This window comes from Pseudomonas sp. GM50, from assembly GCF_000282375.1.
Taxonomy (GTDB): domain Bacteria; phylum Pseudomonadota; class Gammaproteobacteria; order Pseudomonadales; family Pseudomonadaceae; genus Aquipseudomonas.
The window spans coordinates 1-57,016 of sequence record NZ_AKJK01000098.1 but is presented as its reverse complement, the minus strand read 5'-3'; the positions used below and the strand labels follow the sequence as shown (position 1 = coordinate 57,016).

53 protein-coding genes, 1 other RNA gene and 1 pseudogene (1 of these 55 cut by a window edge) are annotated in these 57,016 nt (G+C 59.7%); 27 read left to right on the top strand and 28 right to left on the bottom strand.

Annotated features, from left to right (window positions below; translation table 11 throughout):
• On the bottom strand, positions 1-90 hold the 5' end (the start) of the coding sequence (locus tag PMI30_RS07530; protein WP_008012576.1) for an OprD family porin. 1,272 nt of this gene lie to the left of the window's left edge; only the first 90 of its 1,362 coding nucleotides appear in the window; the start codon lies at positions 88-90; its stop codon lies beyond the left edge, outside the window.
• 369 nt (positions 91-459) lie between these two features.
• Here PMI30_RS07530 and tauA point away from each other — a divergent pair, with 369 nt between their 5' ends.
• Positions 460-1,446, top strand: coding sequence for a taurine ABC transporter substrate-binding protein (gene tauA / locus PMI30_RS07535; RefSeq protein WP_008012574.1), 987 nt, complete (start codon positions 460-462; stop codon positions 1,444-1,446).
• A gap of 118 nt (positions 1,447-1,564) precedes the next feature.
• Here tauA and argA read toward each other — a convergent pair whose 3' ends face one another.
• Both argA and argE read right to left on the bottom strand, forming a co-directional pair.
• On the bottom strand, positions 1,565-2,863 hold the full coding sequence (argA, locus tag PMI30_RS07540; protein WP_007899457.1) for an amino-acid N-acetyltransferase: 1,299 nt from the start codon (positions 2,861-2,863) through the stop codon (positions 1,565-1,567).
• Positions 2,864-3,127: 264 nt separating this feature from the next.
• Positions 3,128-4,282, bottom strand: a complete 1,155-nt coding sequence (argE, locus tag PMI30_RS07545) for an acetylornithine deacetylase (RefSeq protein ID WP_008012571.1) — start codon at positions 4,280-4,282, stop codon at positions 3,128-3,130.
• Between the two features lie 178 nt (positions 4,283-4,460).
• On the opposite strand from argE, the gene PMI30_RS07550 reads away from it, so the two are divergent.
• A complete protein-coding gene (locus tag PMI30_RS07550) occupies positions 4,461-5,828 on the top strand; it encodes a CYTH domain-containing protein (protein WP_008012569.1) in 1,368 nt (455 codons plus the stop codon).
• A 100-nt stretch (positions 5,829-5,928) separates the two neighbouring features.
• Here the strand turns inward: PMI30_RS07550 and PMI30_RS07555 are convergent, their stop codons facing one another.
• Complete coding sequence (locus tag PMI30_RS07555; protein ID WP_008012567.1) at positions 5,929-6,402, bottom strand: Lrp/AsnC family transcriptional regulator; 474 nt, start codon at positions 6,400-6,402, stop codon at positions 5,929-5,931.
• Between the two features lie 126 nt (positions 6,403-6,528).
• On the opposite strand from PMI30_RS07555, the gene PMI30_RS07560 reads away from it, so the two are divergent.
• From PMI30_RS07560 to PMI30_RS07580, 5 genes are all read left to right on the top strand, one after another.
• Positions 6,529-6,867, top strand: coding sequence for a hypothetical protein (locus PMI30_RS07560; protein ID WP_008012564.1), 339 nt, complete (start codon positions 6,529-6,531; stop codon positions 6,865-6,867).
• Positions 6,868-6,957: 90 nt separating this feature from the next.
• Positions 6,958-8,742, top strand: coding sequence for a GspE/PulE family protein (locus PMI30_RS07565; protein WP_008012563.1), 1,785 nt, complete (start codon positions 6,958-6,960; stop codon positions 8,740-8,742).
• A gap of 255 nt (positions 8,743-8,997) precedes the next feature.
• Positions 8,998-9,912: an SPFH domain-containing protein gene (locus tag PMI30_RS07570; protein WP_008012560.1), complete on the top strand. Its 915-nt coding sequence runs from the start codon at positions 8,998-9,000 to the stop codon at positions 9,910-9,912.
• A gap of 11 nt (positions 9,913-9,923) precedes the next feature.
• Positions 9,924-10,361: an NfeD family protein gene (locus tag PMI30_RS07575; protein ID WP_008012557.1), complete on the top strand. Its 438-nt coding sequence runs from the start codon at positions 9,924-9,926 to the stop codon at positions 10,359-10,361.
• 68 nt (positions 10,362-10,429) lie between these two features.
• Positions 10,430-10,750 (top strand): DUF2388 domain-containing protein, encoded by a 321-nt coding sequence (locus PMI30_RS07580; protein WP_007899427.1) that lies wholly within the window; start codon positions 10,430-10,432, stop codon positions 10,748-10,750.
• Between the two features lie 165 nt (positions 10,751-10,915).
• Here the strand turns inward: PMI30_RS07580 and gcvP are convergent, their stop codons facing one another.
• On the bottom strand, positions 10,916-13,789 hold the full coding sequence (gene gcvP, locus PMI30_RS07585; RefSeq protein WP_008012555.1) for an aminomethyl-transferring glycine dehydrogenase: 2,874 nt from the start codon (positions 13,787-13,789) through the stop codon (positions 10,916-10,918).
• A gap of 153 nt (positions 13,790-13,942) precedes the next feature.
• On the opposite strand from gcvP, the gene PMI30_RS07590 reads away from it, so the two are divergent.
• Positions 13,943-15,082 (top strand): DegT/DnrJ/EryC1/StrS family aminotransferase, encoded by a 1,140-nt coding sequence (locus tag PMI30_RS07590; RefSeq protein ID WP_032835876.1) that lies wholly within the window; start codon positions 13,943-13,945, stop codon positions 15,080-15,082.
• Between the two features lie 98 nt (positions 15,083-15,180).
• On the opposite strand, the gene gcvH is transcribed toward PMI30_RS07590, so the two are convergent.
• The 9 genes and pseudogenes from gcvH to PMI30_RS07630 all read right to left on the bottom strand — a co-directional run bounded on the left by gcvH (position 15,181) and on the right by PMI30_RS07630 (position 24,298).
• A complete protein-coding gene (gcvH, locus tag PMI30_RS07595) occupies positions 15,181-15,567 on the bottom strand; it encodes a glycine cleavage system protein GcvH (protein WP_008012551.1) in 387 nt (128 codons plus the stop codon).
• Positions 15,568-15,617: 50 nt separating this feature from the next.
• Positions 15,618-16,700: a glycine cleavage system aminomethyltransferase GcvT gene (gene gcvT / locus PMI30_RS07600; RefSeq protein ID WP_008012550.1), complete on the bottom strand. Its 1,083-nt coding sequence runs from the start codon at positions 16,698-16,700 to the stop codon at positions 15,618-15,620.
• Positions 16,701-16,855: 155 nt separating this feature from the next.
• Entirely contained in the window at positions 16,856-18,472 is a 1,617-nt protein-coding gene (locus PMI30_RS07605) for an ABC transporter permease (RefSeq protein WP_008012548.1), read from the bottom strand.
• Positions 18,473-18,612: 140 nt separating this feature from the next.
• Entirely contained in the window at positions 18,613-19,617 is a 1,005-nt protein-coding gene (locus PMI30_RS07610; RefSeq protein WP_008012546.1) for an extracellular solute-binding protein, read from the bottom strand.
• 247 nt (positions 19,618-19,864) lie between these two features.
• Positions 19,865-21,082 carry a 2-octaprenyl-3-methyl-6-methoxy-1,4-benzoquinol hydroxylase gene (locus PMI30_RS07615; protein WP_177318855.1) on the bottom strand — a complete coding sequence of 406 codons (1,218 nt, stop codon included), beginning with the start codon at positions 21,080-21,082 and terminating at the stop codon, positions 19,865-19,867.
• Between the two features lie 9 nt (positions 21,083-21,091).
• Positions 21,092-21,178, bottom strand: a pseudogene (locus tag PMI30_RS31130) (tetrameric acyl-CoA thioesterase); the annotation flags it as partial.
• A gap of 19 nt (positions 21,179-21,197) precedes the next feature.
• Positions 21,198-22,385, bottom strand: a complete 1,188-nt coding sequence (gene ubiH, locus PMI30_RS07620) for a 2-octaprenyl-6-methoxyphenyl hydroxylase (RefSeq protein ID WP_008012541.1) — start codon at positions 22,383-22,385, stop codon at positions 21,198-21,200.
• A complete protein-coding gene (gene pepP, locus PMI30_RS07625) occupies positions 22,382-23,716 on the bottom strand; it encodes a Xaa-Pro aminopeptidase (protein WP_008012539.1) in 1,335 nt (444 codons plus the stop codon). The genes ubiH and pepP overlap by 4 nt, the downstream gene beginning before the upstream one ends.
• A gap of 27 nt (positions 23,717-23,743) precedes the next feature.
• On the bottom strand, positions 23,744-24,298 hold the full coding sequence (locus PMI30_RS07630) for a YecA/YgfB family protein (protein WP_008012538.1): 555 nt from the start codon (positions 24,296-24,298) through the stop codon (positions 23,744-23,746).
• Positions 24,299-24,423: 125 nt separating this feature from the next.
• On the opposite strand from PMI30_RS07630, the gene PMI30_RS07635 reads away from it, so the two are divergent.
• From PMI30_RS07635 to PMI30_RS07645, 4 genes are all read left to right on the top strand, one after another.
• Positions 24,424-24,633, top strand: a complete 210-nt coding sequence (locus PMI30_RS07635) for a TIGR02449 family protein (RefSeq protein WP_007899405.1) — start codon at positions 24,424-24,426, stop codon at positions 24,631-24,633.
• Positions 24,630-24,947 carry a cell division protein ZapA gene (locus PMI30_RS07640; RefSeq protein ID WP_007899404.1) on the top strand — a complete coding sequence of 106 codons (318 nt, stop codon included), beginning with the start codon at positions 24,630-24,632 and terminating at the stop codon, positions 24,945-24,947. Before PMI30_RS07635 ends, PMI30_RS07640 begins: the two co-directional genes overlap by 4 nt.
• A 30-nt stretch (positions 24,948-24,977) precedes the next feature.
• A non-coding RNA gene (gene ssrS / locus PMI30_RS30760) (6S RNA) lies at positions 24,978-25,156 on the top strand.
• Between the two features lie 84 nt (positions 25,157-25,240).
• Positions 25,241-25,846, top strand: coding sequence for a 5-formyltetrahydrofolate cyclo-ligase (locus tag PMI30_RS07645; protein WP_008012535.1), 606 nt, complete (start codon positions 25,241-25,243; stop codon positions 25,844-25,846).
• A 35-nt stretch (positions 25,847-25,881) separates the two neighbouring features.
• Here PMI30_RS07645 and PMI30_RS31545 read toward each other — a convergent pair whose 3' ends face one another.
• A complete protein-coding gene (locus PMI30_RS31545) occupies positions 25,882-26,031 on the bottom strand; it encodes a hypothetical protein (RefSeq protein ID WP_007899400.1) in 150 nt (49 codons plus the stop codon).
• Positions 26,032-26,231: 200 nt separating this feature from the next.
• Here PMI30_RS31545 and PMI30_RS07650 point away from each other — a divergent pair, with 200 nt between their 5' ends.
• Positions 26,232-26,684, top strand: coding sequence for an EVE domain-containing protein (locus PMI30_RS07650; protein WP_008012533.1), 453 nt, complete (start codon positions 26,232-26,234; stop codon positions 26,682-26,684).
• A 124-nt stretch (positions 26,685-26,808) separates the two neighbouring features.
• On the opposite strand, the gene PMI30_RS07655 is transcribed toward PMI30_RS07650, so the two are convergent.
• Positions 26,809-27,216: a flagellar basal body-associated protein FliL gene (locus PMI30_RS07655; protein ID WP_032835866.1), complete on the bottom strand. Its 408-nt coding sequence runs from the start codon at positions 27,214-27,216 to the stop codon at positions 26,809-26,811.
• A 150-nt stretch (positions 27,217-27,366) separates the two neighbouring features.
• On the opposite strand from PMI30_RS07655, the gene PMI30_RS07660 reads away from it, so the two are divergent.
• Positions 27,367-28,344 carry an NADPH:quinone oxidoreductase family protein gene (locus PMI30_RS07660; protein ID WP_007899393.1) on the top strand — a complete coding sequence of 326 codons (978 nt, stop codon included), beginning with the start codon at positions 27,367-27,369 and terminating at the stop codon, positions 28,342-28,344.
• A gap of 204 nt (positions 28,345-28,548) precedes the next feature.
• Entirely contained in the window at positions 28,549-29,898 is a 1,350-nt protein-coding gene (gene glpT / locus PMI30_RS07665) for a glycerol-3-phosphate transporter (protein ID WP_008012529.1), read from the top strand.
• On the opposite strand, the gene PMI30_RS07670 is transcribed toward glpT, so the two are convergent.
• The 7 genes from PMI30_RS07670 to PMI30_RS07700 form a co-directional block, all read right to left on the bottom strand.
• Positions 29,874-30,542, bottom strand: coding sequence for a gamma-glutamylcyclotransferase (locus tag PMI30_RS07670; protein WP_008012527.1), 669 nt, complete (start codon positions 30,540-30,542; stop codon positions 29,874-29,876). The two genes, glpT and PMI30_RS07670, sit on opposite strands and share 25 nt — an antisense overlap.
• A gap of 222 nt (positions 30,543-30,764) precedes the next feature.
• Positions 30,765-31,733 carry a CDP-6-deoxy-delta-3,4-glucoseen reductase gene (locus PMI30_RS07675; RefSeq protein WP_008012526.1) on the bottom strand — a complete coding sequence of 323 codons (969 nt, stop codon included), beginning with the start codon at positions 31,731-31,733 and terminating at the stop codon, positions 30,765-30,767.
• Positions 31,733-33,199: a 4-hydroxy-3-polyprenylbenzoate decarboxylase gene (gene ubiD, locus PMI30_RS07680; protein ID WP_008012524.1), complete on the bottom strand. Its 1,467-nt coding sequence runs from the start codon at positions 33,197-33,199 to the stop codon at positions 31,733-31,735. The genes PMI30_RS07675 and ubiD overlap by 1 nt, the downstream gene beginning before the upstream one ends.
• An 81-nt stretch (positions 33,200-33,280) precedes the next feature.
• Positions 33,281-35,236: an acyltransferase family protein gene (locus tag PMI30_RS07685; protein ID WP_032835863.1), complete on the bottom strand. Its 1,956-nt coding sequence runs from the start codon at positions 35,234-35,236 to the stop codon at positions 33,281-33,283.
• 333 nt (positions 35,237-35,569) lie between these two features.
• Complete coding sequence (gene rho / locus PMI30_RS07690; protein WP_007899384.1) at positions 35,570-36,829, bottom strand: transcription termination factor Rho; 1,260 nt, start codon at positions 36,827-36,829, stop codon at positions 35,570-35,572.
• 247 nt (positions 36,830-37,076) lie between these two features.
• Positions 37,077-37,406, bottom strand: a complete 330-nt coding sequence (gene trxA / locus PMI30_RS07695; protein WP_007899382.1) for a thioredoxin TrxA — start codon at positions 37,404-37,406, stop codon at positions 37,077-37,079.
• A 122-nt stretch (positions 37,407-37,528) separates the two neighbouring features.
• Positions 37,529-38,236, bottom strand: coding sequence for a FadR/GntR family transcriptional regulator (locus PMI30_RS07700; protein WP_008012519.1), 708 nt, complete (start codon positions 38,234-38,236; stop codon positions 37,529-37,531).
• Between the two features lie 257 nt (positions 38,237-38,493).
• Between PMI30_RS07700 and PMI30_RS07705 the strand changes: the two genes are divergently transcribed.
• The 5 genes from PMI30_RS07705 (at position 38,494) to ppx (ending at position 43,049) form a co-directional block, all read left to right on the top strand.
• Entirely contained in the window at positions 38,494-39,279 is a 786-nt protein-coding gene (locus tag PMI30_RS07705; protein ID WP_008012517.1) for a transporter substrate-binding domain-containing protein, read from the top strand.
• A gap of 19 nt (positions 39,280-39,298) precedes the next feature.
• Positions 39,299-39,967, top strand: a complete 669-nt coding sequence (locus PMI30_RS07710) for an amino acid ABC transporter permease (protein ID WP_008012516.1) — start codon at positions 39,299-39,301, stop codon at positions 39,965-39,967.
• Positions 39,964-40,614, top strand: coding sequence for an amino acid ABC transporter permease (locus PMI30_RS07715; RefSeq protein ID WP_008012514.1), 651 nt, complete (start codon positions 39,964-39,966; stop codon positions 40,612-40,614). The genes PMI30_RS07710 and PMI30_RS07715 overlap by 4 nt, the downstream gene beginning before the upstream one ends.
• Positions 40,601-41,338, top strand: coding sequence for an amino acid ABC transporter ATP-binding protein (locus PMI30_RS07720; protein ID WP_007899373.1), 738 nt, complete (start codon positions 40,601-40,603; stop codon positions 41,336-41,338). The genes PMI30_RS07715 and PMI30_RS07720 overlap by 14 nt, the downstream gene beginning before the upstream one ends.
• A 208-nt stretch (positions 41,339-41,546) precedes the next feature.
• Complete coding sequence (gene ppx / locus PMI30_RS07725; RefSeq protein WP_008012512.1) at positions 41,547-43,049, top strand: exopolyphosphatase; 1,503 nt, start codon at positions 41,547-41,549, stop codon at positions 43,047-43,049.
• Between the two features lie 228 nt (positions 43,050-43,277).
• Here ppx and ppk1 read toward each other — a convergent pair whose 3' ends face one another.
• Both ppk1 and hemB read right to left on the bottom strand, forming a co-directional pair.
• Positions 43,278-45,500, bottom strand: coding sequence for a polyphosphate kinase 1 (ppk1, locus tag PMI30_RS07730; protein WP_008012510.1), 2,223 nt, complete (start codon positions 45,498-45,500; stop codon positions 43,278-43,280).
• 18 nt (positions 45,501-45,518) lie between these two features.
• Complete coding sequence (gene hemB / locus PMI30_RS07735; RefSeq protein WP_008012507.1) at positions 45,519-46,532, bottom strand: porphobilinogen synthase; 1,014 nt, start codon at positions 46,530-46,532, stop codon at positions 45,519-45,521.
• A 208-nt stretch (positions 46,533-46,740) separates the two neighbouring features.
• Here hemB and PMI30_RS07740 point away from each other — a divergent pair, with 208 nt between their 5' ends.
• Positions 46,741-47,373, top strand: coding sequence for a DedA family protein (locus PMI30_RS07740; RefSeq protein WP_007899360.1), 633 nt, complete (start codon positions 46,741-46,743; stop codon positions 47,371-47,373).
• Here the strand turns inward: PMI30_RS07740 and PMI30_RS07745 are convergent.
• Complete coding sequence (locus tag PMI30_RS07745; protein WP_008012505.1) at positions 47,354-48,589, bottom strand: sterol desaturase family protein; 1,236 nt, start codon at positions 48,587-48,589, stop codon at positions 47,354-47,356. The two genes, PMI30_RS07740 and PMI30_RS07745, sit on opposite strands and share 20 nt — an antisense overlap.
• A 114-nt stretch (positions 48,590-48,703) precedes the next feature.
• Between PMI30_RS07745 and elbB the strand changes: the two genes are divergently transcribed.
• On the top strand, positions 48,704-49,372 hold the full coding sequence (gene elbB / locus PMI30_RS07750) for an isoprenoid biosynthesis glyoxalase ElbB (RefSeq protein WP_008012504.1): 669 nt from the start codon (positions 48,704-48,706) through the stop codon (positions 49,370-49,372).
• A gap of 117 nt (positions 49,373-49,489) precedes the next feature.
• Here the strand turns inward: elbB and PMI30_RS07755 are convergent, their stop codons facing one another.
• Entirely contained in the window at positions 49,490-49,945 is a 456-nt protein-coding gene (locus PMI30_RS07755) for a YaiI/YqxD family protein (RefSeq protein WP_008012502.1), read from the bottom strand.
• A 134-nt stretch (positions 49,946-50,079) separates the two neighbouring features.
• Positions 50,080-51,978 (bottom strand): FTR1 family protein, encoded by a 1,899-nt coding sequence (locus PMI30_RS07760; protein WP_008012499.1) that lies wholly within the window; start codon positions 51,976-51,978, stop codon positions 50,080-50,082.
• A gap of 153 nt (positions 51,979-52,131) precedes the next feature.
• On the opposite strand from PMI30_RS07760, the gene PMI30_RS07765 reads away from it, so the two are divergent.
• The 5 genes from PMI30_RS07765 (at position 52,132) to PMI30_RS07785 (ending at position 56,890) form a co-directional block, all read left to right on the top strand.
• Positions 52,132-53,529, top strand: a complete 1,398-nt coding sequence (locus tag PMI30_RS07765) for a COG3014 family protein (protein ID WP_008012496.1) — start codon at positions 52,132-52,134, stop codon at positions 53,527-53,529.
• 205 nt (positions 53,530-53,734) lie between these two features.
• Positions 53,735-55,129 carry a COG3014 family protein gene (locus PMI30_RS07770; protein WP_008012494.1) on the top strand — a complete coding sequence of 465 codons (1,395 nt, stop codon included), beginning with the start codon at positions 53,735-53,737 and terminating at the stop codon, positions 55,127-55,129.
• Positions 55,130-55,144: 15 nt separating this feature from the next.
• On the top strand, positions 55,145-55,516 hold the full coding sequence (locus PMI30_RS07775) for a YcfL family protein (RefSeq protein ID WP_007899347.1): 372 nt from the start codon (positions 55,145-55,147) through the stop codon (positions 55,514-55,516).
• Between the two features lie 39 nt (positions 55,517-55,555).
• The gene (gene lpoB, locus PMI30_RS07780; RefSeq protein WP_008012492.1) at positions 55,556-56,143 is read left to right on the top strand and encodes a penicillin-binding protein activator LpoB; all 588 of its coding nucleotides are present in this window, start codon (positions 55,556-55,558) and stop codon (positions 56,141-56,143) included.
• A gap of 3 nt (positions 56,144-56,146) precedes the next feature.
• Complete coding sequence (locus PMI30_RS07785) at positions 56,147-56,890, top strand: hypothetical protein (protein ID WP_008012490.1); 744 nt, start codon at positions 56,147-56,149, stop codon at positions 56,888-56,890.
• Positions 56,891-57,016 lie beyond the last annotated feature (126 nt).

Genomic DNA, 57,016 nt, shown 5'->3' with positions numbered 1-57,016 from the left:
GGCCTTGCTGTCTTCGATGAAACCGGCGGCGCCTGCCTGCTGCGCCAAAACCCCTACGGCCACAGCCAGGGCCAAGGTGGACTTCTTCATTGTTTCGCTCCTCTCGTTCTAATTTTTGTGTTCTTTGGTCTCGGGTCTAATGCCCCAGATCCACAGATGCGCGATTAGCGCCAGACCGTGACTGACAAGTCAATCGTAACCATGTGTGTCTACGACCAAGGTCTAACCGCAGTGATTTGGTCCCTGCAGGGTAATGATTTTCTCATAAACCCAAAAAGAATTATTTCATCCTTTTTCATACCCTTTAGGAATATGGCTCGCCATCGATAATCCGAACCGGGATCACAAGGTATCGGCTCATAAGCTAATTCCTAAATGGTATTTATTGGCCTTTTTTTAGATCGATTAGCGTTGGCGCATTCCCCATACGTCAATCACTTTCGAAAAGGCGACGCCATCATGGCCAAACGCGCACTATCTAGTCAATTTGTTACAGTTTGTATATCGCTGATATTTTCTTTTTCCGCCCAGGCGGCGACTCTCACTGTCGGTTATCAAACCGGTATCGACCCCAGCAAAGTCCCTCAGGCCGATGGCGTTTACGAGAAAACCATTGGCCAGAACATCGATTGGCGTCGTTTCAACAGTGGCCCGGAAGTGGTGACCGCCATTGCGTCCGGCGATGTGCAGATTGGCAACCTCGGTTCAAGCCCACTGGCGGCGGCCGCTTCGCGCAATCTGCCGATTGTCGCGTTCATTGTTTCTGCTCAGATCAACGCTGCCGAAGCACTTGTGGTGCGCAACGGCAGCGGCATCGATAAACCGGAAGATCTGATCGGCAAAACCATCGCCACGCCCTTCGTTTCAACCTCCCATTACAGCCTGCTCGGCGCGCTGAAGCACTGGGGGCTGGATGCCTCGAAAGTCAAAGTGGTGAACCTGCAACCCGCCGAAATAGCCGCGGCCTGGAAGCGTGGCGACATTGATGGGGCGTTTGTCTGGTCGCCCGCGCTGGGGGAAATCCGCAAGACCGGCAAGACGTTGACCGACGCGGCGCAGGTCGGCCAATGGGGCGCGCCGACTTTCGAGGTGTGGGTCGCTCGCAAGGATTACGCCGAGAAGCACCCTGAGGTCGTGGCCAAATTTGCCAAGGTCACCCTGGATTCATTTGCCGACTATGCCGCCCATAAAGACAGCTGGACCGTCGATTCGGTACCGGTGCAGAAAATCGCCAAATTGACCGGTGCCAATGCCGCCGATGTGCCTGAGCTGCTGGCCGGTTCCGCATTCCCGGATGCCAAGGCACAACAGACCACCGCGCTACTGGACGGAGGCACAGCCAAGGCGATTGGCGAGACGGCGAAGTTTTTGAAGGAGCAAGGGAAGGTCGAGACGGTGCTGCCGGATTATTCGCCCTATGTCAGCGCGAAATTCGTCACTGAATAACACCCCGCCCCCCCCGTAGGAGCGAGGCTTGCCCGCGAAGAGGCCATGTCTGCCGACACAAGTGTTGAATGTCAGGCCGCCTTCGCGGGCAAGCCTCGCTCCTACAAGGTTTGGGGCATCACAGGGCTTTTTCGAAGATCTTCGAATTACGCTGGTAGTTGTAAAGCGACGCCCGCGCCGATGGCAGACGTTCAACGCTGCTCGGCACGAAGCCCCGCTCGCGAAACCAGTGAGCGGTCCGGGTGGTCAGCACGAACAAGGTTTTCAGCCCCTGAGCCCGGGCGCGGGTTTCGATGCGTTCCAGCAGTTCATCTCCGCGACCGCCATGACGGTACTCCGGGTTCACCGCCAGACACGCCAACTCCCCAGCATCCGAATCGGCAATCTGATACAGCGCCGCGCAGGCGATGATCATGCCTTCGCGCTCTACCACGCTGAACTGCTCGATCTCACGCTCCAGCACCTCGCGGGAACGCCGTACCAGAATCCCCTGCTCTTCCAGCGGGCTGATCAAGTCCAGCAAACCGCCGACATCCTCGATGGCCGCCTCGCGCACAACCTCGAATTGCTCCTGGGCCACCAGCGTACCGCCACCGTCACGGGTGAACAGTTCGGTTAGCAGCGCGCCATCTTCGGCGTAGCTGACGATGTGACTGCGCGCCACCCCGCCCCGGCACGCTTCAGCGGCTGCATCCAGCAGCTCGGCTTGATAGTTGCTGCCCAAACGCTGCAAATGCGCCGGTACTTGTTGCGGGCGCAATTCGCGGACCAGACGACCATTTTCATCGATCAAGCCCAGATCGGCACCGAACAGCAGCAGCTTGTCTGCCCCCAGATCGATAGCCGCGCGGGTAGCGACATCTTCACACGCGAGGTTGAAGATCTCACCGGTCGGCGAGTAACCCAATGGCGACAACAGCACGATAGAGCGTTCGTCCAGCAGGCGATTAATGCCCTTGCGATCGACCCGACGCACTTCGCCGGTGTGGTGATAGTCGACACCTTCAAGTACGCCGATCGGCCGTGCAGTGACCAGATTGCCGCTGGCCACCCGCAGGCGCGAACCCTGCATTGGCGATGAGGCCATGTCCATGGACAGCCGCGCTTCGATGGCGATGCGCAGTTGACCGACCGCATCGATCACGCATTCCAGGGTCGCTGCATCGGTGATGCGCATGCCGTGGTGGTAATGCGGGGTCAGGCCGCGAGCAGCGAGGCGTGTTTCAATTTGCGGACGCGAACCGTGAACCAGCACCAGACGCACGCCCAGGCTGTGCAGCAGCACCAGGTCGTGGACGATGTTGCCGAAGTTCGGGTGCTCCACGCCGTCGCCGGGCAGCATGACGACGAAGGTGCAATCGCGGTGGGCGTTGATGTAAGGCGAAGCGTGACGAAGCCAATTGACGTATTCGGGCATGAACCTGGGCCTGTAATAAATAGCAGCCGAAAAAAGGGTAACGCAGTAAACGCACAGCGGGCTGATGGTTATCGTCGGAACAGGCTTGGCGACACGCGCGCTCTCCTCATGAATACGGGTTGGATGACCGGCAATTTACAGCGTTTGATAGGACAAAACACAATCCCTGTGGGAGCGAGCCTGCTCGCGATAGGGCCAGCACATTCAAGATTGATGTGTCTGACCTGACGCTATCGCGAGCAGGCTCGCTCCCACAAGGACACATCATCGTTTGGCCGGGGTCAGGCAGTAATGTTCAATCAGTTGACGTAATAGATGCACGGTAGGCTGCAAACGTGACATTTCGAGGTATTCCCCCGGTTGGTGTGCGCAGGCGATATCACCCGGTCCCAATACCAGTGTTTCACAACCAAGACGCTGAAGATAAGGCGCTTCCGTGCCGAACGCCACTGCTTCGGCGCGATGGCCGGTGAGCTTTTCGGCAACCCTCACCAATTCCGAGTCCTCGGCCTGCTCGAAGGGTGGCACTTCGGGGAACAGCGGCGCGTAATCGATCTTCACCTTGTGCCGTTCGGCAATCGGATTGAGCTTCTGCAGAATCGCCGCGCGCAGGGCTTTGGGGTCCATGCCCGGCAACGGACGCAAGTCGAACTCCAGCGAGCACTGGCCGCAGATTCGGTTGGGATTGTCGCCCCCATGGATGCAGCCGAAGTTAAGGGTCGGCTGCGGCACGCTGAACTGCGGGTTATGGAATTCGCGCTGCCACGCCAGGCGCAAGCCGCGCAGTTCGCCGATGGCGTCGTGCATGGCCTCGAGGGCGCTGTGGCCCAGGCGCGGGTCCGAGGAATGGCCGCTCTGACCGAGGATGTCGATGCGCTCCATCATCACGCCTTTGTGCATCCTGATCGGCTTCAACCCGGTCGGCTCGCCGATCACCGCGGCCCGGCCCAGCGGACGTCCGGCTTCGGCCAGAGCGCGGGCGCCAGACATCGAGCTTTCTTCATCGCAAGTGGCGAGGATCAGCAAGGGTTGCTTGAACGGTTGGTCGAGCAAGGGTTTGACGGCTTCGATGGCCAGGGCGAAAAAACCCTTCATGTCGCAACTGCCCAAGCCGACCCAGCGACCGTCCACTTCCGTCAGTTTCAGCGGGTCGGTCTGCCACAACGCCTCGTCATACGGCACCGTATCGCTGTGACCGGCCAGCACCAGGCCGCCGGGGCCGGAGCCAAAACTGGCCAGCAGATTGAATTTGCCGGGGCTGACCTGCTGGATATCGCAGGCAAAACCCAAGTCCCCGAGCCATGTCGCCAACAAGTCGATGACCGGCCGATTGGTTTGATCCAGGCTGGGCTGGGTACAGCTGACAGACGGCGCGGCGATCAGCGCAGCGAACTGATCTTTCATGGACGGCAAAGGCATCGCTGACTCCCAACTCCCGAATTGAACTCCATCATAGAACCATCCGACGACAGGAATAAACCGTCGCGGCTCGTCACCAAGCGTCAACAGACCCTATCTCGAATGAGTCCTGTACACTGCACGACCTTGGCAGCCACACATTCCCCCGGCTGCGCTCCCGATCCTGGATTTTCCGGCCATGCAGAAAGAAACCGAAATCAAACTCCGCGTCAGCCGCGAAACCCTCGCCGCCCTGCGCGAGCACCCGCTACTGAAAAAACGCAACAAAAGTGGCTGGGAACGCCGTGAGTTGATGAATCAGTACTTCGACACGCCTGAGCGCGACCTGGCCCGCGCCAAGGTTGCCCTGCGCCTGCGCCGCGATGGCGAAGAAGTGATTCAGACCCTCAAGACCCGTGGCCAGAGCGTCGCCGGTCTGTCCGAGCGTCACGAGTACGACTGGAATTTGCCCAAAGCCAAGCTCGACGTGAAGAAACTCGACGGTGAATGCTGGCCCGAAGAGCTGGCCGAGCTGGACAAGAAAACCCTGAAAGCCATCTTCACCACCGATTTCGTGCGCGAACGCGCGGAAATCGCCTGGGGCCGTGGCAAGACCAAAGTGGTCATCGAAGCCGCGCTGGACCTGGGCCACGTGGTGGTCGGCAAGCAGAAAGAAGAAATCTGCGAGCTGGAACTGGAACTGCGCGAAGGCGAACCGGCCGCGCTGCTGGAACTGGCCGCCGAACTGGCTGCGACACTGGCGCTGATGCCATGTGACATCAGCAAGGCCGAACGCGGTTATCGCCTGTTCGACGCCAATAGCTACTCGCTGAGCTTGCCGTCACCGCAGATCACCGCCGAAATGCCGCTGGACGATGCGTTCGCCGCCCTGAGCTGGCATTTGCTGAGCAGCAGCCAGCGTCTGGCCGAGCAGTATCGCTTCAATGGCCACTGGCGCCTGCTGCAGGACTGGGTCGAGAACCTCGCTGAAATGCGCGCGTTGATCAGCAGCCTCGGTCAGGCCGCACCGCGTCAGTCGACTCACGATCTGCGGGTCGCGCTGGATGCCCTGCTGGAAGACTGGCGCCCGCTGGTACAAGCCGGCCTGGACGACGAAGACGTGCGCAAAGCCGCGCCGGAGCAATTCCTCGAAGAGCTGGAAGACGTGCGCTGGGGCCTGTTCTCCCTGAACACTTCGCGCTGGTTGCTGGCTCGCACCTGGGCCGCCGATCGCAACACCCGCGGTAATCGCCAGGGCGCTGCACAACTGGGCAGCTGGCTGCCGCGCATGCTGGGCGAAGAAGCCAACTCGCTGCAATTGCAGCGTTACCAGCAACAGCCGGAAGACTTGGCCGAGCAACTGCCGCGTATCGAGCGCATCCAGGCTTGGCTGCACCATGCCCGCGGCGTACTGGAGATCCCGGAAATGGATCGCCTGTATGGTGAGTTGAACAAACTGACGCAACTGGCCAACGAGCCGATCACCGATGAATTGCTGGATGCGCGCAAGCACCAGGCGATCGCGGTGTATCAGAATCGTGCCTGGAAGACTTTGCTGCGTCTGTAAAATCGCCTTCGCGGGCAAGCCTCGCTCCTACAAGAGATCATGCTGCCCTTGTAGGAGCGAGGCTTGCCCGCGAAGAGGCCCGCACAAGCGCTATAAATTTCTACCCCCGCAACACCGGCAAACTCGTCGTGGATTTGATTTCGGACAAAGCCACGATCGAGTTGACCTCCTGAATCCCCGGCACCATCGACAGCTTCTCGAAGAAGAAGCGCTCATAAGCCTCAATGTCCGCCGTGACGATCCTCAGCAAGAAATCCACCGACCCCATCAGCACATAACATTCCAGCACTTCGGGAAAACCGCGAATCGCCTCGGTGAACTCGGTGAAGTTCGAACGTCCGTGGGCGTTGAGTTTGATCTCGGCGAAGATCTGCGTGTTCAGGCCGATTTTCTTGCGGTCGAGCAATGTCACCTGACCACGAATGATCCCCTCCTCCTTCATCCGTTGAATCCGCCGCCAGCACGGCGACTGCGAGAGCCCCACCTGTTCGGCGATCTGCGCGCTGGAGAGCGAAGCGTCCTCTTGCAGCAACGCGAGAATCTTGCGGTCGTAGCCATCCAGCTCGCTATGCATAGAAAAACCTATAGTGAGTACTAAATCGAATTGATCTATTCGATAAATGATCAATAAGCCCAATCATCGATAAGAAATGCCCGGCACCGAATGTAAAAATTCCTCCAGTGATTTTGGAGCCCGACCATGCCGCCTTTAGAAGCCGTGAACACCCCGCCCGCCCGTGCCGATGTCTGGAACGTCAGCAACGCCCACTGCCGCGTTCACTATCAATTACTGGCCGAGGCCGAGCCGGATCTGCTGTGTCGGGCGCTCAATCTTTTCGCCTTGCAGTTCCTGACGCCGCAACAGGTGAACGTGCAGCGCATGGACGATCTGCTGTCGGTCGATATCGTCATGGACGGCCTGAGCTGGCACCGTGCTCAAGTGATCGCGGAAAAATTACGTAACCTGATCAGCGTCTGCTCGGTGAACCTGCAAGCGGCTGATTCTGCGTGGGAAGAGCCGGCTCAGGCGGCAGGCTGAAAAGAAACGACATGCCTTGGTCGGGTAGTGGCCCAACGGTCTACAGGTGCGCGACTATCCTTTGCGAACGGTTGTTCAAAAGGAGCCCGCATGTCCGTTCAACTCGCCACTCAGGACCGCTGGCTGGACCTCAATGATTTGCTGCGTGAATTGGTCGCCCAAGGCTTTATCAGCCAGGATTCGGCCGAACACGCGCTCAACGCCCGCCGCCGTCACGCCATAAATGGTCAGCAGCACCCGCTGGAGTTCATCGCCAGCCAACATCTGGACGACCTCAGCCGTCCCGGCAAACACCTCGATCTGGAAAGCCTGACGCTCTGGCTGTCTCAGCAGGCCGGTCAGCCTTACTTGCGCATCGATCCACTGAAAATCAACGTCGCTGCCATCACGCCGTTGATGTCCTATGCCTTCGCCCAACGCCACAAGATTCTGGCCGTGTCTATCGACCGCGACGCCGTCACCGTGGCCAGCGCCCAGCCCTTCGTCAGCAGCTGGGAAGCCGATTTGACCCACGTGTTGAAGCTGCCAATCAAGCGCGTGGTGGCCAACCCCGTGGACATCCAGCGCTTCAGCGTGGAGTTTTTCCGCCTGGCCAAATCGGTCACCGGCGCCACCAACGCTGATCAACAAATAAGCACCCTGGGCAACTTCGAACAGTTGCTCAACCTCGGCGCCAGCGACCAGGAGCCGGACGCCAACGATGCGCACATCGTCAACATCGTCGATTGGCTGTTCCAGTACGCGTTCCAGCAACGGGCCAGCGATATCCACATCGAACCCCGGCGCGAGCAAGGCACGGTGCGCTTTCGCATCGACGGCGTGCTGCACAACGTCTATCAGTTCCCGCCGCAGGTGACCATGGCCATCGTCAGCCGCCTGAAAAGCCTGGGGCGGATGAACGTCGCGGAAAAACGCAAACCCCAGGACGGCCGGGTAAAAACCAAAACCCCGGATGGCGGCGAAGTCGAGCTGCGACTGTCGACATTGCCGACGGCGTTCGGCGAGAAGATGGTCATGCGGATCTTCGACCCGGAAGTGCTGCTCAAGGACTTCGATCAGCTGGGTTTTTCCGCCGATGACCTGCGTCGCTGGCAAGACATGACCCGCCAGCCCAATGGCATCATTCTGGTGACCGGGCCGACCGGGTCAGGCAAGACCACCACGCTGTACACCACCCTGAAGAAACTGGCGACGCCGGAGGTCAACCTCTGCACCATTGAAGACCCGATCGAAATGGTCGAACCGGCGTTCAATCAGATGCAGGTCCAGCACAACATCGACCTGACCTTTGCCGCCGGCGTGCGCGCGCTGATGCGCCAAGACCCCGACATCATCATGATCGGCGAGATCCGCGACCTCGAAACCGCCGAGATGGCGATTCAGGCCGCACTCACTGGCCATTTGGTGCTGTCGACGTTGCACACCAACGACGCCCCGAGCGCCATCAGCCGCCTGCTGGAACTCGGCGTGCCGCATTACCTGATCAAGGCCACGGTGCTCGGGGTCATGGCTCAGCGTCTGGTCCGGACCCTTTGCCCGCATTGCAAGGCACCGCTGACCCTGGGCGAGGACGACTGGCAAACCCTGACCCGGCCTTGGCAAGCGCCACTGCCGGGTAACGCACAACGCGCCATCGGTTGCCTGGAATGCCGCGAAACCGGCTATCGCGGCCGCGCCGGGGTGTACGAAATCATGCAGCTGACTGACGGCATCAAAGCGCTGATCAACCCCGATACCGATTTGCTCGCGGTCCGGCGTCAGGCCTTCAAGGAAGGTATGCGCAGTTTGCGGCTGTCCGGTGCGCAGAAAGTGGCGGCGGGTTTGACCACGATCGAAGAGGTGTTGCGAGTGACGCCGCAGAGTGAGCAGAAATAAACAGCCCCCAAGGCCGGTAAGTCAAGACGCATAACCTGTGGGAGCGCGGCTTGCCCGCGAAGAATGCACCGCGGTTTTTCAGGTATTACGCGTCATCGTTCTTCGCGGGCAAGCCTCGCTCCTACAGGATTTTCGTCGCTCAAACTTCTCAACTGACTGGTATCAGCCATAGTTCCTGGCCCCTCCAAGTCGCGTACGAGCCTTTTGCCCTACACTCTGCTCATCGCAACTCCACCAGACTGGACAGGGACCGTTATGGGTATTGCACTAAGTCTTTTCGTCGCACTGACCGTAGCCATTCTTTTCATGGGCTTCAAAGTGGTGCCTCAGGGTTTTGAATGGACGGTCGAACGTTTCGGCCGTTACACCAACACCCTCAAACCAGGCTTGAACATCATCATTCCGGTGATGGACCGCATCGGTCGCAAGATCAACGTGATGGAAAGCGTGCTGGACATCCCGCCTCAGGAAGTCATCACCGCCGACAACGCCACCGTGCAAATCGACGCCGTGTGCTTCTTCCAGGTGGTCAACACCGCCCAGGCCGCCTACGAGGTGAACAACCTCGAACACGCCATTCGCAATCTGCTGCAAACCAATATCCGTACCGTGCTTGGCTCCATGGAGCTGGACGCGATGCTCAGTCAACGCGACAACATCAACGAAAAACTGCTGCGCACCGTTGATGAAGCCACGGCGCCGTGGGGCATCAAGATCACCCGGATCGAGATCAAGGACATCAGCCCTCCCGCCGACCTGATGGCCGCCATGTCCGGGCAGATGAAAGCCGAGCGGATCAAACGCGCACAGATTCTTGAGGCCGAAGGTTTGCGCGCCTCGGCGATCCTCACCGCCGAAGGCAAAAAGCAGGCACAAATTCTGGAAGCCGAAGGTAGCCGTCAGGCGGCGTTCCTCGAAGCCGAGGCCCGGGAGCGTCAGGCCCAAGCCGAAGCCCAAGCCACCAAAGTGGTGTCCGAAGCCATCGCCGGCGGTAACGTGCAGGCGGTCAATTACTTCGTTGCGCAGAAGTACATCGATGCCTTGGGCAAACTGGCCTCGGCCAACAACAGCAAAGTGATCCTGATGCCGCTCGAGGCCAGTTCGATGATCGGCGCAGTCGGCGGCATTGGCGAAATCGTCAAAGCCACGTTCGACAGCAAGAAAGGCTGAGGCCGGTGCCCATGGAGCTGTTTTCGTTCTGGAGCTGGTTGGCCCTGGGCACGCTGCTGCTGATCCTCGAGGTGTTCGGGGCCGGTGGTTATCTGCTATGGATTGGCATGGCAGCCGCTGCCGTCGGCGTGCTGACCTTCGTGATACCGGGCTTGCCCTGGGAATTGCAGGTGTTGTTGTTTGCGGTCTTTTCAATCCTCACCGCCCTGTACTGGTGGAGACGTCAGCGCAGCGTGGTACGGGCCAGCGATCAGCCGAATCTGAACCTGCGAGGGCAAGAGCTGATCGGCAAGGTGTTCGTGGTCAGCGAAGCGATTGTCGACGGCCGCGGCAAGATCAAGGTCGCCGATGGCGTGTGGATGGCCCGAGGGCCTGACACCGCATCCGGCAGCCGTGTTCGGGTGATCGGGCAGCAAGGGGCGATTCTACTGGTGGAGCGAGCCGACTAACGTCACGGAACTCGATTGGGTTATTGGCAATCAAAGCCCGCAGTTAAAACCCAGTGGAGTCACCTTTTATGCGTCTCAAACTTGCTGTCGCTACCTTCGCCGTGTTGTCCCTTCAAGTCGGTTCGGCGATGGCTGATGACAGCTTTTTGCGTAACGTTCTTACTTCCGGTGCCACCACCGGTACCTCCTACCTGACCTCCAGGGATCACAAGTTGGTCGTTGCCGCCCAGGATGACGCCGGAAGCTTTGTCGCCAGTGACGGCGCCATTCGCGGCCCCTATCTGGAAGCCGCCATGCAGAAAGTTCGTGCCGACAATCCTGGCCTGCAAGCCACGGACATGGAACTGGCGAACGCCATCCTGGCGAAGAATGCCATCGCCTCGAAATAAGGTTCGTTGCTTAACAAAAAATGCCGCTCACATGAGCGGCATTTTTTTGCGTGCGATACCTGTAGGAGCGAGGCTTGCCCGCGAAAGCGGTGAATCAGTCGACATAAATGTTGAATGTTAAATCGCTTTCGCGGGCAAGCCTCGCTCCTACAGGGGACAGTGATTTCAGCGATATTCATCCACCGGCACACACGCGCAAAACAGATTGCGGTCACCGTAGACATTGTCCACACGGTTCACCACCGGCCAGTACTTATGGGCCTTGGTGTGAGCATCCGGCGTCACCGCCCGCTCGATGCTGTACGGCCGCTCCCAAACCCCGGTGATGTCGGCCAAGGTATGCGGTGAGCGTTTCAGCGGGTTGTCCTCTGCCGGCCAGTTGCCGTTCTGCACCTCGGTGATTTCCGCGCGGATACTCAGCATCGCGCCGATAAAACGGTCCAGCTCCGCCTTCGATTCACTCTCGGTCGGTTCGACCATCAACGTCCCCGGCACCGGGAATGACATGGTTGGCGCATGGAAGCCATAGTCCATCAGGCGTTTGGCAACGTCCTCTTCACTGATGCCGGTCTGCGCCTTGAGCGGTCGCAAGTCGAGAATGCACTCGTGGGCCACTCGCTCGTTGCGCCCGGTGTAGAGCACTGGAAATGCGCCGGCCAAATGCTGCGCCAGGTAATTCGCGGCGAGAATCGCCACCTCGCTCGCATCCGCCAGTTGCGGCCCCATCATCGCGATGTACATCCAGCTGATGGGCAGAATGCTTGCACTGCCCCAAGGTGCCGCGCTCACTGCGCCGTTTTCCGGCAGCGGGCCATCGATTGGCACTACCGGGTGATTGGCAACAAACGGTGCCAGGTGCGCCCGAACACCGATCGGGCCCATCCCCGGTCCGCCACCGCCGTGGGGAATGCAGAAGGTTTTGTGCAGGTTCATGTGCGACACGTCGGCACCGATGTCTGCCGGCCGTGCCAATCCAACCTGCGCATTAAGGTTGGCGCCATCCATGTACACCTGACCGCCATGGCTGTGGATAACTTCACAGATTTCACTGATGCCTTCCTCGTAGACCCCGTGAGTCGACGGATAGGTCGCCATCAGGCAGGCGAGTTTGTCCCCCGCCTCCGTGGCCTTTTCCTTCAGATCATCCAGATCGACATTACCTCCCTCGTCGCACTCGACGATCACCACCCGCATCCCGGCCATTTGCGCCGAAGCCGGATTGGTGCCGTGGGCCGAGGACGGGATCAGGCAGATATCCCGCGCGCCCTGATGGCGGCTCTCGTGGTATTTGCGGATCGCCAACAAACCAGCGTATTCGCCCTGAGCGCCCGAGTTGGGCTGCATGCAGATCGCATCGAAACCGGTGATCGCGCAGAGCCAGCGCTCCAGTTCCGCGATCATCAAGGAATAACCCACCACCTGCTCTGTCGGCACGAACGGATGCAGGTTGGCGAACTGCGGCCAGGTGATGGGGATCATCTCGCTGGTGGCATTGAGCTTCATGGTGCAGGAGCCCAGCGGGATCATCGATTGGTTGAGCGCCAGGTCTTTGTTTTCCAATTGCTTGAGGTAACGCAGTATTTCGGTTTCGCTGTGATGAGCGTTGAACACCGGATGACGCAGATAAGGCGTACTGCGCTGCAACCCGGCAGGAATACCGGACACCAGGGTTTCAGCGTCCAGTTCGTCGACGTTGAGCCCATGATCGGCACCGAGAAACACATCGAACAGCTTCGCCACGGTGGTTTCGTCACAGGTTTCGTCGAGGCTCAGCCCCAGTTGTCCACGGCCGAGAATACGCAAGTTGATCTGCGCCGCCTGGGCACTTTCGATGATCGCGGTCTGAGTGCCACCGACCTCCAGGGTCAGAGTGTCGAAGAAATGTTGGTTGAGACGAATGATCCCATGACGCTCCAGGCCGACAGCGAGGATGCAGGTCAGCCGATGGACGCGTTGGGCAATCCGTTTGAGCCCTTCCGGGCCGTGGTAGACCGCGTAGAAACTGGCGATATTGGCCAGCAGCACCTGGGCGGTACAGATGTTGGAGTTGGCCTTCTCCCGGCGGATATGTTGCTCGCGGGTTTGCAGGGCCATGCGCAGGGCGACATTGCCGCGAGCATCTTTCGACACGCCGATGATCCGCCCGGGAATCGCCCGTTTGTATTCGTCGCGACTGGCAAAAAAAGCCGCGTGGGGACCGCCGTAACCCATGGGCACGCCGAAGCGCTGGGACGAACCGAACACCACGTCAGCGCCCAGCTCCCCCGGCGGGGTCAGCAACAGCAGGCTTAGCAGATCGGTCGCCACACAAGCCAAGGCTTGCTGGGCATGCAGATGATCGATCAATGGGCGCAGATCGCGCACTTCACCGTGGGTGTCGGGATATTGCAGTAGCGCGCCGAATACCTGGTGCTGTTTCAAGTTATCCACAGCGTCGACGATCAATTCAAAACCGAACCCTTCGGCCCGGGTCCGCACCACGGAAATGGTCTGCGGATGGCAATTCTCATCGACGAAAAACAGGTTACTTCTGGATTTGGCCACGCGCTTGGCCAGTGCCATGGCCTCGGCTGCCGCCGTGGCTTCATCCAGCAGCGAGGCGTTGGCCAGTTCCAGGCCAGTCAGGTCGATGGTCAGCTGCTGGAAATTCAGCAACGCTTCGAGCCGGCCTTGAGCGATCTCTGGTTGATAGGGCGTATAGGCGGTGTACCAACCGGGATTTTCCAGCACGTTGCGCAGGATGACGGCCGGCGTGAGGGTGCCGTGGTATCCCATGCCGATCAGGCTGGTCCAGACCTGGTTCTGCTCGGCGTAGCCCCGCAGCTTGGCCAGCGCGGCTTCTTCGTCGAGGGCCGGTGGCAAGTCCAGTGGCCGGTTGAGGCGGATTCCCGGCGGCACCGTCTGCTCGATCAGCTCGACCCGGCTGCCAAGACCAAGGCTGTCGAGCATCGCCTGCTGCTCGGCGGCATCGGGGCCCAGATGGCGGCGCAGGAAGGTATTGGGGTCGCGTAACTGGCTCAAGGACGGCAACTGGGACATGACGGGCTCTCTCTTGACTGGCGCTCGGCGTCGATGCAATGCGGTCAAACCAGCATAGCAGTCGATACCCGCACCGATGGCGTGGCGCCGTTGGTCAATCCGGATCATCATGCTCGGCGCCTACAAACGTTCGCTGACCGGGTATCCACATTTATGAGCCAACTGTCTTTCCTGCCCTTCTCCAAACCCGTCATTGATGAAGCCACGATTGCTGCTGTCAGCGATGTACTGCGCTCGGGCTGGATTACCAGCGGCCCCAAGGTGCAGGATTTTGAAGCGCAACTCTCGGAATATTTTGGCGGGCGCCCGGTGCGTACGTTCAATTCCGGCACCTGTACCATGGAGATCGCATTGCGCATTGCCGGAGTCGGAGCGGGCGATGAAGTGATCACCACGCCGATTTCCTGGGTGGCCACCGCCAACGTGATTCTGGAAGTTGGCGCTACGCCAGTGTTTGCCGATATCGACCCGGTCACCCGCAATATCGACCTGGCGCAGCTTGAAGCTGCGATTACCCCGCGCACCAAAGCCATCATCCCGGTGTTTCTCGCGGGACTGCCCGTGGACATGACACGCCTTTACGCGCTGGCAAAGAAGCACGGTTTACGAGTGCTGGAAGATGCAGCCCAAGCCTTGGGTTCAAGCTGGAACGGGCAGCGAATCGGTGCGACTGGCGATTTCGTGTCCTTCAGTTTCCAGGCGAACAAGAACATCACCTGCTCAGAGGGGGGTTGCCTGGTGCTGAACAATGCCGAGGAAGTGCGGTTAGCGGAAAAGTACCGGTTGCAGGGCGTCACCCGCAGCGGTTTCGATGGGCTGGACGTTGACGTGCTGGGCGGCAAGTTCAACATGACTGATGTCGCGGCAGCCATTGGCCTGGGGCAATTTGCCCACATCGAGGCGATCACCGCTCATCGTCGTGAGCTGGCCAAACATTATTTCGCCTGTTTTGGCGAGGACTTCGAAGCGCAATACGGGGCTCAACTGCCCCCGGCGGATTTCGCGAACAGCAATTGGCATTTGTTCCAGCTGGTGCTCCCGGAGCGCCAGGATGACAAACCGGCACGGGCTACTTTCATGGAGCAGATGCAGGCACTGGGAGTCGGTATCGGCTATCACTACCCGCCAATCCACCTGCTGAGTCTTTACCGCGAACGCGGGTTCAAGGAAGGCATGTTCCCGGTAGCCGAACGGGTCGGACGACTGATCGTCTCGCTGCCGATGTTCACGGCCATGGATAAAGCGGATGTCGAGCGTTCGGTGGCCGCTGTGAAAACCGTTCTAAAGCCGTAGAACCTGTGGGAGCGAGCCTGCTCGCGAAGTGGGCGTGTCAGTTGGCATAAATGTTTACTGACACACCGCTTTCGCGAGCAGGCTCGCTCCCACATGAATTACTCGCCGATGGCGGCCTTGTAGGCACCTGCATCGAGCAGCAGATTGTCCAACTCAGAGGTATCGCTTGGCTCGAGTTTGAAGAACCAGCTGTCATAAGGCGCGCTGTTGACCAGTTCAGGGTTGTTGGCCAACTCTTCGTTGACGGCAATGACTGTGCCGGAAACTGGCGAGTAGATATCGGAGGCAGCCTTGACCGACTCGACGACACCCGCAGCCTCGCCGGCAGCGAACACTTTGCCGATTTCCGGCAGCTCAACGAACACTACGTCACCCAAGGCTTCCTGAGCATGGTCTGAAATACCCACTTTCACGCCGCCATCATGGTCTAGACGGGCCCATTCGTGACTTTCGGCAAAACGCAGGTCGACAGGGATTTCGCTCATGTTCTGTGTCCTCAAGAAAAATGTCAGCGGTCATTGCCCGCCAAAAAAAGTTAGATCAAGGTTTTGCCGTGGCGTACGAAGGTCGGTTTGACCACTCGAACCGGGTACCACTTGCCACGGATTTCCACTTCGGCGCGGTCGGCGGTGGCCACCGGCACGCGCGCCAGTGCAATCGACTTGCTAAGCGTAGGAGAGAAACTACCACTGGTGATCTCCCCTTCGCCAACATCGGCGATGCGAACCACCTGATGCGCGCGTAAAACCCCACGCTCTTCAAGGACCAGACCCACCAGTTTGTGCTGTACGTCATTGGCCTGTTCGGCTTCCAGGGCAGTGCGGCCAATGAACTGACGCGTGGCCGGTTCCCAGGCAATGCTCCAGGCCATGTTGGAGGCCAATGGCGAGACTTCTTGATGAATGTCCTGACCGTAGAGGTTCATGCCAGCTTCAACACGCAAGGTATCGCGCGCGCCAAGGCCGATCGGGGAAATACCCGCGCCCACCAGATCGTTGAAAAAGCCCGGTGCCTGATCGGCGGGCAGCACGATTTCCAGACCATCCTCACCGGTGTAACCGGTGCGCGCGATGAACCAGTCACCGTCAGTCTGACCTTCGAAATATTTGAGCTGCTGAATCAGCGTGCCACGGGACTGAGTCACCAGTTCGGCAATCTTGTGCCGGGCGTGAGGCCCTTGAATGGCCAGCATCGCCAGCTCGGAGCGCTCGTTGAGCCGCACATCGAAGTCGCCGAGATGAGCTTGCATCCAGGCCAGGTCCTGATTGCGGGTGGAGGCGTTCACCACCAGGCGATAACCATCCTCGAGGCGGTAGACGATCATGTCGTCGACGATGCCGCCGTGCTCGTTGAGCATGGCGCTGTACAAGGCACGGCCGGGGCTGTGCAGACGCTCGACGTCATTGGCCAGTAAATACTGAAGCCAGGCCTTGGCCTGGGGGCCGTCAACATCGATCACGGTCATGTGGGATACATCGAAAACCCCGCAATCGCGGCGCACCTGATGGTGTTCCTCGACCTGCGAGCCGTAATGCAGAGGCATATCCCAACCGCCAAAATCGACCATCTTCGCGCCGAGGGCGAGATGAAGGTCATACAGAGGCGTACGCTGTCCCATGGGTTTCTCCTTCCGGGCGTGGCGAAGGTGCGGACAGGCGCTGTACGGGTTGAAATGCCTTGAAATAAAGGCTTTCAGCCGTTTCAGCGACCCGGTCTGAAAGACGGACCGCACCGAATGCCGCGCATTGTAGCCGCAAGGTGTAGGACTGACACCTACGCGTTTCGATGCGCCGAACGTCGGATCAATCCGATGACCGGTAACAACCCGACCAACACCAGGGTCAGTGCCGGCAACGAGGCCCTCGCCCACTCGCCTTCGCTGGTCATTTCAAAGATCCGCACCGCCAGCGTGTCCCAGCCAAACGGGCGCATCAGCAGGGTCGCGGGCATTTCCTTGAGCACATCGACGAACACCAGCAACGCCGCGCTCAACGTGCCCGGCAGCAGTAGCGGCAGATACACTTTGAAAAACAGTCGTGGCCCACTGACGCCAAGGCTACGTGCTGCTTCAGGCAAAGATGGCCGTATTCGCGCCAGGCTGCTTTCCAGCGGTCCATAGGCCACCGCGATAAAACGCACCAGATAGGCCAGCAACAACGCCGACAGACTGCCCAGCAGTAACGGTTTGCCCGCGCCGCCAAGCCATCCCGACAGCGGGATCACCAGTTCGCGATCCAGGTAACTGAACGCCAGCATGATCGACACCGCCAGCACCGAGCCCGGCAAGGCGTAGCCAAGGTTGGCCAGACTGATGCCGGAACGGATCGCCCGGGTCGGCGCCAATCGACGGGCAAAGGCCAGCACCAGAGCGACACTGACGGTGATCAACGCCGCCATGCCGCCCAGGTACAGGGTGTGGATGATCAATCCGGCATAACGCTCATCCAGATCGAAGCGCCCACGTTGCCAGAACCACACCACCAGTTGCAGCACGGGAATGACGAAGGCGCAGGCAAATACCAGACCACACCAGCTCATGGCCGCCAGCGCCTTGACCCCGCGCAGGTGATACAACGCCTTGACCCGCGGTCGTTCGTTGCTCGCCCGATTGGCCCCGCGGGCACGGCGCTCGCCATACAGTACGATCATCACCACCAACAGCAACAGGCTGGCCAGTTGCGCGGCCGTGGAAAGACTGAAAAAGCCATACCAGGTTTTGTAGATAGCGGTGGTGAACGTGTCGAAGTTGAACACCGACACCGCACCAAAATCCGCCAGGGTTTCCATCAGCGCCAACGCCACTCCCGCGCCGATGGCCGGACGTGCCATGGGCAACGCCACTCGCCAGAACGCCTGCCACGGGGATTGCCCAAGGACTCGCGCCGCTTCCATCAAGCCTTTGCCCTGAGCCAGGAATGCGCTACGCGCCAACAGGTAAACGTACGGATAGAAAACCAGCACCAGCACCAGAATCACACCGCCGGTGGAGCGCACTCGGGGCAGCCTCAGCCCGCTGCCGAACCATTCGCGCAGCAAGGTTTGCACAGGGCCGGCAAAATCCAACAGGCCAACGAAGACGAATGCCAGCACGTAAGCAGGAATCGCAAAGGGCAACATCAGCGCCCAGTCCAGCCAACGCCGCCCGGGGAATTCGCAGAGGCTGGTGAGCCAGGCCAGGCTGACGCCCAGCAGCGTTACGCCGAAACCGACGCCGAGGACCAGCGTGAGGGTATTGCCCAGCAGTCGCGGCATCTGGGTGTCCCACAGGTGGGACCAGATCTGCTGATCGATGGTTTGCCAGGAAAGAAGCAGGACACTCAGGGGCAGCAGGACCAGCGCAGCAATGGCGAAGACCAGGGGATACCAGCGGCGTTGGGCGGGGTGGGCCAAGGAAAAGCTCTCGGGTAAATCAACGAAGTGTATGCAAACCGCAAAAAGATCGCAGCCTGCGGCAGCTCCTACATTGGGATGATGTACACCCGGTAGGAGCCGCCGCAGGCTGCGATCTTTTGACCTTTAAAACAACAGACTCAGTTCCAGCCAGCCCGATCCATCAGCCGGATCGCTTCGGCCTGACGCTTGCCGGCGATTTCTACCGGCAAGGTGTCGGCCACAAACTTGCCCCAACTCGCTACCTCAGCTGAAGGCTGAACGGCAGGATTGGCCGGGAATTCCTGGTTCACGTCAGCGAAAATCTTCTGTGCTTCAGGCGTGGTCATCCATTCCACCAGCGCCTTGGCAGCTTCCGGATGCGGTGCGTGTTTGGTCAGGCCGATGCCCGACAGGTTGACGTGCACGCCACGGTCGCCCTGATTCGGCCAGAACAGCTTCACCGGCAGGTCCGGCTTCTGTTTGTGCAGACGGCCGTAGTAGTAAGTGTTGACGATGCCGACATCGCACTGACCGGCGTTGATCGCCTCCAGCACGGCAATGTCGTCGGAGAACACGTCGGTGGACAGGTTGTTGACCCAGCCCTTGAGGATCTTCTCGGTTTTCTCGGCGCCATGGACTTCGATCATCGTGGCGGTCAGGGACTGGTTGTAGACCTTCTTCGCCGTGCGCAGGCACAGGCGGCCTTCCCACTGCTTATCGGCCAGCGCCTCGTAGGTGGTCAGCTCACCGGGTTTCACCCGGTCGGTGGAGTAGGCGATGGTCCGCGCCCGCAGGCTCAGGCCGGTCCAGGCATGGGAGGAAGCGCGGTATTGCAGCGGAATGTTGGCATCGATCACCTTGGACGTGAACGGCTGGAGGATGCCCATCTGCTCGGCCTGCCAGAGGTTGCCGGCATCGACGGTCAGCAGCAGGTCGGCGGTGGCATTTTCGCCCTCTGCCTTGATCCGCTGCATCAGCGGCGCTTCCTTGTCGGTGATGAACTTCACCTGCACGCCGGTTTTCTGGGTGTAGGCATCGAAGACTGGCTTGATCAGCTCATCGATGCGCGAGGAGTAAACCACCACCTCGTCGGCGGCCTGGGCGGCGGTGCTGCCAATCAGGGTCAGGGCCAGTGCGGTCAGTAGACGCTTGGGTGCCAACATGGAAGCGGTCTCTCGAATGGGGAAAGTGGGGCCAAATGATAAGGACTCACATTTCGCTTCTCAATCGAACAGTGAGTGGAGGAGTTACCGGATGTTGCATAACCGAGATTGGTGGTGGATGTACCGACGCCTTCGCGGGCAAGCCTCGCTCCTACAGGGATTGGGTCAACCGCGACATTGGCAAACGACACAAAACCTGTAGGAGCGAGGCTTGCCCGCGAAGAGGCCATCAGCCCCAGCGAAGATCTCAGGCCTTGGCCAACGCCGGCAAATCCCCAATCAACCCAAGCGCTTCACGAACGAACAACGCCTTGGCCTCGGGCATCTGGTCGACCATCTTCAACCCGGTATTACGCAACCAGCGCACCGGCAACGGATCGGCCTGGAACAGTCGCTCGAACCCTTCCATCGCCGCCATCAAGGCCAGATTGTGGGGCATGCGCCGACGCTCATAGCGACTGAGCACTTTCACGTCCGCCAACCGTTCGCCGCGCGTGGCCGCTTGCAGCAGCACTTCGGCCAGCACCGCGGCATCGAGGAAACCGAGGTTCACGCCCTGCCCGGCCAGCGGATGGATGGTATGGGCCGCGTCGCCGATCAGCGCCAGGCCTTCAGCCACGTAACGCTTGGCATGACGCTGACGCAGCGGCACGCACAAACGCGGGTCGGCGCTGAGCACCGTGCCGAGGCAGCCTTCGAAGGACCGCTCCAGCGCCTTGCAGAAGCCTTCGTCATCCAGCGCCATCAAGCGCTCGGCTTCGCTCGGCGTGGTCGACCAGACGATCGAGCACCAATCCTGCTGGCCGTCCCGCTCCAGTGGCAGAAACGCCAGCGGGCCATTGTCGGTGAAACGCTGCCAGGCGGTCATTTGATGAGATTTTGAGCTGCGCACACTGGTAACGATCGCGTGATGCATGTAATCCCACTCGCGAGTCGCAACGCCGGTCAGGCGCCGAACGGCCGAGTTGGCGCCATCCGCCGCGATCACCAAAGGTGCCCGCAAGGTGCGGCCATCGGCCAGGGTCAGCAACCAGTCGTCACCGGAGCGGCGCATTTGCTCCAGACGCGCATTGGCCAGCATCCCGAGATCGCAGTCGTGCAGTCGGTCGAGCAAGGCGTCCTGAACCACGCGGTTTTCGACGATGTGCCCGAGCACTTCGGCATGTACGCTGGTCGCCGAGAAATGAATCTGCCCGGTGCCGCTGCCGTCCCAGACATGCATGTCGGTGTAAGGACTGCTGCGTCGATTGGCGATGCCATCCCAGACACCCAGGCGTTCGAGTATTCGCTGGCTGGCGGCCGACAAGGCGCTCACTCGCGGTTCGAACGGCGCCTGGCCATCGAAGGGTTTGACGCTCAGGGGACTGCCGTCCAGCAACAGGACTTCGAGCCCGCTGTTTTGTAACGCCAGCGCCAGGGCGCTGCCGACCATTCCGGCCCCGACAATCAGCAGATCTGCGCGCATTTCCATGCTTTAAGCCTGTCTCGCTTGCGGCTTGAGCCGCACGTAAAGGGTTTTCTCGACGCACGCCACCAAGGTGCCTGCGTCGTCGTGAATTTCGACTGGGTTCGCCAGCCACTCAAGCATCGGGACGCGTACCCAGCCCCATGGCCTGCCGGGCAAACCAGCGCTTGGCCGGCGGCAGCAGATCAAGGCCAAGCAGGCCGATGTTGCGGCCCAGGGAAACCAGCGGCTGAGTGCTGCCGAATAACCGGGTGACCTGATCGGAGAAGCCCACGGTCAGGTTCTGATCCATTCGCTGACGCTCGCGGTAGGCCTGCAAGGTGGCGAAGTCGCCGGGTGCTGTCTCGCTGCCCAACAAACTGTCAGCCAGCGCCTGGGCGTCACGCAACGACAGGTTGAAACCCTGCCCGGCAATCGGATGCAGGCTGTGGGCGGCGTTGCCGAGGATCGCCAGATGCGGGCGGACTTGTTCCTCGGCCTCGATCAGCGACAACGGATACAAATGCCGGGCGCCGACCTGCTTCAGCGTGCCGAGGCGATAGCCGAAGATGCCCTGCAACTCGCCGAGAAAGCTGCGGTCATCAAGGGCTGCCAGCCGCTGCGCGTCCATGCCCAGACGGGTCCAGACCAGCGCGCAGCGGTTTTCCGGAAGCGGCAACAAGGCCATCGGACCATCGTCGGTGAAACGCTCGAAGGCCATGCCGTTGTGCGCTTCGCTGGGGGTGATGTTGGCGATCAGCGCGCTCTGGTTATACGGGCGTTTCTTGATGCCGATTCCCAGTTGCTCACGCAAGCCGGAACGGCCGCCATCGGCGAGCACCGCAAGGTCGCATTCCAGGATGGTTTCATCGTTGAGCGTCAGACGATAGCCGTCGGTCAGAGGCTCCATGCGGGTAACTTCCGCCGGGCAGCGCCAACTGATCACGTCCTTGTCCAGACCTTGCCAGAGGCATTGGCCAAGCCAGGCGTTTTCAACCACATAACCCAGCGCCGGAACGCCCTCTTCCATCGCCGACAGCCGCGCGGTGGAGAAACGTCCACGGTCGGAGACATGAATCTGCTTGATCGGCTCGGCGCGGCGGGAGATTTCCTGCCACACGCCCAACCGTTGATAAATCTGTCGTGCACCGAAGGACAGCGCCGAAGAGCGGGCGTCATAACTCGGTTGATAGGTGTCGCCGGGGGCAAAGGGTTCGATCAGCACGATCTTCCAGCCACGGGCCTTGGCCCCGGCCTGCAACGCCAACGCCAGACTGGCGCCGACCAGGCCCCCGCCGATGATTGCCAGATTGACTCGACTCATGCCGCTTGTGTCCGTGCGGCGGCCATCAAGGCTTCGATCTCGGCGACCGTTTTCGGCACGCCGTTAGTCAGGATTTCACAACCGGTTTTGGTGACCACTACGTCGTCCTCGATGCGCACGCCAATGCCGCGCCATTTCTTCGCTACGTTCTGGTTGTCCGCAGCAATGTAAATGCCCGGCTCGACCGTCAGCGCCATGCCGACTTCCAGCACGCGCCATTCGCCGCCGACCTTGTACTCGCCAACGTCGTGCACATCCATGCCCAGCCAGTGGCCGGCGCGGTGCATGTAAAACGCCTTGTAGGCTTCGCTGGCGATCAACTCGTCGACGTCGCCCTGCAACAGGCCCAACTTCACCAGACCGGCGGTAATCACCCGGACCGTGGCTTCGTGCGCCTGATTCCAGTGTTTGTTCGGCGCGATCTCGGCAAACGCTGCTTCCTGGGAAGCCAGCACCAACTCGTAAATCGCCTTCTGTTCCGGTGAATACTTGCCGTTGACCGGCCAGGTGCGGGTGATGTCGCTGGCGTAGCAGTCGATCTCGCAACCGGCGTCGATCAGCACCAGATCGCCGTCCTTGAGCACCGCGTCATTCTGCTGGTAATGCAGGATGCAGCTGTTGCGCCCCGCCGCGACGATCGAGCCATAGGCCGGCATCTTCGCCCCACCCTTGCGGAACTCGTAATCGAGCTCGGCTTCAAGGCTGAATTCATGCAAACCGGCACGACTGGCCTGCATCGCACGAATATGTGCCTGGGCGGAAATCCGTGCGGCTTCGCGCATCACCTTCACTTCTGCCGCCGATTTATACAGGCGCATGTCGTGAAGCAGATGATCCAGGGCAACGAATTCGTTCGGTGGCTGGGCGCCGAGATTTGCCTTGGAGCGGATCACGTTGATCCAGTCCATCAGGTGCCGATCGAATTCCGGGTTGCTGCCCATGGCCGAGTACACCCGGTCACGGCCTTCGATCAGGCCCGGCAGGATGTCGTCGATGTCGGTGATGGGGAATGCGTCGTCGGCGCCGAAGTCGCGGATCGCGCCTTCCTGGCCGGCGCGCAGGCCGTCCCACAATTCCCGTTCGGCATTACGTTCCCGGCAAAACAGCACGTATTCGCCGTGCTCACGGCCGGGCATCAAGACGATGACGGCTTGAGGCTCGGGGAACCCGCTGAGGTACTGGAAGTCACTGTCCTGACGGTAGACGTGCTCGACGTCACGGTTGCGGATGGCCACCGCGGCGGCCGGCAGGATGGCGATGCTGTTGGGTTCCATCTGCGCCATCAGCGCCTTGCGGCGACGGCTGTATTCCGATTTCGGGATATGAATCATGGGCAGATGGCTTTCCCTGGCACGCGATTAATGCAACGACGGTTTGGCAGCCGCTTCGTCGGTTTTCTTGGTTTCGGTGAACAGCAGCAACGGAGCGACGCGCAGGTACTCCATCACTTCCATGTAGTCGCTTTCGCCGTCGTCGGACTCTTCCAGCGCGTCTTGCACTTGGGCAATGGCCGCCAGATCCTGCAACACTTCGGTGGCTTCAGTGCTCAAGGCATATTCACGGCGGGTCAGACCGAAGCCGGTAAGGAAGCCCTGGCACCACTGGCCCAGTGCGGCCGCGCGCTCGGTGAGCGGCGCGTCATCGGTCGGCAGCAGCAGAACAACGGTCATGTCGTCGCTGGTAAGCTCGCCCTTGACCATCTCTTGCAGGCCGATCAAGGCGTTGCGAACGTTGTCTTGCGGCTCGCCTTCGAGCAGCTCGGCGGCATCGGCCAACCAGCTGTCGGCCTCGAAGCCGGCACCGGCGCAACTGCGACCGAGCAACAGGCCGTGCAGTTCGGCAGGCGAGACGGGATGGCCGCTGGTGCTCAGCAGGGTGGCAAAGGCTTGGTACGGAGAATTCTGAATGGGCATGGGCAGCTAGGCGCCAGACGGCGCTATGTCTAGAATGAAGGCCTTGTATCCTACATCGACAGACTCGCCAAGACTATTAAAGGCTGTCCGCCAGCTACCACCCATCAGACGAACACGTGGACACAATGGAAGACACCGACCTGCAAGCGCTGATGGCCAGACTCGAACTGCTAATTACTCGAGTCGAGCAACTAAAGAGTCAGAATGGACTCCTATTAGCTCAGGAAAAGAGCTGGCGCGAAGAACGCGCGCACCTCATTGAAAAAAATGAAATCGCCCGGCGTAAGGTCGAATCGATGATTTCGCGCCTCAAGGCCCTGGAGCAAGACTCATGAGTTCAAGCAATAGCGTTACCGTGCAGATCCTCGACAAAGAATATTCGATCATTTGCCCCCAGGAAGAGCGCAGCAACCTGGTGAGCGCTGCCCGTTATCTGGACGGCAAGATGCGCGAAATTCGCAGCAGCGGCAAAGTCATCGGCGCCGACCGCATCGCCGTGATGGCCGCACTGAACATCACGCACGATCTTCTGCACAAGGAAGAACGCCCGGATGTGCAGGCCAGCGGTTCGACCCGAGAGCAGGTTCGCGACCTGCTGGACCGCGTCGATCTGGTGCTGTCGACCGATCCGGATGTCACCAAGGGCTGAAACGCGAAACCGCTTGGGGTATACTCGCATCACTCCCTGGGGTGCTTGCCAGTTGACGACGTCCCTGAGCCGATTCGCACTACCCTGGAGGTTGCACGTTGGGCTGGTGTGCATGTCCGCTAGACGGAAAGCCTTAAAGCCTACTGCATCTTCCACCTTGAACTTTCGGGTTCAAGGGCTAAGTCGACAGCGGTTCATCCGGGGAGCCTGATTCCAGTCCGATGCCGGTTTAAATACCGGCATCGGCTTTTTTACGGGTACGCTTTGGTACTCGCACTTCGAAGCCTGAATCCATGACCGAACCTGCGCTGCTGCCCCGCCCGCAACTTCGACGCATGCTGCGCAAGGCCCGCCGCGCACTGACCCCTTGTCAGCAGCGCGAGGCCGCTCGCGGGCTGTATAAACAATTGGCCCAGCACCCACTGTTCCGCCGCGCAAAACACATCTCTCTATACCTGCCCACCGACGGTGAAATCGATCCGCGTCTGCTGATACGTGCCGCGCAACGTCGGGGCAAGGCGACGTATCTGCCAGTGCTCAGTGCCTGGCCAAGAACCAAAATGGTGTTCCAGCGGATTCGTCCCGGCGAAAAGCTCAAACCCAACCGTTTTCGCATCCCCGAACCTCGGCACAACATCGCCCGACAACGCAAGGTCTGGGCACTGGACCTGGTGTTGTTGCCGCTGGTGGGGTTTGACGATGTCGGCGGACGCCTGGGAATGGGCGGTGGTTTCTACGACCGAAGCCTGGCGTACCTGGCGCGCCGCAAAAACTGGCGCAAGCCGACGCTGCTGGGCCTGGCCCATGAATGTCAGAAGGTTCAACGTTTGGCTCAGGCGAGCTGGGATGTGCCGCTGCAGGGAACGGTCACGGACAAGGCGTGGTATTTCGCGGACTAGACGCCACTGACATCAGCGGCGTCCAAAAGACAGGTTCAGCGTTTGAAGGCCGACGGCTGTTGCTGCGCGATCTCGACGGGAGCATCGGTCTTGTTGGCCCACAGGCTTTGGGCATAGCCGGTGGTCACGACGCCCAAACCGAACAAAATAACCAATATCCATAGTAAATCCGGTTTGCGTTTCATCGATAGCCCCCCTCAAGGCACATCAACACGATGACAGCAGCGGTTTCCGTTTAGGTGTAGGCCGTGCAGCAGCGTCAAGCTTGGAAGGCCGGCATTTTGCGACAACGTGAACCGACACGCAAACGCTGGCGTCAACCGACTGTCGGTTTGTCATAAAATTGCCCGACAACTTGCCCACTCACCTCGCAAGGAGCAAAACCATGGCCTATTGGCTGATGAAATCCGAGCCCGACGAACTCTCGATCAAAGACCTAGAGAAGCTTGGCCGAGCGCGCTGGGATGGGGTTCGCAACTACCAGGCGCGCAACTTTTTGCGCGCCATGGCGGTGGGCGACGAGTTTTTCTTCTATCACTCCAGTTGCCCGGAGCCAGGGATCGCCGGGATCGGAAAGATTGTCGAGGCAGCGTACCCGGACCCGACGGCGCTGGAGCCGGAGAGTCATTACTTCGATCCGAAGGCCTCTGCCGAGAAAAACGCCTGGAGCGCGATTGATGTTGCGCATGTCGAGACGTTTCCCAAGGTGCTGAAGCTCGATTATCTGAAGCAGCAAACGGCGCTGGCCGAGATGCCACTGGTGCAGAAGGGTTCGCGGCTGTCAGTGATGCCAGTGACAGCCGAGCAGTGGGCGGTGGTGATTGCATTACGGGCATGAGCGATGCAGTGACTGAAAGAATGCTATCGCGAGCAGGCTCGCTCCCACACTGAATCTGCCTACACTGGAGACCCCTGTGGGAGCGAGCCTGCTCGCGATGAGGCCCGCCCGGACAGCAAAAGACTTATTGAATGATCAGGTTGTTGAACAACAAATCCTCAACCACCGGCTTGCCGGTTTCGTCGTTCATCACTTGCTGGGTCTGCTTCAAGGCTTCCTGACGCAGCTTTTCCTTGGCTTCGACGTTGTTCATGGCTTCAGTGGTCTGCTGCGCAAACAACGCCACCAGCTGATTACGGATCAATGGCTCATTGGCCTTTACCGCTTTGGTCGCCTCTTCACCGGTCACCCGCAACGCCACATCGGCCTTGTAGACCTTGAGCTTCGGCGTGCCGTCCAGCCCATAGTTGCCCACAAATGGCGGGCTCAGGGTGATGTAGTTGACCTTCGGGGCTTCACCTTCTTTGGCTTCTTCGGCCATCGCTGCCACAGGCAGAGACAGGGCCAGCATCAACATGATCCACGCTTTCACAATTCGCTCCTTATCCGGTTTGCGGCCAAGCATAACGGCCCGCCGCTCAAGCACAAGCTTATGGCTGACTATCAGGGTCGGGCATGCTCGTTGACCCAATGACTCACACACCTACACTTATCGGCCATCACTCCCAAAGGAATAGCCCTGATGAAAGCCGTGCTGTGCAAAGCCTTCGGCCCTGCCGAATCGCTGGTGCTGGAGGACGTCGCCAGTCCTGTCGCGAAGAAGAATGAAATCCTGCTGGACGTGCATGCGGCCGGGGTGAATTTCCCGGACACGTTGATCATCGAGGGCAAATACCAGTTCAAACCGCCCTTCCCGTTTTCACCGGGCGGCGAAGCGGCCGGCGTGGTCAGTGCGGTAGGCGAGAAGGTCAGCCACCTCAAGGTCGGTGACCGGGTCATGGCCCTGACTGGCTGGGGCAGTTTTGCCGAGCAGGTCGCGGTGCCGGGCTACAACGTGCTGCCGATCCCGCCATCGATGGACTTCAACACCGCCGCCGCATTCAGCATGACCTACGGCACGTCGATGCACGCCCTCAAGCAACGGGGCAACCTGCAACCTGGCGAAACCTTGCTGGTGCTCGGAGCTTCCGGCGGCGTCGGCCTCGCCGCGGTGGAAATCGGCAAAGCCATGGGTGCTCGCGTTATAGCCGCCGCCAGCAGCGCAGAAAAACTCGCGGTGGCCAAGGCCGCCGGTGCCGATGAGTTGATCAACTACAGCGAAACCAGCCTCAAGGACGAGATCAAACGCCTGACCGACGGCCAGGGAGCCGACGTGATCTACGATCCGGTGGGCGGCGACCTTTTCGACCAGGCGATCCGCGCCATTGCCTGGAACGGCCGTCTACTGGTAGTCGGTTTCGCCAGCGGACGAATCCCGGAGCTGCCAGTGAACCTGGCGCTGCTCAAAGGCGCCGCGGTAGTCGGCGTGTTCTGGGGCTCCTTTGCCCAGCGCCAACCGCAGGACAACGCGGCAAACTTCCAGCAGTTATTTGGCTGGTTTGCCGAGGGCAAGTTGAAGCCGCTGGTGTCTCAGGTGTATCCCCTGAGCAACGCGGCCCAGGCCATCAATGATCTTGGCCAGCGCAAGGCGGTCGGGAAAGTGGTCGTGCAGGTTCGCTGATTATTTTCTAGCCAGGTCGCAGCCCTGCGACCTGGCTCCGTCATCCCTACACCGACCCTCATTTATACCTGAGCGACATGTTCATAAAGGAACATGCGATCTCCAACATTTCCGCTGTTTTGCCGATGCGAACCGGTGCTATTTTCGGTAACGAAACTGTAACATTCGCATCCGCAGTCAAAACAAGAAATCTGGAGCTCTTGAATGTTTGCTTTCTTTCGTCCTGCCGCACATCAGGCTCCATTGCCTGAAGAAAAAATAGACAGCACCTACCGACGCCTTCGCTGGCAGATCTTCGCCGGGATTTTCATTGGGTATGCGGGTTACTACCTGCTGCGCAAGAACTTCACCCTGGCATTCCCGGATCTGATCGCCCAAGGCTATACAAAAGGCCAACTAGGGGTGGCAATGTCGGCGATTGCGATCGCCTACGGCCTTTCCAAGTTTTTGATGGGCATTGTGTCCGACCGCTCCAACCCTCGTTACTTCCTGCCCTTTGGCCTGATAGTGTCCGCTGGGGTGATGTTCGTTTTCGGTTTCGCGCCGTGGGCGACGTCCAGCGTGACCATGATGTTCATCCTGTTGTTCATCAACGGCTGGGCGCAAGGCATGGGCTGGCCACCAAGCGGGCGCACCATGGTGCACTGGTGGTCGCAGAAAGAACGCGGCGGTGTGGTTTCGGTCTGGAACACCGCGCATAACGTCGGCGGAGGCTTGATCGGCCCGCTGGCGATACTCGGCATGGGTTGGTTCAACGACTGGCACAGCAAGTTCTACGTACCGGCAGCGGTGGCGTTGCTGGTCGCTGTATTTGCCTTCATTGTCATGCGCGATACCCCGCAATCGACGGGCTTGCCGCCTATCGAGAAGTACAAGAACGACTACCCGGAAGGCTACGACGCCAGCCACGAAGAAGAATTCAGCGCCAAGGACATCTTCGTCAAATACGTGCTGCGCAACAAAATGCTCTGGTTCATCGCGCTGGCCAACGTCTTCGTCTACTTGCTGCGCTACGGCATTCTGGACTGGGCGCCGACCTACCTTAAAGAGGTCAAGCACTTCGACTTCGACAAGACGTCCTGGGCTTACTTCCTGTACGAGTGGGCAGGCATTCCCGGCACACTGCTATGCGGCTGGATGTCGGACAAGATTTTCCGGGGCAACCGTGGCCTGACCGGCATGGTGTTCATGGCACTGGTGACCGTGGCGACGATCGTTTACTGGCTGAATCCACCGGGCAACCCGATGGTCGACATGATCTCGCTGTTCGCGATCGGCTTCCTGATCTATGGCCCGGTGATGCTGGTGGGTCTGCAGGCGCTGGAGCTGGTGCCCAAGAAAGCCGCGGGTACAGCTGCCGGTTTCACTGGTTTGTTTGGTTATCTGGGTGGTTCAGTCGCGGCCAGTGCGCTGATGGGCTACACAGTGGACTATTTCGGCTGGGATGGCGGCTTCATCCTGCTGGTCGTCGCCTGCCTGCTGGCGATGGCGTTCCTGGCGCCCACCCTGGGTCACAAGAACGTCGCCAGTCAGAGCCGCGAAGCGATCGCCTGATCGGCCTTTGATTTGCAGCGCTTGAGCCGCGCCTCCAGATTCCGGTCTGGCATGGCGTGGCTACGCAGGGCGTGCGCGGTCTGCTCGACATACTCGCGAGTGGTGCCGTAACGCCCGCAAGCGCTTTCGAACACCTGGCTCAGCACATGATCCGGCAAGTTGCCGGCATAGCTGGGCAGGTGCCGTTCCAAGACGAATCCCAATGCCTGAACCTGGCTTCCATCTTCGAGACGGCAGTTGAGCCAGTGTGGGCGATAGGACGGGAATGGCATTTCACGCTGCCAGAGCGCATAAAGCGAAGCTTCGAGTTGCTCTTCGGGCAAGCGATAGGCAAACCCGCTGCATGAGCCGCCACGATCCAGGCCAAACACCAGCCCGGGCACTTCCGGTGTACCGCGATGCTCGTGGGACCACAGGTACAAACCGCGATGGTAGCCATGTACGCGACCGCGCACTCGCTCCACAGCCGCGCATTCTGGACGCCAGATCAGCGAACCATAAGCAAACAGCCAAACCGGCCCACCCTTGTGGCGCGCCATGGTCGATTGCATCGAGCTGAGCAATTGTTCGTGCGTAAGCTGCGGCCCCAGATCGAGCCGCGGAGGGTAAGCCAGATTCAAAAAAGCAGATTCAATGGCGCTCATGGCGAATAGCGTTCAGCTCCCCGCGGGTAAAGAATTACTTAATAGAACGCACCGCTGTAACAATAAGGCACATATGGTTTAAGGCAATTTAAGTGCCATGGCGGAGTTCGAAACGTATTGCCTGAATGAGATATAACCTACCGGCATTTATATAAATCTATAAATACCGATCGGCTATATGGGGAGTTATAACGATTTAAGATCGCGGATCAAGATCGAGGATCAAGATCGGGGCGCGTAAGCGAACACATCCGCGCGCATTTGATGGGCATCCATCCCCGCTTCGACCAGCGCATCCAGCGTGCCATAGACCATGGCCGGAGAGCCGCTGGCGTAGACGTGCAGGGCTTTCAGATCAGGGAAATCTTCACACACTGCCTCATGCAACATGCCGCAGCGCCCTCCCCAGCCGCATTGATCGCTGACGACTTTATGCAGGAACAGATTGGGCAGCTTTTCCCATTCATCCCAATGCTCAATGCCATAAAAGTCTTCGGGACGACGCACCCCCCAATACAGATGCACCGGATGCTTGAATCCCGTGGCCCGGCAATGTTCGATCAGACTATGGATCTGACCCATGCCGGTACCGGCGGCAATCAGTACCAGTGGACCGTCCGGCAGTTCCGCCAGATGGGTATCGCCGAACGGCATCTCGATGCGCACCATCGGGTTGCGCTGAAGCTGTTCGATCAGGCTCAGCGCACTGCTTTCGCGCGCCAGTACATGAATTTCCAGATCGCGCCCGGAATGCGGCGCAGAGGCCAGGGAGAAGGCGGATTTCTCGCCATTCTCACGCTCGATCATCAGATACTGGCCGGCGTGATAGCGTGGCGGCTTGCCCGCTGGCGCACGCAGACGCACGCGCCAGGTATCGCCGCCGACGTCCCTGCATTCAATGACCTGACACGACACGCTGCGCACCGGCAATTCTCCCAGCGCGAGCACGCCATCCCACAGCACGATGCAGTCTTCCAGCGGCTCTGCAATGCAAGTGTAGAACTCGCCATGGTCGCGCACATCACCGGCCTGCTCGACCCGCCCTTCCACCAGCAATGCGCCGCACACATGGCAATTGCCGTTGCGACAACTTTGCGGGCATTCATAGCCCAGGCGCCGCGCGCCATCGAGAATCCGCTCGCCGGGCAGAATCTCTAGCACTGCTCCGGAGGGCTGCAAGGTTACACGCATCAATCTATTCCTAACTGATTCCAGATGGCATCGATCCGTTGGGTAACGGCTTCATCCTTGACGATGACCCGGCCCCACTCGCGGGTGGTTTCGCCTGGCCATTTATGCGTGGCATCGAGCCCCATCTTCGAGCCCAGGCCGGAAACCGGCGAGGCGAAGTCGAGGTAGTCGATCGGCGTGTTCTCGATCATCACCGTGTCGCGCTTGGGGTCCATGCGCGTGGTGATGGCCCAGATCACGTCGTTCCAGTCCCGTGCGTTGATATCGTCGTCAGTGACGATAACGAACTTGGTGTACATGAACTGTCGCAAAAACGACCAGACACCCAGCATTACCCGCTTGGCATGCCCGGGATACGACTTCTTCATGGTCACGATGGCCATGCGGTACGAGCAGCCTTCGGGCGGCAGGTAGAAGTCGGTGATCTCCGGAAACTGCTTTTGCAGGATCGGTACGAATACTTCGTTCAGCGCCACGCCGAGAATCGCCGGCTCATCCGGTGGACGGCCGGTGTAGGTGCTGTGGTAGATCGGTTTGATCCGGTGGGTGATGCGTTCGACGGTGAACACCGGGAAGCTGTCGACTTCGTTGTAGTAGCCGGTGTGGTCGCCATACGGACCTTCATCGGCCATTTCGCCCGGATGGATCACGCCTTCAAGGATGATCTCGGCGGTGGCCGGCACTTGCAGGTCATTGCCGCGGCACTTCACCAGTTCGGTGCGATTGCCGCGCAACAGACCGGCGAAAGCGTATTCGGAGAGGCTGTCCGGCACTGGCGTCACGGCGCCAAGAATGGTTGCCGGGTCAGCGCCCAGGGCCACGGACACCGGGAACGGTTGGCCGGGGTGTTTCTCGCACCACTCACGGTAATCCAGCGCGCCGCCACGGTGGCTCAACCAGCGCATGATCACCTTGTTGCGACCGATCACTTGCTGACGATAGATGCCGAGGTTCTGACGATCCTTGTTCGGGCCTTTGGTGACGGTCAGGCCCCAGGTGATCAGCGGACCGACGTCGCCCGGCCAGCAGGTCTGTACCGGCAACATCGCCAGATCGACATCGTCGCCTTCGATGACCACTTCCTGGCACACCGCGTCTTTTACGACTTTCGGTGCCATGGCAATGATCTTGCGGAAGATCGGCAGCTTGGACCAGACGTCCTTCAAGCCCTTCGGCGGCTCGGGCTCCTTGAGGAACGCCAACAGCTTGCCGATTTCGCGCAACTCGCTGACCGACTCTGCGCCCATGCCCATGGCTACCCGCTCGGGGGTGCCGAACAGGTTGCCGAGTACCGGAATGTCATAACCGGTGGGTTTTTCGAACAGCAGCGCCGGCCCTTTGGCGCGCAGCGTACGATCACAGACTTCGGTCATCTCCAGCACTGGAGAGACGGGGATCTGGATGCGTTTCAACTCTCCGCGCTGCTCAAGCTGCTGCACGAAATCCCGAAGATCCTTGAATTTCATTGACGATGGCACCCCTAAAATAGGCGTACATCCTACCTGCTCTGCCGACCAAACAGCAGCCTGTCAGTGCATAGCCAGCAATCAATTGTGATTTGCACCCAGCAGCACCGGAGCAAACAAGAGGCTCAACCGGGCACTGCCTGTGTCTGACAGATGATCCTCGTCCTTGTACTGCGAACGGCCATTGACCTCGATACTGCAAATCTGGTCCGCACACATCAACGGCGTAGGATCGATAACATGTACGCCTGGGTCGGCCGCGCTCATCGAGTTGAACAAGGTACTGAGAAAATGCTGGCGCGCCAGGTGCTCTTCGAGTGGTCGGCCCAACCCCTCGGCCGAACGACCGACCTGGGCCAGACTCGTCAGTCGATCGACGGAGCCCTTGCGCTGCAGCGGTACTTCCTTGAACAACCAGACTTGCGCGCCCGCCGCCCTTAATGCCGTCACCCGTGCCTTGAGCGCTGTGGCCATGCGCTCCTCGGCCCGGGCCGTATTGTCATGCTGATTGAGCAGAACCTTTTTATCGCCGTCTTCGCGACCGTAAACGTAAAGACTCCAATTGGCTGCCAGCACCACATCCTTAATCTGCAGGCTACGAACCCGCTCCATTGTCTGTTCGTTGAAGTCCTTGCAACGCTGACGCACATCATTGCTCTGGATCGGCGGACAGGCACTCATACTGTAAAGCCACACCGCGCGACTCTCGCGCTTTGCGCTACTTTCGATCGCAGGCAACAGCGCAGCTGCGTGACTGTCGCCCCAGAACATTTGCGTCGCCGGAACCTCTTCGTTACCACCCACCAGACACGCCTTGTCCAGTTTTTTGTCCGAGGTCACCGACATGCATTTCAACTGCCCGGCCCGCCAATCCCGAGACAGTGCATATTCCAGCGCTTTGCCGGTAAGGCGTTGAGGAAAACCGTCCGCCGATCGCACTATCGAACCGGTGACCGCCAGAGCGACCATGGTCAGCAAGCCCCCCAACAACACGGGTTTGCGTCCGGCCAGCAGGCGTCGTTCACGGAATGGAAGTTCGACGAAGCGCCAGCTCAACCATGCAAGGCCCAGCGCCAACAGTATCCAGCCCGTAGCCTCCAAGGGCTGAATGCCGTCGATCGAAATGGCATTGGCGTAGACGTAGACCGGCCAGTGCCACAGATACAAGGAATAGGAGAGCAAGCCGATCCATATCAGCGCGCGAGCACTCAACACCTGACCGGCCCATGTAGAACCGTGCCCGCCTGACCAGATCAGCGCGGTGGCACCGAGCACAGGCAGTAAAGCCGCCCAGCCTGGGAACACCGTAGCCTTGTCAAAGGTGAAAACTGCCACCAGGACCGCCATTAACCCGGCCACTCCCACAGACTGATAGAGCCAGGGCCGTACAGCCTGTTTTGACGCTGGCAAGACCGCGAGCATGGCACCGCACAACAACTCCCAGGCGCGTGTCGGCAGCGAAAAGAAAGCGACGTCGGGCTTGCGGTCGATATAAGCGATATTGAGCCCGAAAGAGATCAGCAGCACGACAAACAGCATCCAGCGCCAATAGCGAACATGGCGCATCAACAACACCATCAACAGCGGAAAGAAGATGTAGTACTGCTCTTCAACGGCCAGGGACCAGGTATGCAGCAACGGTTTCAAATCCGACGCGGGCTGGAAGTAACCGTCTTCGCGCATGAACAGAATGTTTGAAATAAACAGCGCCTGATAACGAACCGTCCTTCCCAACTCGGAGAAGTCCTTGGCCGTCAGCAACAACCAGCCCAGAACCAGCGTCGCCAGCAATACCACGCTCAAGGCCGGAATGATCCGTCGGGCACGGCGAGCCCAGAAATCGACGAAGCTGAAACGCTGGGCGCCGATCTCACGAAACAGAATGCTGGTAATCAGGAATCCGGAAATGACAAAGAAGACATCAACGCCGACAAAGCCACCGCTGAAAGTGCTGAAGCCAAAATGAAACAGCACAACCGGAATAACGGCCAGAGCCCGCAACCCGTCAATATCACGGCGATTGCCAAATGTGTGCACAACGTCCCTTGTCATTTCAGATACAAAGCCGATTGAAAAAGGGACTCGCCGTTAGCGCGACTGCGGATATTCGACGAAGGTCAACGTGGGGAACGACCTGTCAGAACACTTGATTCAATCGCCGGCAAGATTGAATGCAGCGGCGATAGATCAGCTATTAGCGGGCGGCGGCACCCATTGAATGGGCGCCAGTTTACAGCACGGTAAGTATCAATCCAGATACAAAATATCCTGCGAAAAAAAAAGAGCGCCCTTTTCGGGGCGCCCTTCTTTGAAGCGTATGTCCCGTCCTGAATGGGTTTAACCTGCTTCAGGACGAGACAGTACTTCGTGTTACTTACGTTTCATCGACAAGAAGAACTCGTCGTTGGTCTTGGTCTGTTTCAGCTTGTCGACCAGGAACTCGATGGCAGAGACTTCGTCCATCGGGTGCAGCAGCTTGCGCAGGATCCACATACGCTGCAGTTCGTCGTCGGCCGTCAGCAACTCTTCGCGGCGAGTACCGGAACGGTTGATGTTGATGGCCGGGAACACACGTTTTTCAGCGATCTTGCGATCCAGAGGCAGTTCCATGTTGCCGGTGCCTTTGAATTCCTCGTAGATCACTTCGTCCATCTTCGAGCCGGTTTCAACCAGCGCGGTAGCGATGATGGTCAGCGAGCCGCCTTCTTCGATGTTCCGTGCAGCGCCGAAGAAACGTTTCGGTTTCTCCAGGGCGTGGGCATCGACACCACCGGTCAGTACCTTGCCGGAGCTCGGGATCACGGTGTTGTAGGCACGCGCCAGACGGGTGATGGAGTCGAGCAGGATCACCACGTCCTTCTTGTGTTCGACCAGGCGCTTGGCCTTCTCGATCACCATTTCAGCAACCTGCACGTGGCGGGTTGGCGGCTCGTCGAACGTCGAGGCAACCACTTCGCCGCGCACGGTGCGCTGCATTTCGGTCACTTCTTCCGGGCGTTCGTCGATCAGCAATACGATCAGATGAACTTCAGGATTGTTACGTGCGATGTTCGCCGCGATGTTTTGCAGCATGATCGTTTTACCGGCTTTCGGCGGTGCAACGATCAGGCCGCGCTGGCCTTTGCCGATCGGGGCGCACAGGTCGATGACACGACCGGTCAAGTCTTCGGTGGAACCGTTGCCGGCTTCCATCTTCATGCGCACGGTCGGGAACAGCGGGGTCAGGTTCTCGAAGAGAATCTTGTTTTTCGCGTTCTCGGGACGATCGTAGTTGATCGTGTCGACCTTGAGCAGTGCGAAATAACGCTCGCCTTCCTTTGGAGGGCGGATCTTGCCAACGATGGTGTCACCGGTGCGCAAGTTGAAGCGGCGGATCTGGCTCGGCGAGACGTAGATATCGTCTGGGCCGGCGAGATAGGAAGCGTCAGCGGAGCGCAGGAAGCCGAAGCCGTCCTGGAGAATCTCCAGCACGCCATCACCGGAGATTTCCTCGCCGCTTTTAGCGTGCTTTTTGAGCAGGGAGAAAATCACGTCCTGCTTGCGCGAACGGGCCATATTTTCTATGCCCATCTGTTCGGCCAATTCGAGCAGTTCGGTAATCGGCTTTTGCTTGAGTTCAGTCAGATTCATATAGGAATGACGTAATCATTTATGGAGGGGGGAAATTAAGCTTTTGGCTTAATGAGGCCGCGCCGCAGAGAAGGCGACAGGATCGCGTACTTATTCGAAAAGGAGTGCGTCGGCGACGGCTAGCAGGGGGCAGTGGAGAAACCAGTGCGGGGCCGAATGTACCACCTGAGTTTCGGAGCGTCTAGCCCTCAATAACGAAAAGGCCCCGCATTATGCGGGGCCTTTTCATGACGCTTTATAACAACGCTTAGATGTTGGCGTCGAGGAAAGCAGCCAATTGCGACTTCGACAGCGCGCCGACCTTGGTGGCTTCGACGTTGCCGTTCTTGAACAGCATCAGCGTCGGGATACCACGTACGCCGTGCTTGGCCGGGGTTTCCTGATTTTCGTCGATGTTCAGCTTGGCAACGGTCAGCTTGCCAGCGTAGGTGCCAGCGATCTCGTCCAAAACCGGGGCGATCATTTTGCAAGGGCCGCACCACTCAGCCCAGTAGTCAACAAGCACAGGGCCAGCAGCCTTCAGTACTTCTTCTTCGAAGTTAGCGTCGGTGACGTGCTTGATAAGATCGCTGCTCATGGATGTCTCCGGGTTGTAAGCAATAAAAAACGTGGCCCATCATAGCCGCCCTTCCCGTGTTCAGGAAGCCGCAGATGATTGAGTCTCGCTATGGTGGCCCATGAGTTTGGGTATAGCTCAAGTCATGAGGTGGCGGGAGCGACGAACGCAATTCCGGTACGCAGGGCGGCGTTGCGCACATGCTCCTGCATGGCCTTCTGCGCGGCGCCAGAGGCCCGACGAGCCAGCGCACGGAGGATTTTACGGTGTTCCTGCCAGGTTTCCATCGCACGTTCGGCCCGGATGAACGGTAGTTTCTGACTCTCCAGGAAGATGTCGGCGCTGGCCGTCAGAATGCTCAGCATCGCCTGATTGCCGCTGGCCAGGAGGATGCGCCGGTGAAACTCGAAGTCCAGTCGCGCCGCGGCCTCGAAGTCGCCGGCCTTCAATTCGATGCGCATCGCGGCGACGTTATCTTCCAGTGCATCGAGCTCGTGAGTACTCAGGGTCGCCGCAGCCAGCCCGGCGGCAAAACCTTCCAGCGCATAGCGCAACTGGAAGATGTCCAGCGGCGATGCCTGGGCCGCGAACGGCCAGCCCGGCGCCGCATCGCCCCGGGGCAGATCAACCGGTGATTGCACAAACACGCCCTTGCCCGGCTGGATACTGATCACGCCCAGCGCACTCAGGGACGATAACGCCTCACGCAACGACGCCCGGCTGACCCCCAATTGCACCGCCAGGTCCCGTTGCGAGGGCAAGGCATCCCCCGCCCCGAAACCTTGCTCGGTGATCAGTTTGCGGATGGCTTGCAGCGCCACTTCGGGTACGGCGCGGGAGATCGAGTTCATGGTTTTTTCAGACGAGCCAGGCCAATGAGCGGCTAGTTGTAAAGCTATTCGCGGCGTCCGGCAAGTCGTGCCCCATGGGGGTTCGGGAATTTTCACGGGTGCGCCATCAGGGTGCGAAACGCACCCCAACTGTTCAGACCAGTAAGACCGAACGACACCAGCAAAACCGTGGCCTGTGGCCCCCAAAACCGAATCTTGGCATGGCCTGTGCTCTGTCGATCCGCAGAAATCACTTCCCGCCGATCCGGAGATTTGCCATGACCATGCGTTACAGTGCCCTCCTCGCCGCTCTGTTTGCCAGCCTGATGCTGAGCCAGGCACCCGCCCACGCCGACGGTCTGGAGGATGTGGTCAAACGCGGCACCCTCAAAGTCGCGGTGCCCCAGGACTTCCCACCATTCGGTTCGGTCGGTCCGGACATGAAACCTCGCGGCCTGGACATCGACACCGCCCAACTGCTGGCCGACCAGCTCAAGGTCAAACTCGAACTGACCCCGGTCAACAGCACCAACCGCATTCCGTTCCTGACCACCGGCAAAGTCGACCTGGTGATTTCCAGCCTCGGCAAGAACCCTGAGCGCGAGAAAGTCATCGACTTCTCCCGTGCCTACGCACCGTTCTACCTCGCCGTGTTCGGCCCGCCAGACGCCGCCATCAAGGGCCTGGACGATCTCAAGGGCAAAACCATCAGCGTCACCCGTGGCGCCATCGAAGACATCGAGCTGACCAAAGTCGCCCCCGAAGGCGCGACCATCAAACGCTTCGAAGACAACAACTCGACCATCGCCGCCTACCTCGCAGGGCAAGTCGACCTGATCGCCAGCGGTAACGTGGTGATGGTGGCAATCAGCGAGAAAAACCCGAAACGCGTGCCGGCGCTGAAAGTGAAGCTCAAGGACTCGCCGGTTTACGTTGGCGTGAACAAGAACGAGCCGGCGCTGCTGGGCAAGGTCAACGACATCCTCACCACGGCCAAGGCTGACGGTGCGCTGGAAAAGAACTCGAAAACCTGGCTGAAAGAGCCGCTGCCGGCCGATCTCTGATCGTTCGCGGAGACGACTTATGGCTTATCAGTTCGATTTCTTGCCGGTGGTGGAAAACACCGATCTGCTGCTGCGCGGTGCGCTGTTCACCCTTGAGTTGACGGCCATTGGCGCGGTGCTCGGAGTCGGTCTGGGTATCGTCGGGGCACTGGTGCGGGCGTGGAATATCCGCCCGTTCGCCGGCATTTTCGGGGTTTACGTCGAGTTGATCCGCAACACGCCATTCCTGGTGCAGTTGTTTTTCATCTTCTTCGGTTTGCCGTCGCTGGGCCTGCAGATTTCCGAATGGCAGGCGGCGGTGCTGGCGATGGTGATCAACCTTGGTGCCTATTCGACCGAGATCATCCGCGCCGGCATTCAAGCGATCCCTCGCGGACAGCTGGAAGCCGCAGCCGCCCTGGCAATGACGCGCTTCGAAGCCTTCCGCCACGTGGTTCTATTGCCGGCGCTGGGCAAGGTCTGGCCGGCCCTGAGCAGCCAGATCATCATCGTGATGCTCGGCTCGGCGGTCTGCTCGCAGATCGCCACCGAAGAGCTGAGCTTTGCCGCCAACTTCATTCAATCGCGCAACTTCCGCGCCTTTGAAACCTATGCCCTGACCACTCTGATCTACCTGTGCATGGCGCTGCTGATCCGTCAATTGCTGAACTGGATCGGCCGGCGCTACATAGCAAGGAGCAGCCAATGAGCGATTTCACCTTCTGGGACATCCTGCGCAACCTGCTCACCGGCCTGCAATGGACTCTGGCGTTGTCGCTGGTGGCGTTTATCGGCGGTGGGCTGATCGGTTTGCTGATCATGGTGATGCGGATTTCAAAAAAATCCCTGCCCAGCAACTTCGCCCGCACCTACATCGAACTGTTCCAGGGCACGCCGTTGTTGATGCAGCTGTTTCTGGTGTTCTTCGGTGTGGCGTTGGCCGGTGTGGAGATTTCGCCGTGGATGGCGGCGGCGATCGCCTTGACGCTGTTCACCAGCGCCTACCTGGCGGAGATCTGGCGCGGTTGCGTCGACTCGATCCCCAACGGCCAGTGGGAAGCCTCGTCGAGCCTGGCACTCAACCCGCTGGAGCAACTGCGTTACGTGATCCTGCCGCAAGCCCTGCGTATCGCCGTGGCGCCAACCGTGGGCTTCTCGGTGCAAGTGGTCAAAGGCACCGCCGTCACCTCGATCATCGGCTTCACCGAACTGACCAAGACTGGCGGCATGCTCGCCAACGCGACCTTCGAGCCCTTCATGGTCTACGGCTTGGTGGCGCTCGGTTACTTCCTGCTCTGCTACCCCTTGTCCCTCAGTGCGCGCTACCTGGAAAGGAGACTGCATGCCTCTGCTTAGAATTTCCGCCCTGCATAAATATTACGGCGATCACCATGTGCTCAAAGGCATCGACCTGAGTGTCGACGAAGGCCAGGTGGTGGCGATCATCGGCCGTAGCGGCTCGGGCAAATCCACCTTGCTGCGCACCCTCAACGGTCTGGAGTCGATCAATGATGGCGTGATCGAAGTCGATGGCGAATACCTCGACGCCGCCCGCGCCGACCTGCGCAGCCTGCGGCAGAAAGTCGGGATGGTGTTCCAGCAGTTCAATCTGTTCCCGCACCTGACCGTGGGCGAAAACGTCATGCTCGCGCCGCAAGTGGTGCAGAAAGTGCCGAAAGCCAAAGCCGCCGAACTGGCGCGACAGATGCTGGAACGGGTCGGGCTGGGGGAAAAGTTCGATGCCTTTCCGGATCGCCTCTCCGGCGGCCAGCAACAGCGGGTAGCGATTGCTCGCGCGTTGGCCATGTCACCGAAAGTGCTGCTGTGCGACGAGATCACCTCGGCGCTGGATCCGGAACTGGTCAACGAAGTGCTGAGCGTGGTCCGGCAACTGGCCAAGGAGGGCATGACGCTGATCATGGTCACCCATGAAATGCGCTTTGCCCGCGAGGTTGGGGACAAATTGGTGTTCATGCACCAGGGCAAGGTGCATGAGGTGGGGGATCCGAAGGTGTTGTTTGCCAATCCGCAGACGGCGGAGCTGGCTAATTTCATTGGCACTGTTGAAGCGACAGCCTGAAAGAGCCTCAGTGTCTTTAATGCCCTCATCGCTAGCAGGCTAGCTCCCACAGGGGTACGCATTCCAATGTGGGAGCTAGCCTGCTAGCGATTGACCGCGCAGCGGTCATCGACTTTTCTGCGTCGGATCAAGGCTTTCAACTCTACGCGTTGGCGGCAGCGTTTGATCGTGGCAGGATGTCGAGGTTATCGACCGAGACCCCCTGACCATGCCGCAATCCCAAGCCAAGAATCTGTCCCTGATCGCCGCAATCGACCTGGGCTCCAACAGCTTTCACATGGTCGTGGCCAAGGCCCAGAACGGCGAAATCCGGATTCTCGAACGTCTCGGGGAGAAGGTTCAGCTGGCCGCCGGCATCGACGAAGAACGTCAACTCAGCGAAGAATCCATGCAGCGCGGGCTCGATTGCCTGAAGCGTTTCGCCCAACTGATCAGCGGTATGCCGCCCGGCACCGTACGGATCGTCGGCACCAACGCCCTGCGCGAAGCCCGTAACCGCGCCGAATTCATCCGTCGCGCCGAAGACATTCTTGGCCATCCGGTAGAAGTCATCTCCGGCCGTGAAGAAGCGCGCCTGATTTACCTCGGCGTCTCCCATACCCTCGCCGACACCCCGGGCAAGCGCCTGGTGGCCGACATCGGCGGCGGCAGTACCGAGTTCATCATCGGCCAGCGCTTCGAACCGCTGCTGCGCGAGAGCCTGCAAATGGGCTGCGTCAGCTTCACCCAGCGCTATTTCAAGGATGGCAAGATCACCCCGGCCCGCTACGCCCAGGCGTACACCGCGGCGCGGCTGGAGATCATGAGCATCGAGCACGCACTGCACCGCCTGACCTGGGATGAAGCCATCGGCTCCTCGGGCACCATTCGCGCCATCGGCCTGGCGCTGAAGGCCGGCGGGCATGGCACTGGCGAAGTGAATGCCGAAGGCCTGGCCTGGCTCAAGCGCAAGCTGTTCAAACTCGGCGATGTCGAGAAAATCGATTTCGAAGGCATCAAGCCCGACCGCCGGGCGATTTTCCCCGCCGGGTTGGCGATTCTCGAAGCGATCTTCGACTCCCTCGAACTGCAACGCATGGATCACTGTGAAGGTGCCCTGCGCGAAGGCGTGCTCTATGACCTGCTGGGCCGTCATCACCACGAAGACGTCCGTGAGCGCACTCTCAGCTCGCTGATGGAGCGTTACCACGTTGATCTGGAACAAGCCGCGCGGGTCGAACGCAAGGCGCTGCATGCCTTCGATCAGGTGGCCGAGGATTGGGAACTGGATGACGGTGTCTGGCGCGAACTGCTGAGCTGGGCGGCCAAGGTCCATGAAGTGGGCCTGGACATCGCCCACTATCAGTACCACAAGCACGGCGCCTATTTGATCGAGCACTCGGACCTGGCCGGATTCTCCCGCGAAGACCAGCAAATGCTCGCACTGCTGGTGCGTGGTCACCGACGCAACATTCCCAAGGACAAGTTCGCCGACTTCGGCGACGACGGCATCAAGCTGATTCGCCTGTGCGTGCTGCTGCGCTTTGCGATTCTGTTCCATCACATCCGCGGCACCCAGGAAATGCCACAAGTGGTATTGCACGCCAATGGCGACAGCCTGGATGTGTTGTTCCCGGAACACTGGCTGGACGACAACCAGTTGACCCAAGCCGACTTCGCCCTGGAAGCGGAGTGGCTGACCCGCGTCAGCTTCGTGCTTAACGTTCGTTGAAATTGAAAAAGGCCTTCTTCGGAAGGCCTTTTTTTGTGCCCGCAATTCAGCAGACGATGCAATCCCCATGTGGGAGCGGGCTTATGTGGCGAGGGGGCTCGCCCCCGTTGGGTCGCGAAGCGGCCCCAGAATCTGCGATCGTGGTGTATCAGGTACACCGCGTGCAATGTTCTACGACTGCTACGCAGCCAACGGGGGCAAGCCCCCTCGCCACACAGGTTCTGTGCGTTAACGAACCGCCAGAATCGGGCTGCCCAAACGCTCAAGCAAGGTTGCCTGGGCACTGCGCGGGTTCTGGTTGCCGGTAGGCGTGTTGCGGATGTAGCGACCATCCGCCTGCAGGCTCCAGCTGTGGGTGTTATCGGTCAGATAAAGCTCCAGCTCTTTCTTGACCCGCAAAATCAGCTTCTTGCCCTCGACCGGGAAGCAAGTCTCGACGCGCTTGTCGAGGTTGCGCTCCATCCAGTCGGCACTGGACAGGAACATCTGCTCTTCGCCGCCGTTGAGGAAGTAGAAGACCCGGGTGTGTTCCAGGAAGCGACCGATGATCGAGCGCACGTGGATGTTGTGGGATACGCCGGCGATGCCCGGTCGCAGGCAGCACATGCCGCGCACCACCAGATCGATACGCACCCCGGACTGACTGGCCTTGTACAACGCGCGGATGACCTTCGGATCGGTCAGCGAGTTGAACTTGGCGATGATGTGTGCCGGTTTGCCGTCGAGAGCGAACTGCGTCTCCCGGGCAATCATGTCGAGCATGCCCTTCTTCAACGTGAACGGCGCGTGCAGCAGTTTCTTCATGCGCAGGGTCTTGCCCATGCCGATCAACTGGCTAAACAGTTTGCCGACGTCTTCGCACAAGGCGTCGTCGGAGGTCAGCAGACTGTAGTCGGTATACAGACGGGCGTTGGCCGCGTGGTAGTTGCCGGTACCCAAGTGGGCGTAGCGGACAATCTCGCCAGCCTCGCGGCGCAAAATCAGCATCATCTTGGCGTGGGTCTTGAAGCCGACCACGCCGTAAATCACCACCGCACCGGCGGCTTGCAGACGGCTGGCCAGTTGCAGGTTGGACTCTTCGTCGAACCGCGCACGCAATTCGATTACTGCCGTCACTTCCTTGCCGTTACGCGCAGCGTCTACCAGCGCATCGACGATCTCGGAGTTGGCGCCGCTGCGATACAACGTCTGGCGGACCGCCAATACGTGAGGATCCTTGGCCGCCTGGCGCAGCAAGTCGACCACCGGGGTGAACGACTCGAACGGGTGCAGCAGCAGGATGTCCTGCTTGCTGATCACGCTGAAAATGTTCTCGCTGTTTTGCAGCAGTTTCGGGATCTGCGGGGTGAACGGGGTGTATTGCAGCTCCGGGTGACTGTCCAGGCCGGTGATGCTGAACAGCCGGGTCAAGTTGACCGGACCGTTGACCTGATACAGCTCGGTCTCGTGCAGGTTGAACTGCTTGAGCAGGTAATCGGACAGGTGTTTCGGGCAAGTGTCGGCCACTTCCAGCCGCACCGCATCACCGTAACGACGGGAGAACAACTCGCCGCGCAGGGCGCGGGCCAGGTCTTCGACGTCTTCGGTATCGACCGCGAGGTCGGCGTTTCGGGTCAGGCGGAACTGGTAGCAACCCTTGACCTTCATGCCCTGGAACAGGTCATCGGCGTGGGCGTGGATCATCGACGACAGGAACACGTAGTTGTCGCCGGGGCCACCGACTTCTTCCGGAACCTTGATGATTCGCGGCAGCAGACGCGGTGCCGGGATAATCGCCAGACCGGAGTCGCGACCGAAGGCGTCGATCCCTTCGAGCTCGACGATGAAGTTCAGACTCTTGTTCACCAGCAACGGAAACGGGTGCGTCGGGTCGAGGCCGATCGGGGTGATGATCGGCGCAATCTCGTCGCGGAAATAACGACGAACCCAGGTCTTGAGCTTGGTGGTCCAGTAGCGGCGACGGATGAAGCGGACCTGATGTTTTTCCAGTTCCGGCAACAGAATGTCGTTGAGGATCGCGTATTGGCGATCGACGTGGCCGTGCACCAGTTCGCTGATGCGGGCCAGGGCCTGGTGCGGTTGCAGGCCATCGGCGCCAGCCTGTTCACGGGCGAAGGTGATCTGCTTCTTCAGGCCGGCCACGCGAATCTCGAAGAACTCGTCCAGGTTGCTGGAGAAAATCAGCAGAAACTTCAGCCGCTCCAGCAATGGGTAGGACTCATCCAGCGCCTGTTCCAGCACGCGGATGTTGAACTGCAGTTGCGAGAGCTCACGATGGATGTACAAGCTGCTGTCATCCAGGCCGGGAATGGCAATCGCTGGCGCCGCAACAACGGGCTCGGCCACCACCGCGGGTGGAGCAGGCTCCAGCTCCGGCGGGGTTTCGGCGATTTGCTCCACCACAGGTTGAGCGTCTTTTACGGCAACTTCAGTGAGTCCTTCGGTATTCATCGAATGTTCCTGGGAGGGCTATTTTTGCTCTCGTAACAATTGAGCAGCACGGACGGCAAAGTAAGTCAGGATGCCATCAGCGCCTGCACGTTTAAAAGCGGTCAGGGATTCGAGGATAACCCCTTCGCTCAACCAGCCATTCTGGATCGCCGCCATGTGCATGGCGTATTCGCCGCTGACCTGATAGACAAAGGTCGGCACTTTGAATTCTTCTTTGACCCGGTAAAGGATGTCCAGATACGGCATGCCTGGCTTGACCATGACCATGTCCGCGCCTTCTGACAAGTCCGCCGCCACTTCGTGCAGGGCTTCATTGCTATTGGCCGGGTCCATCTGATAGGAGGCCTTGTTGGCCTTGCCCAGGTTCAGCGCCGAACCCACCGCATCGCGGAACGGGCCGTAATAGGCGCTGGCGTATTTGGCCGAGTAAGCCATGATCCGCACGTTGACGTGATCGGCCAGCTCCAGCGCCTCACGGATCGCCTGAATGCGGCCGTCCATCATATCCGACGGGGCCACCACTTGAGCGCCGGCTTCGGCGTGGGACAAGGCCTGTTTAACCAGTGCGTCGACGGTAATGTCGTTCTGCACGTAGCCTTCTTCGTCGAGAATGCCGTCCTGACCGTGGGTGGTAAACGGGTCCAGGGCAACGTCAGTGATCACACCCAGCTCAGGGAACCGGTCACGCAGGGCTCGGGTGGCGCGCTGGGCGATGCCGTTGGGGTTCCACGCTTCAGCGGCGTCCAGGGATTTGAGCTCGGGTGGCGTCACCGGGAACAATGCCAGTGCCGGAATCCCCAACTCGACCCACTTGGCCGCTTCTTCCAGCAACAGGTCGATGGTCAGGCGTTCGACGCCGGGCATCGAGACCACCGCTTCGCGACGGTTTTCACCGTCCAGCACGAACACCGGCAAGATCAGGTCGTCGACGGTCAACACGTTTTCACGGACCAGTCGACGCGAGAAATCATCACGACGGTTGCGACGCAGGCGGGTTGCAGGAAACAAACGGTTGGCGGGGGTAAAGCTCACGGCAGACTCCTGAGCCCGCGCTGGCGGGCGAGCGTGACAGTTATAAGCGGCCATTATGACGAACGAATGACAGTTGTGCTTAGCCCTGTGACAGGTAGCCGCATTCCATTGTCCTTGTAGGAAATGTTCACGTCGAGACACATTTGGACACTTTCATGAATGTGCACGAAGGGTTAGGCTGCGCGTTCATTTCGCCAGCACCCAGACAATGCTCCAACAATTTCTGCATGACTTCGGCTACTTTGCCCTTTTCCTCGGGACGTTTTTCGAAGGCGAAACCATTCTGGTGCTCGCAGGCTTCCTCGCGTTCCGCGGATACATGGACATCAATCTGGTGGTGGTCGTGGCGTTCTTCGGCAGTTATGCCGGCGATCAGCTGTGGTACTTCCTGGGGCGCAAGCACGGGCGCAAATTGCTGGCCCGCAAACCGCGCTGGCAACTGATGGGTGATCGGGCGCTGGAACATATCCGCAAGCACCCGGACATCTGGGTGCTGAGCTTCCGCTTTGTCTACGGGTTGCGCACCGTTATGCCGGTGGCGATCGGTCTGTCGGGCTATCCGCCGGGACGTTACCTGCTGCTCAACGGGATTGGCGCAGCGATCTGGGCCACTGCGCTGGCCGCAGCCTCTTATCACTTCGGCGCGGTACTCGAAGGCATGCTTGGCAGTATCAAGAAGTACGAGCTGTGGGTGCTGGGCGCCCTGCTGGTACTGGGCTTTGGCCTGTGGCTGCGGCGGCGCTTCAAGAATGCCCGTCTGGCGAAGAAGATCTATGCCGACGAGCAAGCGTTGAAAGCCGAACAGGCCAAGTCCAGCGAACCTACGACGCCCATCGAGTGAAGCGGTTTCTACAACAGTAGAGACCGATTCCGCTGAGCAGGCTGTAACTGAGCAGCCCTACCCAGCCCACCGCGCTGCCCGGCCATAGCCCGACCATCGGCGCCAACCACACCAGCGGCAGGTTCGACGCCAGCCGCAACAGCTCCAGCTTCAATGCCTGCGGGCGATTTTCCAGGGCCACGCCCAACACAAACAGCCCTAGTGCCACGGCACCCCAGCCCAACACCAGGGCCGAAGTCGGCAGGCTCTGTTCCAGATTCATCAAGTAGCTGCCCAAGGCGATGTAGACGCAAAATTGCAGCGCCACATACCACTGCTGGCGCCCGTCCAGCGGCACCTCGAATTTGCGGAACTGGCTCAGGTCCGGTTTGTTCATCGGGTATTTGGCCGCCACATCCGCCGGCCGCCAACCGGTGCGCATGAACCAGATCCGCAACTTGTCCCACCAGCGTTCGGCGCGCCGTGCGTCATCCCACAGCTGCGCATAGAACTGCACGTTCGCCCACAACGGATTCCAGCTCGCCAGCGGTGTGGTCACGCCGAAAATCACCGGTTCGTTGTCGTCCTCTTCCTGGAACGAGCCGAACAGACGGTCCCAAATAATGAACACCCCACCGTAGTTGCGATCCATGTAAAGAGCGTTCTGTGCATGGTGAGCCCGATGATTGGACGGCGTGACGAAGAACCATTCGAACCAGCCGAGCTTGGGAATGTGCCGGGTATGCACCCAGAATTGGTACAGCAGATTCAGCGCCGCAACGCTGACGAACACCACGAGTGGAACACCGAGCACGGCCATGGGCAGGTAGAAAATCCAGCTCAACAGAAACCCGGTGCTGGTCTGGCGCAAGGCCGTGGAGAGGTTGTAGTCCTCGCTCTGGTGATGCACCGAGTGGGCCGCCCAGAGGATGTTGCGCTCGTGGCCCATGCGGTGCAGCCAGTAGTAGCAGAAGTCGTAGAAGACGAAAGCAAACACCCAGACCCAGACGCTGTCGGCCGAGAGCTCGATCACGGCCAGGTGCTTCAGGGCGAAGGCATAAGTCACCAGGCCGACGCCTTTGGTCAACAGGCCCGTGGTGGTCGACAGCACGCCGGTGCTGACGCTGTTGATCGCGTCTGCCACGCGGTAATTGCTCACTCCGCGCCAACGGTCGGCCAGCAACTCGACCGCAATCAGCACAAAGAAAAACGGCACCGCATACAGAATGAAGTCCATGACGCGCCCTGATCAGAATCGTTCAGCAGAGATTAGGTGTAGCCGCGAATTAACCCTATGGCAACGAATGACAAATTAGTGGACATTTAACGCCATGAATCTGGAGAAAAGCCCATGAGCAAAAAAATTGCAGTGATCCTTTCCGGCTGCGGCGTGTACGACGGTGCCGAGATCCACGAAAGCGTGATCACCCTGCTGCGGCTGGACCAGCGCGGTGCCCAGGTGCAATGTTTCGCACCCGATATCGCGCAGTTGCATGTGATCAACCACCTGACCGGCGAAGAAATGCCCGAGGCGCGCAACGTGCTGGTGGAATCGGCGCGGATCGCCCGGGGCAACATCAAGGATATCCGTGAAGCCAGCGTCGAAGACTTCGATGCGCTGATCGTTCCTGGCGGATTCGGGTCGGCCAAGAACCTGTCGAACTTTGCCGTCGAAGGTGCCGGTTGCAGCGTTCAACCTGACGTCCTGGCGCTGACCGAAGCGTTCGCCGAGGCCGGCAAACCGGTAGGGCTGATCTGCATCTCGCCGGCCCTGGCGGCCAAGATCTACGGCCCGGGTGTGACCTGCACCATCGGCAACGATGCCGATACCGCCGCCGCGATGAACAAGATGGGCGCCACCCATGCCGAGTGCGCGGTGACCGACATCGTCGAAGACAAGGCGCGCAAGCTGGTGAGCACTCCGGCGTACATGCTGGCGCAATCGATCAGCGAGGCTGCGTCCGGCATCAATAAACTGGTCGACCGCGTGTTGGAACTGACCCACGAGAACGACGAGTAACACGGTTTAAATGTGGGAGCGGGCTTGCTCGCGAAGAGGTCATAACATTCAACTTTGATGTCGACTGTCAAACCGCCTTCGCGAGCAAGCCCGCTCCCACAGGGTTCAATGCATGGCTCAAGACTTGCGCGATAACCGCGTGAGTATCCGGTCCAGCGCATTGGCGAACGCCTGCTTCTCGCGGTCGCCGAACGGCGCCGGTCCGCCGCTCATCTGGCCCTGCTCACGCAGATCGGTGAACAGGTTACGCACCGCCAGTCGATCGCCCATGTTCTGCGCATCGAACTCCTTGCCCCGTGGATCCAGCGCCGCGACGCCCTTCTTCACCAGCCGATCCGCCAGCGGTACATCGCTGCAAATCACCAGTTCACCTGGCACCGCGTGTTCCACCAGGTAATCGTCGGCGGCATCCGGGCCGCTGGGCACCACGATCAGCTTCACCAGGGCGAGGCCCGGTTTAATCTGCGGCTGACCGGCCACCAGCACCACTTCGAACTGGCGCTTGAGGGCGAACTTCACCACCAGATCCTTAGCCGCCCGAGGGCAGGCGTCGGCATCGATCCACACGCGCATATTATTTTCCTCGTCTAAAAAGCTTCGCGGGCAAGCCTCGCTCCTACGGATTTATATCGTTCGCGGAATATGCGCACGACACGGACCTGTGTAGGAGCGAGGCTTGCCCGCGAATATGAGCGCAGCGAATGCTTTTAAGAAACCGACACCCGCCGCTTCTCGGCCATCCGGCTACGGCTGTACAACACGATGATCGCAATGATCGCCACGGCCTGAGCACTCAGCGAATAGGCATCAGCGTGGATCCCCAGCCAGTCGAAGTCAAAGAACGGCACCGGCCGCGTGCCGAAGATCCCGGCTTCCTGCAACGCCTTCACGCCATGGCCGGCAAACACCACCGACAACGCGCAGAGCAGCCCGGCATTGATGCTGAAGAACAACGCCAGCGGCAGTTTCGCTGAGCCACGCAGAATCACCCAGGCCAGACCGATCAGCATTACCAGCGCCGTCGCGCCGCCCGCCAGTACCGCGTTATGCCCTGCTGGCCCTGCCTGCAACCACAGGGTTTCGTAAAACAGGATCACTTCGAACAGTTCGCGATACACCGAGAAGAACGCCAGGATCGCAAACCCGAAACGCCCGCCGCCGCTCACCAGGCTGCTCTTGATGTAATCCTGCCAGGCCGCTGCGTGGCGACGGTCATGCATCCACACGCCGAGCCAGAGCACCATGACACTGGCAAACAACGCCGTCGCGCCTTCCAGCAGTTCTCGCTGGGCACCGCTGACGTCGATCACATACGCCGCCACCGCCCAGGTCGCCAGCCCGGCCAGCAGCGCCAGGCCCCAACCGATGTTGACGCTGCGCACCGCCGATTGCTGACCGGTATTGCGCAGGAATGCGAGGATCGCCGCGAGCACCAGAATCGCTTCCAGACCCTCGCGCAACAAAATCAACAGGCCGGAAATGTAACTCAGCGACCAGCTCAAGCCATCACTGCCGAGCAGGCCAGCGGACTCTTTCAATTTGGCCTTGGCCGCCTCCAGACGCTGCTCGGCCTGGGCCACCGGCAAACCGTCCTGCAACGACTGACGGTAAGCCATCAGGGACTTCTCGGTGTCTTTGCGCACGTTGGCGTCGACGTTGTCCAGAGAACTTTCGACCAGTTCGAAGCCTTCCAGATACGCCGCCACCGACAGGTCGTAGGCCTGATCGTGATCGCCAGCGCGGTAGGCGGCGATGCTCTTGTCCAAGGTGGCCGCCGTGTAATCCAGCAACTGCCCCGGGCCACGCTTGACCTGCGGCGGTTGCGCCCGTTGCGCGCGGAAGGTCGCGGCTGCTTGAGGACCCTCGGCGGCCTGCACTTCGGCTGGCGTCTGACGTGCCAGGTCGGCAATGTTGTAGGTTTTCTCGGATTTTGCCGCGGCCGGATCGGCGCTGAAGCTGGCGATGTAGGTTGCCAGATCCCAACGTTGACGATCATCCAGTTGATCGGCGAAGGCCGGCATGTCGGTGCCTTCAACGCCCATGCCCAACGTGTTGTAAATCGCATAGAGGCTCAGACGGTCCAGTCGCACGGCATCGCGCAGATTGGCTGGCGGTGGCGTCATGCCAACACCCGCCGGGCCGTCACCGGCGCCCGCATCGCCATGGCACACCGAGCATTGCTGGGCATACAGCGGCGCGCCGCGGGTCGGGTCCGGGGTGATGACCGGGGCTTGGCTGACCTCATAGGTCACCGCCAGTTTTGCCCCCAGCTGCCGCGCCTGACGGGCGACGTCTGCGCCCTCTTTGCGAGCGGCGATTGCAGCGCCAAGGCTGCCGACGCCCTGCTCCAGCTCTGCGCGTTCGGGTTTGGCCGGCAAATCGGCGATCAAACCTTGCAGCACCTTGAGGAATTCCTTCTGCTCGCGGTATTCAGACTCATCGATGACCTTGCCCGCCTCGACCGTCGCCGGGTAATCGGCGCCAATGTAATCGAGCAAATGCAAGGCCTTGGGCGCACCTTCCGCGGTTTCGGCCAGCGCATTGAAGCTGCAGAACGCGATCACCGGCAGCACGAGCCACGCCAGAAAACGAGAGGAGGCAATCATGAATAAATCTCAAATGGAAATACGAAGTAACACATTGTTCACTCCCAATGAGTTTCGCTCAAGCTTTGTTGGTATTTCCTGCGTAGCTGCGTATAAATTCAGCGGCCAATTGATATCTCCTCGCGTTATCCGATCAGGGAAGAATCATCGTCCATGCGCTCCTGCCTCTTTTTCTCGCTGCTGTTGAGCCTCGCCCTGCAACTGAGTGGATGTGCCGCGTACCGAAATTATGATCAGGAGATGCAACAGACCAACGATCAACTATTGGTGGGTAACCTCCAGGGTGCGCTGGATCTGGTCGAGTCGCACAATCCCTGGGAAGACAAGGATCTGCTTTATTACTTCGAGAAAGGCGCCATCCTTAGCGTCGCCAGTGCGCTGCCGCAGAGCCAGAAAGCCTGGCGCAGCGCCGACCAGATGGTGTTCCAGCGCGAAGAAGCGGCGCCCTCCGGCGCAATGAAACTGCTCACACGGTTTGGCAATGAAATGGGCACCATGCTGGTCAATGACAAACTGCGTCGTTACGAAGGTTACGACTACGAAAAAGTCATGTTGACCACGCAAATGGCCCTCAACCAATTGGCTGCGAATGACTTCGACGGCGCCCGCGCCGACATCAAGAAAACCCACGAACGCGAAGCGCTGATTGCCCGCCAGCGCGAGCGGCAGTACGAAGAGTTCGAGGAGCAGGCCAAGGCCCAGGGCATTTCGGTGCGCTACAAGGATCTGCAGGGCTACCCGGTGACTACCCTCGATGCGCCAGCCGTCATCGAACTGAAGAACGGCTATCAGAGCGCCTTCAGTCATTACCTGGCTGGCTTCACCTACGAAGCCCTCGGCGAACGCGATCTCGCCGCGCCGGGCTATCGCCAGGCAATTGAATTGCGCCCGAACCTGCCGTTTCTCGAGCAGGCGCTACGCAATCTCGACAAGCCGCCGGCAAAAGCCGATGAAAGTGATGTGTTAATCATCGTCCAAAGCGGCCTGGCGCCGGCACGCAGCTCGGTGCGCGTGCCGATTCCGGTACGGCTCAACGAAAACCTGGTGATCGTTGCCCCGATTTCTTTCCCGGTGATGATCCCGGACAACATCACGCCAGCGTTCGACCACATCATCGTCGATGGCCGCAAACGGCCGCTGACCGCACTCAACAGCGTCACCGACATGGCCTTGCGCACCTTGCGTGATGACATGCCCGCCATCATCTCGCGGGCCATGTTCCGCGCCAACATGGCGGCTATCGGCCAGGCCCAGGAAAATGAACGCAACCCGGCCAAGGCGTCGCTGGTGGTCACCCGCGAAGACCCATTCGAGGAGGCCGATACCCGCACATGGCGCACCCTGCCGGACAAAACCCTGGTCGCGCGTCTGCGGCTGAAAAAAGGTGAACACCTGTTCAACGCGCCGAACGCGCCCGGCACCGCGCCGATTACCCTGCGCATCGACCGCGACTTTCAAGTCATCAACCTGCGCACAATAAACACCGTGGCATTCGTCGTCGGAACGACTTACGTGCTCACCTCGCCAGCGCCGGTATCAGGCCGGAAATAAGTAGTGGCACGTTGTGAAAAGATGTAATTGAAAAGCCATTACATGGCCAGCATCCCTGTTTATAATGCCGCGCCGTCGTTATTGCGATACGGCATTTAAGCTCCTCTTTTTATGAGGAATTGGCAGGACGCCAGTCTCCCTGCCGATAGGTCCCAACAGCCCGACCCGCACGCGGCTGCTTATATTCAGGGAAGACGTACCCCTTATGGCATTCCGCGCCCCTACTTTGATCGCGCTCAGCGCTGTCACTCTGCTTTCCGGCTGCTCGGCCTTTCGTAACTACGATTCGGAACTTGCACAAACCAACCAGCAACTGGCTTCCGGCAACGTCGACGGCGCCTTGACCCTGCTGGAAAAGAACAACACCGGCAAAGACAAAGACCTGCTCTATTACTTCGAGAAGGGCGAACTGCTGCGCGCCAAGGGCGACTTGTCCGGCAGCCAGAACGCCTGGACCAGCGCCGATCAGGTGGTGGGCAAGTGGGAAGACGCGGTCAAGCTCGACACCGACAAGTACCTGGCTCAGTTCGGCAGCTTCCTGGTGAACGACAAGGTTCGTCGCTACGAAGGCTATGACTACGAAAAAGTCATGCTGACCACGCAGATGGCCCTCAACCTGTTGGCGGTGAACGACTTCGACGGCGCGCGTACCGCGATCAAGAAGACTCACGAACGTGAAGCGGTGATCGCCGACCTGCGCGACAAGGAATACCTCAAGAGCGAAGAGCAGGCCGAGAAAGAAGGCGTCAAAACCCAGTACAAGGATCTTCAGGGTTATCCAGTAGCCAGCCTCGACGCGCCGGAAGTGGTCAGCCTGAAAAACAGCTACCAGAGTGCGTTCAGCCATTATCTGGCCGGCTTCGTCTACGAAGCCCTGGGCGAGAAAGATCTGGCGGCGCCGGGTTATCGCAAGGCCGCCGAACTGCGCCCGAACACGCCGCTGCTGGAACAGGCACTGGTGAACCTCGACAAACCGACCAAGAACGATGACAGCGACATCCTGATCGTCGTGCAAAGCGGTCTGGCGCCGTCCCGCGACTCGATCCGCATTCCGCTGCCATTGCCGATCAGCAACAACGTGGTGATCACGCCGCTGTCGTTCCCGATCATCAAGCCTGATACCTCAACCGCCACCTTTGCCCAGATTGGCGTGGACGGTCAGCAGCTGAACCTGACCCAACTCAACAGCACCACTGCCATGTCCCGTCGCGCGCTGCGTGATGACATGCCGGGCATCATCCTGCGCACCACCGTGCGGGCGATCACTCGTGGTGTGGCACAGAAGCAGATCAACGAAACCAACCCGCTGGCGGGTCTTGCAGTCGGCATCACTTCAGCCGTGCTCGAAGGTGCCGATACTCGTACATGGCGCACGCTGCCGGACAACACTCAGGTGGTGCGTCTGCGCTTGAAGAAAGGCGAGCACCACGTCACGCTGCCAAGCGCCGTGGGCGGCTCGGTGGTCAAGATCACCGTCGATCAGCGCTTTCAGGTCATCACCCTGCGCGCCGTAGGCAACCAGGTATTCGCCAACGGCCTGGCCGCACACGTGATCCCGAGCGCCAACCCGACCGCCGTGGCCAGCCTCAAACAACCTTAAGAACGGAGTCTTTGCATGCGTTTCAAATTCATCGCTGTCGTCGCCCTGGCCTTGCTGGCCGGCTGCGCCACCCCGCCGCCACCGGAGCCAGGCAGCGCCGCCAGCAAGGTCGTGGCCATGGGCAAGCTCAAGAACATCGTGGTCGGCGCCATGCGCGTGGCCCGGGAAAACGGCTTCATGACGGTCAATGCGCAGCTGAGCAACACCAGCTACAACAACAAGACCTTCTACTACCGTTTTGCCTGGCTCGGCCCTGAAGGTTTCCCGGTTGCCGAAGAAGAAACCTGGAAAAGCCAGATGATGTACGGCGAGCAGACCAGTTTCATTCAGGCGATTGCGCCAACCGCCAAAGCCGTGGATTTCCGTCTCGAAATCAAAACGCCTTAAGCCCGACACCCTATTCGTTCAGTTTTAGAGAGCATTCCCATGTTTGCACGCTTTTCGTTCATCGCCGTCATCGCCCTCCTGGCCAGCGGTTGCGCCAACACTTCGCCAACGCTGGGCAGCAAAAACATCAGCTACGGTGACACCAAGGCCGTGGAAACCGTGACCAACGAGTTCGGTTCCACCGACCTGCAGATGATCGCCGAATCCATGACCCGCTCCCTGGCCCAGTCCGGCATCCTGCAAGGCCGTCCGGTGGTTCAGGTCTACGACGTGAAGAACAAGACCAGCGAGTACATCGATACCCGCGAAATCACCACCAGCATCAAGACCCAGCTGATGAAGACCGGCGTCGCCCGCTTCGCCAGCGACAACACCGCCATGCAAAGCCAGGTTGACCAGCTCAAGCTGCAAAACCAGAGCGGCTTGTACAAGAAAAGCACTGTCGCCAAGACTGGCAACATGATCGCCGCCAAGTATCGCATCGAAGGCTCGATCAGCTCGATCGTCAAGCGCAGCAGCGACTACAAGGACGTCTTCTACAAATTCAGCCTGCAGTTGATCGACGTTGAAAGCGGTCTGGCCGAGTGGATGGACGAAAAAGAGATCCGCAAAACCACGGAGCGTTAATTGATGCGCGCATGGATTGGCATGATGGCCCTGGCTTGCGCGTTCAGCGTGCAAGCGGCCCCGAAAGTCGCAGTAGCGGACCTGGCGTATCAGGAACGGGTGGAACAATACGTCCACACTGTTTCGGCCCAGAGCAACCACAGCCAGAGCTATTACGGCGCCAGTGGTTCGTCCAGTTACGAAGAGTACGAAGCAACCAGCAGCTACATCGAGCAAGGTGAACTGCGAAAATTCACCGGCGACATCAAGGGCGAGATTCTGCGCACCGGCATGTTCCAGCTGGTGCAGGGCACGCCCTACACTGCTTCGTCCAAGGGTGACGTCTACGACGTGATCAAGCGCATCAAGGCCGGTAGCTTCAAGGGTGCCGACTACGTGCTGTTCGGCACCGTGTCAGACATCGACTTCACCCGCGACATGAACGAGCTGGCCAACACCGACAGCTATTCGGCGGTGCTGGGGCTGACGCTGGTGGCAGACTTCAGCCTGATCAACACCAAGACCTTTGAGATCACCTCGGCCTTCACGGCAATGGGCGAAGGTCAGGACACCAAACTGGTGAATGGCCGGGATATCAAGATTTCGCTGAACCGCCCACGGGTGGTACGTGATGTGTCCAAGGCGCTGGGTGAAGATGTGGCTGCGCAGCTGAGCCAACAGCTCGGCGGCGGTGGCTACGAGCAGCCGGGGCAAGCGCCGGTGCGCAATAACCTGCCTCGGGATACGGCGCCGGTGATTCTGCACTGATATTCAGGTCAGCCGCCCTGTGGCGAGGGGGCTTGCCCCCGTTCGGCTGCGAAGCAGTCGTAATTCGGCTGATGCGAACTTCTTGGCGAATCAGGGTAGATGGTCTTAGGGCCATCCCTTTCAAGG

Coding starts and splice junctions, on each gene's coding strand:
- rho (WP_007899384.1), bottom strand. CDS start 36,829: ATGAATCTGACTGAACTCAAGCAAAAGCCGATTACCGAACTGCTCGAA.
- PMI30_RS07615 (WP_177318855.1), bottom strand. CDS start 21,082: ATGCGCGCAGATCTGCTGATTGTCGGGGCCGGAATGGTCGGCAGCGCC.
- ubiH (WP_008012541.1), bottom strand. CDS start 22,385: ATGAGTCGAGTCAATCTGGCAATCATCGGCGGGGGCCTGGTCGGCGCC.
- gcvP (WP_008012555.1), bottom strand. CDS start 13,789: ATGTCCCAGTTGCCGTCCTTGAGCCAGTTACGCGACCCCAATACCTTC.
- lpoB (WP_008012492.1), top strand. CDS start 55,556: ATGTTTGCACGCTTTTCGTTCATCGCCGTCATCGCCCTCCTGGCCAGC.
- PMI30_RS07565 (WP_008012563.1), top strand. CDS start 6,958: ATGTCCGTTCAACTCGCCACTCAGGACCGCTGGCTGGACCTCAATGAT.
- PMI30_RS07700 (WP_008012519.1), bottom strand. CDS start 38,236: ATGAACTCGATCTCCCGCGCCGTACCCGAAGTGGCGCTGCAAGCCATC.
- argA (WP_007899457.1), bottom strand. CDS start 2,863: ATGCCCGAATACGTCAATTGGCTTCGTCACGCTTCGCCTTACATCAAC.
- PMI30_RS07710 (WP_008012516.1), top strand. CDS start 39,299: ATGGCTTATCAGTTCGATTTCTTGCCGGTGGTGGAAAACACCGATCTG.
- ppx (WP_008012512.1), top strand. CDS start 41,547: ATGCCGCAATCCCAAGCCAAGAATCTGTCCCTGATCGCCGCAATCGAC.
- PMI30_RS07630 (WP_008012538.1), bottom strand. CDS start 24,298: ATGCCCATTCAGAATTCTCCGTACCAAGCCTTTGCCACCCTGCTGAGC.
- PMI30_RS07760 (WP_008012499.1), bottom strand. CDS start 51,978: ATGATTGCCTCCTCTCGTTTTCTGGCGTGGCTCGTGCTGCCGGTGATC.
- PMI30_RS31545 (WP_007899400.1), bottom strand. CDS start 26,031: ATGAAACGCAAACCGGATTTACTATGGATATTGGTTATTTTGTTCGGT.
- PMI30_RS07715 (WP_008012514.1), top strand. CDS start 39,964: ATGAGCGATTTCACCTTCTGGGACATCCTGCGCAACCTGCTCACCGGC.
- PMI30_RS07660 (WP_007899393.1), top strand. CDS start 27,367: ATGAAAGCCGTGCTGTGCAAAGCCTTCGGCCCTGCCGAATCGCTGGTG.
- ppk1 (WP_008012510.1), bottom strand. CDS start 45,500: ATGAATACCGAAGGACTCACTGAAGTTGCCGTAAAAGACGCTCAACCT.
- gcvH (WP_008012551.1), bottom strand. CDS start 15,567: ATGAGCGAAATCCCTGTCGACCTGCGTTTTGCCGAAAGTCACGAATGG.
- PMI30_RS07635 (WP_007899405.1), top strand. CDS start 24,424: ATGGAAGACACCGACCTGCAAGCGCTGATGGCCAGACTCGAACTGCTA.
- PMI30_RS07705 (WP_008012517.1), top strand. CDS start 38,494: ATGACCATGCGTTACAGTGCCCTCCTCGCCGCTCTGTTTGCCAGCCTG.
- gcvT (WP_008012550.1), bottom strand. CDS start 16,700: ATGGGACAGCGTACGCCTCTGTATGACCTTCATCTCGCCCTCGGCGCG.
- PMI30_RS07645 (WP_008012535.1), top strand. CDS start 25,241: ATGACCGAACCTGCGCTGCTGCCCCGCCCGCAACTTCGACGCATGCTG.
- PMI30_RS07755 (WP_008012502.1), bottom strand. CDS start 49,945: ATGCGCGTGTGGATCGATGCCGACGCCTGCCCTCGGGCGGCTAAGGAT.
- PMI30_RS07745 (WP_008012505.1), bottom strand. CDS start 48,589: ATGGACTTCATTCTGTATGCGGTGCCGTTTTTCTTTGTGCTGATTGCG.
- tauA (WP_008012574.1), top strand. CDS start 460: ATGGCCAAACGCGCACTATCTAGTCAATTTGTTACAGTTTGTATATCG.
- PMI30_RS07675 (WP_008012526.1), bottom strand. CDS start 31,733: ATGCGTGTAACCTTGCAGCCCTCCGGAGCAGTGCTAGAGATTCTGCCC.
- PMI30_RS07550 (WP_008012569.1), top strand. CDS start 4,461: ATGCAGAAAGAAACCGAAATCAAACTCCGCGTCAGCCGCGAAACCCTC.
- PMI30_RS07785 (WP_008012490.1), top strand. CDS start 56,147: ATGCGCGCATGGATTGGCATGATGGCCCTGGCTTGCGCGTTCAGCGTG.
- elbB (WP_008012504.1), top strand. CDS start 48,704: ATGAGCAAAAAAATTGCAGTGATCCTTTCCGGCTGCGGCGTGTACGAC.
- PMI30_RS07670 (WP_008012527.1), bottom strand. CDS start 30,542: ATGAGCGCCATTGAATCTGCTTTTTTGAATCTGGCTTACCCTCCGCGG.
- PMI30_RS07570 (WP_008012560.1), top strand. CDS start 8,998: ATGGGTATTGCACTAAGTCTTTTCGTCGCACTGACCGTAGCCATTCTT.
- argE (WP_008012571.1), bottom strand. CDS start 4,282: ATGCCTTTGCCGTCCATGAAAGATCAGTTCGCTGCGCTGATCGCCGCG.
- PMI30_RS07740 (WP_007899360.1), top strand. CDS start 46,741: ATGCTCCAACAATTTCTGCATGACTTCGGCTACTTTGCCCTTTTCCTC.
- PMI30_RS07720 (WP_007899373.1), top strand. CDS start 40,601: ATGCCTCTGCTTAGAATTTCCGCCCTGCATAAATATTACGGCGATCAC.
- PMI30_RS07610 (WP_008012546.1), bottom strand. CDS start 19,617: ATGTTGGCACCCAAGCGTCTACTGACCGCACTGGCCCTGACCCTGATT.
- PMI30_RS07575 (WP_008012557.1), top strand. CDS start 9,924: ATGGAGCTGTTTTCGTTCTGGAGCTGGTTGGCCCTGGGCACGCTGCTG.
- PMI30_RS07765 (WP_008012496.1), top strand. CDS start 52,132: ATGCGCTCCTGCCTCTTTTTCTCGCTGCTGTTGAGCCTCGCCCTGCAA.
- pepP (WP_008012539.1), bottom strand. CDS start 23,716: ATGATTCATATCCCGAAATCGGAATACAGCCGTCGCCGCAAGGCGCTG.
- glpT (WP_008012529.1), top strand. CDS start 28,549: ATGTTTGCTTTCTTTCGTCCTGCCGCACATCAGGCTCCATTGCCTGAA.
- PMI30_RS07560 (WP_008012564.1), top strand. CDS start 6,529: ATGCCGCCTTTAGAAGCCGTGAACACCCCGCCCGCCCGTGCCGATGTC.
- trxA (WP_007899382.1), bottom strand. CDS start 37,406: ATGAGCAGCGATCTTATCAAGCACGTCACCGACGCTAACTTCGAAGAA.
- ubiD (WP_008012524.1), bottom strand. CDS start 33,199: ATGAAATTCAAGGATCTTCGGGATTTCGTGCAGCAGCTTGAGCAGCGC.
- PMI30_RS07650 (WP_008012533.1), top strand. CDS start 26,232: ATGGCCTATTGGCTGATGAAATCCGAGCCCGACGAACTCTCGATCAAA.
- PMI30_RS07590 (WP_032835876.1), top strand. CDS start 13,943: ATGAGCCAACTGTCTTTCCTGCCCTTCTCCAAACCCGTCATTGATGAA.
- PMI30_RS07770 (WP_008012494.1), top strand. CDS start 53,735: ATGGCATTCCGCGCCCCTACTTTGATCGCGCTCAGCGCTGTCACTCTG.
- PMI30_RS07580 (WP_007899427.1), top strand. CDS start 10,430: ATGCGTCTCAAACTTGCTGTCGCTACCTTCGCCGTGTTGTCCCTTCAA.
- PMI30_RS07640 (WP_007899404.1), top strand. CDS start 24,630: ATGAGTTCAAGCAATAGCGTTACCGTGCAGATCCTCGACAAAGAATAT.
- PMI30_RS07555 (WP_008012567.1), bottom strand. CDS start 6,402: ATGCATAGCGAGCTGGATGGCTACGACCGCAAGATTCTCGCGTTGCTG.
- PMI30_RS07775 (WP_007899347.1), top strand. CDS start 55,145: ATGCGTTTCAAATTCATCGCTGTCGTCGCCCTGGCCTTGCTGGCCGGC.